Below are 57,671 nucleotides of genomic sequence, written 5' to 3'. Positions count from 1 at the left end.
CGGCGACACAGCGTCCGTCGACACTGGTCGCCGCCACCGCTGACGGCCGGATCGCAGGATAGGCGTGAGAGCGGTTTCAGCGACCGCGCTCCGCCGAAAAGGCCGGCTCAGCGCACCCGCGGCGAACGCACCTCGTACGGCCCGAGCACCAGTGCCACCGGCCCTTCCGCCAGGCCGCACTACGCGGCGGTCTGGCCGTCCAGGCCGGTGATCGCCGCCGTGACCGCCTCGCCGGTCACGTTCGCGACGCCCAGCACGATCCCGTCGCCGTCCTCGGCGGGCTTCACCGCGTCGGCATTCACCAGCCGGTCGTGCCCGGTCCGCCCTTGAACGGGCCGGCGATGTCGCGGGTGATCCACCCGCCGTAGAAGTCGCCTACCTGCGGTGTGACGGGTTCCCCGTCGACCAGGCACGTGTCGAGTTTGGATGGGTAGAACGCGAGCAGCCCGGCGAGTTCCCGGTAGCCGGCCGCCGGTTCCTCGTACGACCAGGCCGCCTGGGGCACGACCTCGTCGCCTACGGTCAGGTCCCAGTAGGAGGCGGTGCCCTTGAACTCGCAGTGCGTGGTGCGCCCGGACGGCCGCAGTGGCAGCAGCACTGCCTCGCGGGGCACGTAGTAGACCGGCGGATGCGAGGTCTCCAGGATCCTGACGGCCTGCCGGGTGTCGAAGACGACCCGGCCGCGGTGGCTTGCGGCGATGCGGCGTCGGCTGTGCTCGCAGCGTGGTGGCCGCGGGTAGTCCCAGACGTTCTCGACCACGGCTGCCCGGCCGGTGGGTTCGTCGCCGTCGCGACCGGTGTGCGCGGGTGTCATCGCAGCGCCGGCCCGCCTGGCACGCGGTCGGGCACCGGCCGGGTGGCGGGCAGGTCGGGCAGCGCGGTGGTCGTCGGCGGTTCACCCACGCCGACAGCTCCGCCCAGGGCGGACGGTGCGGCGTGCTCCGCGAGCGGCGGCAGGTGTGCCATGCCGTAGGCGGACAGGGCGTCCATCGCCTTGGCGGCGTCCTTGGCCTTCTCGCGGGTTTCGTCGTCGCGTGCCGCCATCCAGGTGGTGTAGCCGGCGATCTGCCAGCGCGTGTTGTGCGTGATCTTGCCGACCAGCTCCATGGATCGGCCCGCGCACCGGCGTGACAGGTTGCTGAACTTCTCGTCGATGCCCATGGTGACCTCCGGCTGCGGTTTCTCGTGGCCGCGGACTGCTTGCCACGATTTCATCGTCGCCGCAGGCGGCGGGCGGCGTGGCGCGCGGCCCGAATTTGCGTCGATTCACGCGTCGTATCAGCGGGCGGCCGGGTTCAGCGCGGTTCAGGGCGGTCGGCGGGCGGCCGTTCGCTGCGGGCCGCCTCACGCGAGGCGACGATCGCGCCGGTCATCCGCCGGATCACCTCGGCGGCGACCAGCAGGTCCTCGGTCGGCAGGTCGGTGAGGGCCTCGGCCATCCGCCGGCCCAGAGGTTGGAAGAAGTCCCGCGCCATCGCGAGCGCCGTGTCGTTCATCGACAGCGTGAGCCGGCGGCGGTCGCGCGGGTCTCGGACACGCTCGACGTGGCCGACGGCCTCCAACCGGTCGATCAGCGACGTGGTCGCCGATGCCCCCAGGCCGAGGCGTCCGGCGAGTTCGCCGGCAGTGAGCGGTCGGCCCTGCTCGGCGCTCGCGGCGATCCACATGATCGCGTTGAGGTCGCTGCGGCCCAGGTGGTGGGCTCGGGCGAACACGTCGACGAATACGTCGCTCTCCACCGCGCTGACCTGTAGCGCCCTGGCGACCTCGTCGAGCGCGGCGACCCGCTCGGGGGGCCCCGTTTGCTCCCGCATGGCGAGCACTATAGCATTTCGATCACCGAACCATTCGGTGATCGAACAGTTGCATCATCAACGAATACTGAACAGGAGCCCAGCTCATGGGTGCGCGTCTCGCCACATGGATCGCCAGCCGGGTCGGAGCAGCCGCCATCCTGCTCGCGACGGCGGCGGTAGCCGCGTTGGTGTTCCTCACCAGTCCCGCCCAGCCCGCGGCCAGCCCCACCGACGGCCTGCCGGAAGGCAAGCAGTCCACCCGCGTCACCGAACTGATGGACCGATTCGCCAGCGGCCGAGCCGAATCCGCCATCATCGTGTTCGAACGCCCCGGCACCGCGCTCACCGATACCGACCGCCAGGCCCTGACGGCCCTGCGAACGACCGTCGCCGGTCGCGAGCACGTCGGCTACCTGCCACCGCTCGCCTACGCCGACGACGGCCAGGCGGCGTTGCTGGTCGTGCCGTTGCAGGCCGACCTGCCCGACGACGTCCGCGACAGCACTGTCGACGACCTGCGCGCCGTCCTGCGCGACGCCGCCGAGCTGCCCGCCGGGCTCAGCGCACAGGTGACCGGCGGCGCAGCCTTCGGCCGCGACATCTCCGCCGCCTTCGCGGGAGCCGACGTCACCCTGCTGGTCTCCACCGCGATCGTGGTGGCGCTGCTGCTGCTGATCACCTATCGCAGCCCGATCCTGTGGATCGTCCCGCTGACCGTGATCGGGCTCGGCGACCAGCTGGTCGCCAAGCTGCTGCCGTGGATCGGACACCTGATCGGCGAGCCCACCGACGCCTCCATCGCCGGCATCGTCTCCGTGCTGGTCTTCGGCGCCGGCACCGACTACGCGCTGCTGCTCATCTCCCGCTACCGCGAGGAGCTGCGCCGCACCACCGACCGGCGCGCCGCGCTGGCCGCCGCGGTCCGGGCCGCGGCTCCGGCGATCGTCGGCAGCGCCGCGACGGTCGTGCTCGCCCTGCTGACCCTCGTCACCGCCGTGCTGACCAGCAACCGGACTCTCGGCATCGCCGCCGCCGCCGGCGTCGGCGTGGCCCTGATCTTCGGGCTCATCGTGTTGCCCGCAGCCCTGGCGCTGCTGCCCCGCGGCGCGTTCTGGCCGCTCGTGCCCGTCGCCGGCAGCGCCGAGACCAGCGAGACCGGAATCTGGGCCCGGGTCGCCCGGCTCGTCGGCCGCCGCCCCGTCGGCGTCCTGGCCGCCGCCGCGCTCGTGCTCGCGGCACTCGGCGCGGGACTGCTCACGACCACGATCGGGCTGTCGCAGACCGAGCAGTTCCGCACCGAGGTGGAGTCGGTCCAAGCCCAGCAGACACTGGCGGCGCACTTCGCCGCCGGATCGTCGCAGCCGCTGCAGGTCGTCGTCTCCAGCACGAACGCGCAGCAGGCCGCCGACATCGCCGGCCGCACAGCCGGAGTCGCGGCCGTCGGCCGCCCTGAACCGTCGCTCGACGGCACACTGACGCTGCTGCCGGTGCAGCTGGACGACGAGTCCGGCACCCCCGGCGCCGACCGGGCCGTCACCGCGCTACGCCAAGCCCTGGCCGCCGGAGCAGGAGCGGACGCCCTGGTCGGCGGGCAGCCCGCCGCCGACCTCGACCGGCGCGACGCCAACGCCCGCGACAACGCCGTGGTCGCCCCGCTGGTCCTGGCCGTAGTGCTGATCGTGCTGATCGCATTGCTGCGCTCGGTGGTGGGGCCGCTGGTCCTGCTGGCCACGGTCGTGCTCAGCTACGCGGCCAGCCTCGGCGCGGCCAGCCTGGCCTTCGCCGCCCTGGACATCCCCGCGCTGGCCGCCAACGTGCCGCTGCTGGCGTTCCTGTTCCTGGTCGCGCTCGGGGTCGACTACAACATCTTCCTCGTCAGCCGGGCCAAGGAGGAGACCGCCGCACGCGGCAACACGCGGGCCGGCATGCTGCGGGCGCTGTCGGCCACCGGCGGTGTCATCACCTCGGCCGGGGTGCTGCTGGCAGCGGTCTTCACGGTGCTGGGGGTGCTGCCGGTCATCGTGCTGACCCAGCTGGGCATCATCGTCGGCATCGGCGTGCTGCTCGACACGCTGCTGGTCCGCACACTGGTGGTGCCGGCACTGGCGCTGCTGCTCGGCGAGCGGTTCTGGTGGCCGTCTCGTCCCGCGCCCCACCCGGCGCAGATCAACTCGCCGCGTCCGGCCCGCGCCGAGGATCTCCAGCAGGACCAGCAGCGGCGCGACCCCGCCGCGACCGGACACTGACGGCAGCGCTGCCGGAGGAGGCCCACGGACCCCTCCGGCAGCGCTGCGCCGCGTCCGACCCGCTGGACTGCGCGTTGTGGCCTTCGAGGTCGATGAAAAGTTGGCCGGTTTGCCGCCGCAATGTCCGTCGCGCACGGCCACTCCGGCGTGGCCGTCGGTGTGGCCGCCGAGCGGCACGAGGCGGATCTGCTCGGGCAGGTCCGCTCGGAACCTTTTCGGACTGCACACGGTGGCGACGACAGCCGATATGCTGTCGCGATTGTCCTTTCGCGACACGGGGATGGCTCCATGGACAAGATCGGCTTGGCGGACGCGATCGACGCGCTTCGCACGGAATTGACCGCGGCCGCCAAGGCGGCCAAGGGCCAGGATCTACGATTCCAGGTGGACAAGGTGACCGTGGAGCTCGAGGTCGTCTCCGAGCGGACCACGCAGGGCTCGGCCGGGGTCAAGTGGTTCGTGGAGGTGGGCGGCCAGCGCTCGCATTCGGGCGGCCACGCCCATCGGGTGACCGTGGAACTGATCCCCAAGAGCGGCTCCGGCCCGCTGTATACCGGTGACGGCGAGATCCCGGAATAGACGAATCCTCCAGATGAGCACGGTGAGCGTGGCTGCGTTCGACGCAGACCGCGCAGTCGAGGTGATCTCCCGCGGTGCGCCGGCCGGCGTGGCCGACGGTTACCAGTCGGGCTACTACCTGGGCTCCGGCTTGGTCCTCACCTGCGCGCACGCGCTGTCCGATGCGCCGGGTGTCGAACTGACGGTGCGTGACATCAGCAGGCGCACCGTAACCGCGCGGATCGCATGGTTTCACCGCCACCACGATCTCGCACTGCTCGCCGCCGACGATCACGGGCATCTGCCGGCCGAGACCGTGTCGCTGTCGGTGCTGCCACGCATCACGACCGATACGTCAGCCAGGTTCGTCATGTACGGCTGGCCGAGGGCCGGTCAGCTCGGGACGAAACGCAACCCCGTGCAGGTTCACGGGCCGGTCAAGTTCGCGGAAGTCGCGGGAGCCACGACCGGGACGATGCTGCTGCGGCCCGACCTGAACTGCCCGCCCGGGTATTGGAAGGGCATGTCCGGTGCGGCGGTCTTCTGCGACGGGCACCTGATCGCCGTTCAGCTTCTGCAGCCCGACCCCAAGCTGGACTACCTGGTCGGATTGCTGCTCACCGAGGACATGTTGATGCGACCCGACGAGCGCGGCCGGCGAGGCAGCGACATCCTCACCGCTGCCGGTGTCGCCTGGGGCATCACCGCCACAGGCATGGACCGCCCTACGTCCACCGCGCCACCGCCGCCCGCATCGCTTTCGCGCCGCGCGGCAGACTCCACCGACCAGACCGCCGAACGGGAACGTCCGCGCGCGACGGCGTCCCGACCCGCAGCAGTAGTCGGCGCTGGCGCCCAGCCCGATCGCGAGGTCGACCGGAATCGGCGAGCCGTCCGTGTCCCGCCACTACTCCGCCGGGGCATACTGCTCACACTGCCCGTGATCGTCGCGGGTGCAATCATGGCTGTCACACTCATGCCCGATTCGTCCACCCCACCGGACACGAAAGGGCCGCCCGCATCACCGTCGCCGTCGGGTCCACCCTCCCCGTCGCCGGCCACGCGCGCCTCCCGCACCCCTACGGTGAAGCCGTCGAGGTCGGGTGCGGCCAAGGCCACTGCTTTCAAGCCCGGTTCCGTATCACGGATCCGGAACGCCTCCATCGGTCAATGCGTGTCGGGCGAGGACTTCTCCCCCGGCTACGGGCCCTGCAGTTCCAGCCACGCCTACGAGTGGACGTTTCGCGACACCGGCGGCGGCACCTTCGAGCTGGTCAACCGCGCGAGCGGAAAGTGCTTGGAAGCGCCCTACACCGAAAACTCCGGAGCCGGGCTGGCGCACTGCAGCGGACTCGGCGGAACCGGCTATTCGCATTGGCGCATAGAAAGCACCACCGACAGAGGTCAGACCCTCCAGAACACCGACACCGGACAGTGTCTGGCCATCGCTTCCGCGCCCTACGGGGGCGGCAAGGCGGTGATGCTGACCACCTGCGACAGCGACCAGCCCGTGCAGCTCTGGCGGAACTCGGGCTGATACAGCAGCGGCCCGTGCTTTGCAGGCAGAGCCGCTCCCGTCCCGTCGTTCGGTGGCGCTCACGCAGCGGTCCGGTCCGGTACTGCCCGACCGCGGTCGGGCAGTACCGGCAGCGCGAGCAGCCGCCGCGCGGGCACGGTCGGCGACTGGCGGGGCAGGGCCGGCCGCGCGATCGCCAACCGGTCAGCGCCCGCCGTCGCCGCCGGCCTCGCGCAGCCGGATGACGTACACAGCGGTCAGCGCGACGCCGCGGTCGTCGTCCTGTGCGAGCTCGGTGAGCGCCCGGGAGGCGGTGCCGCCCGGGATGCCGGCGAGCGCCTGGGTCAGCCGCCGGCGCGTCGACGGGTCGGCGGTGCCGGTGCCGAGGGGGGCGATGAGCCCCGCGGCGATCCTGTCCGCCGTCACGGGGTCGTCGGCCAGGGCGCTCAGGGCGTCGGCGGCTTCGACGTCGTTGACCTCCGCCAGGACCATGTCGATGAGGGTGGGTACGGCGTCGGCGACGCCGCGTGGGCCGAGCGCCAGGGCCGCGTGCCTTCGGACGGCGACGTCGGTGCTGGTGAGCGCGTCGTGTAGCAGGGCGTCGGCCGTGTCGTTGCCGATGGCGGCGATGGCTTGCACGGCACGTGTGCGCACCTCGGCCTGCGACGCCCGGAGGCCGTGGGCCAGCAGAGCCAGCCCGTCGTCACCCGAACGGGCCAGGGCCCACCGCAGGGCTCCGGCCACGTTCGGGTCGGTCTCGCTCAGCACCGCCTCGACCAGCGCCTCCACCGGCATGCGGTCCTCGGCTGCCGAGGACAGCGCCGCGCGCTGGCGCTTGCCCGCGCTGTCCGAGCCCAGCGCCTGCAGCAGTGCGACGATCTGCAGTACGTCCTCCCAGCCGGTGGGCTCTGCGGCGCCGATCCGGCGCAGCCGGGTGAGCAGTTCCGTCTCGGCCGCGATGCGGTCGAGGGTCTGCCGGATGAGGTCGTCGACCAGGCCTGAGGGAGTGAAGTCGGGATCGTCGAGGGCGCGCCCGACCTCACGCAGCGACAGTCCGAGCGAGCGCAGGCTCTCGATGTGGAAGATCCGCCGGATGTCCTCGCCGGAGTACTCCCGGTAGCCGGTGCCGCTGCGTCCCGTCGGCCGGACCAGGCCGAGCGAGTCGTAGTGGCGGAGCATGCGGGCGCTGACCCCGGACCGCCGGGCCACCTCACCGATCAACACTGCCGATCATCCTTCCTCGCCGGCCCTGCCCAGGGCCGCGACACGTTTGGCCTGCTCGACAGCGAGCTGGAAGCCTGCGTCGGGGTCGAGCCACAACTGTTGCGTGGCGCGCGCATGCCCGCGCACGCCAGGATCGCGATCCGTGGTCGCGGCGTGCAGGATCGGCATGATCACCTCGCCGAGCGCGATCAGCGCACGGCTGAGGCTCAACTGCGTCTCGCGCCCGCCACGCCCGAGTTGTGTCGCCAGGACCGCGGCCAACTCGGATTGTCCCCCGTCGGGCACCAGCACCACGGCAGCTCGCCAGGCGCTCTGCGCCACCGTGTCGTCGGGGTCGGCCAGCAGCGCCTGCGTGATCGCCGGCCACGCCCGCCGGTCCCCGATCTTGGAGAGCGTGTGCAGGGCCTGGCTGCGCGCCTGCGCTCGCGGCGAGCGGAGTTCGTCGACGAGCTTCGGGACCGTGCTCGACGGCGGCTGGCGGGTGAGCGCCCAGGTGAGCATCTCGCGTACGTAGAACTCGGGTTCGATGGCGCACCGCTCGACGAGCTTGGCGACGGATCCCGGGTCGGGCGTCGTGCCGACCGCCAGCGCCGCCCGCAGCCTGACCGACGGGTCGCGGTGCTCCAGGCCCCGGAGGGCCTGCCTCATGTTCGTGTCCTGCTCCTGCGTGGTCATCGCCACCTCCTGCGCCACAGTGAAGACCTTGTCACTGTGTCAAGGTCAAGCGACGACCTCGGCTGATCCGGCTCGCAGGCAGTTGCTGACCGCGCACCGAGCCCGACAAGGCCTGCTTGGCCCAGCCGGAGGTACGGGGCCACCACCCGCGCGTGGTGATCGGCGACGCCGTGGGGCGACCTACGCCTACTCGTGCAGCGGCCACACCTCGACGATCCCGTGGGCGATCGCGCACGGAGTCGCGGACACGGCTTCGATCGCCTCGTCGATCGAGGCGGCCTCGATGAGCGCGAACCCGGCTACCGGAAGCGCAGCCGACATGAACGGGCCTTTCTCCACGACCACGCCGGTGGCGTCATGATTTCTCACCTGTACGGGCGCGCCGGCGATTCCCGACTCGGCACCTGCCTCCCGCAGCCGGGCGTCATGGGCGTGCGCCCGATCGCGCAGCTCAGCGGCGGTACGGTCGTATCCCGCCTGGTCGCCGTATCCGATGGTCAAAAACTTCGCCATGACCGGGTTCCTTCCGCGGCAGAGGTCACCGAGCCGGGCCCGGCCGGTGAGTGTCACATCTACCGACTCACCGATCCGGCGGGCGCTGAAACCTGCGAAGCATGCCTGCGAGTTGCACAGGCCCGCTGAGCTGCGGGGAACCCTGCCCGGCAGAAGCCGCATCCGCGCGGGCCGAGCCTCACGTCGCGGCTGGCGCCGCCTTGAGCACGTAGATGCACGCCTCGACCGGACCGTGCGGCGTGTGCACCTCGGCGACGACCCGCTCGTACTGCGGACCTTCGAATTCGTCGAGCCGCGGCCAGTGCTCGGGCAGGTCGCCGGACTCGAAGACCTCGACGCCCACGCGCTCGCCGTCGGGGTCAACGGCCAGCCCGGGGAACCCGAGGGCACTCCCCCAGCCCTGCTCGATGAGACGGCCGTGCACGTGGCCCGGGAACCAGCGACCGGCAAGATCATTCAGCTGGTGATGGTTCGGCTTTCCCGGCGCGAGACTTCCGTAGGTCGCCAGGCGGCGAGTCGGACCGAGATCATCACTCACCGGACAAGATTAACGCCGCCGCTCCCCCAGGCGCCGGACGAGGCCGGCACCCCGGCCACGGACACCGGCTTCGAGGCCCGACCGCGCTGGTGACATGCGATCTGCCGCGTGTGGGCGCATGAAAACGGCACGTCATGGGTACGTATGCGGTTGCCCGACCGAGGAGGCCGCGATGAGCCAGACACCTGAGGAGCCGGAGATCGTCCGTGAGGACGACGAGGCCGAGATTCGCGAGCAGCGGGGACGCACCCCGCACCCCATCGAACCCGCGGAAGGGCCCGACGATCCGGAGTACACCGGCGGCTGAGCACGCCGGCGCCCCTGCGCACGGCGTCCGACGCCACGAAGTCGGCCTGACCGGCCGAAACGAAGCGATCATCGTCGATGATAAGCCCGGGTTGTCCGGTTTCCGACCGAGCCCGCGGCGGTGTACACGCGAAACAGCAGGTCGCCGGGCGGGCGTATCGGTGCGTCACGGTTCGGCATACGTGACTGCGACAGGCGGACCGCCTCCTTTGTCGACCGTCCGTGACGGAGAGTCGCGATGACGTCGCATCCTGCCGTGCCAACGGGTCCGGCGGGCCGGGGTCCACGAGATCGACGCATCTCGAAAGTGAAAGGATTTGGGCGCAAGTCCGGCGCCACGCCGGACCACGACCCCGAAGGAGTGGCCATGGCGGTTTCCGCTGACCTCGCCAAGCTGCTGGACAAGGACTACCAGGACAAGAGCCTTGAGGAGATCGCCGACGCGCCGGTCGCCGCGCTCGCCGGCGTGAGCGAGCGTGCCGCGCAGCACCTCAAGGACGCCCTGGGCATCAAGACGATCGGTGAGCTGGGCCGCAGCCCGTACTTCCGCGCCGCGCGGGCGATCGCCGACCTGGCTGACGCCAAGTAGTTCGATTCGTGGGCCGGCTGCCGTGGCAGCCGGCCCGCCGCGCCTTCGCGTAAGAGCGATGTTAGGCGTCGCAGGCCGCGTCGAAGTCGGCCGCAGTGGCGCGACGCAGTTCGAAGCGGACCGTGATGGTGTCCGAGGTGGTCGTGCCCGTCCTGGTGTCGGTCGAGGTCGTCGAGCGGACCGCGCCGTCGGGGTCGACCCGGATCAGTGCCGTGGAGATGGTGAGCCCGTCGCGGCCGTCCCACTCGCCGTCGAGCTGGCCCAGGTAGAGGCCGGCCGTGTTGTCGGGACGTCGGGCGTGCAGCGTGTAGCGGGTGCCCCGGTAGTTCAGGGTGTCGCCGTAGATCTCGTACGTCGCATCGTGCCCGGCGGCGCAGACCTTGGCGCTGCCGTCGATCTCCGGCCCTCCGTCGCCACTGCCGACCTGGTCGGTCAGCCGCAGAACCATCGTGCGGGTGTCGCCGGTGCCGTAGGTGACCTGGCCCTGCCAGTAGCCGACCAGGCCGGGTCTGCCTGGCATGGCCCACGGGTTCAGCAGCCAATGCGACCCGTAGATGAGGCCGAACCCGGCCATGATCACGGCGCAGACGGCAACGAGACGCCATCCGTTCTTGCGCCGTCGTTGCAAGCGCTGCCCGCTGGCCATCGCCCCTCCTTCAAGTCGCCTCACGCTATCGGTGTGCCGTGAGCGTGATGGTGAACTTCCAGGCGGGATTGCGAGAAGTGACGGTGCGATTTCCGTGTCGAGCTGGTGTGGACGGTCCGCCGCCGGCGTCCTGAGCAGCCGGATTGGGCGGCTGACCGCTCATCCGATGACAATGGCCACCGACACCGGCGGAGCTGGATGGTGGTGGCGTTGATCTTCGGCCGGGACTGGGTGCTCGACGAGACGTGGGCCGCCCTCGACGCCGGCGATCCGGTGCTGCTCACCGGGCCGGCCGGGATCGGCAAGAGCGCGATCTGGCGGGCGCTGCTCGACACCGCCGGTGCGGCGGGCTGGCTGGTGCTGTCGTGTGCGCCGGCCGAGTCGGAGTCGTCGCTGGCGCTGGCGGCGCTCGGCGACCTGCTGGCCCCGCTCGCGTCCGGCGTCGCGCGGCTGCCCGCGCCGCAGCGCACCGCCGCCGAGTCGGCGCTGCTCACCGGGGGCGGTGCGGCCGTGGACGACCGCGCTCTCGGTGCCGCGACCCGGTCACTGCTCCTGGACGCCGTCGCGGCCGGGTGCCGGGTGCTCGTCGCGGTCGACGACGCGGCCTGGCTGGACCCGCCCAGCGAGCGGGCGCTGCGCTTCGCCCTGCGGCGTACGGCGGGGGTCGGCGTGCTGGTGACACTGCGCGCCGACGCCCCAGGGCCGGCTCCGCTGGACCTGGACCGGGGCGACGGGCGGCTGCGCCGGGTCGACGTCGGTCCGCTGGGCGCCGGGGCGCTGCATCACCTGCTGGCTGACCGGCTCGGCGCGAGGCTGAGCCGGCCGCTGCTGTCGCGCATCGCCCGCGACTCCGGTGGCAACCCGCTGCTCGCGATCGAGCTGACCCGGGCCGTGCTACGGCTGCCGCGGCTGCCGTCGCCCGGTGAGGAGCTGCCGTTCCCGACGACGATGCCGCAGGTGATGGCCGAGGCGGTGCGGGTGCTGCCGCAGCGCAGCCGCGAGGCGGTGCGGCTGGCCGCGCTGCTGTCGGCGCCGACCCTGGCCGGCCTGCGTGCCGCCGGGGTCGACCCGGCCGACCTCGACGCGGCCGAGGAGGCGAGGCTGCTCACGGTGTCCGAGCGCGCCGTGCAGTTCAGCCATCCGCTGTACGCCGCGGCGGTACGCCAGGACCTTCCGGCGGGCCTGCGCCGACGCCTGCACCGGCGGCTGGCCGACGCCGTGTCCGACCCCGATGAGCGCGCCCGCCAGCTCGCCCAGTGCGTGACGGGCCCGGACGCGGCGGTCGCCGCCGAACTCGCCGCCGCCGCGGACCGGCAGCGCCGCCGCGGTGCCCCGCAGCTCGCGGCGGGTCTCTACGAGCACGCCGCGCTGCTGAGCCCGGCCGGTGACGAGCGGGGCGGGCGGCTGGTCGCGGCGGCGCGCTGCCGCTACGAGATCGGCGACTACCGTGCCGCTGCCGCCGAGGCCGAGCGGGTCGCCGCGGAGTATGCGGGCGAGCTGCGGGCGCAGGCGCTGCTGCTGCGCTCGGAGGTGGCGTGGAGCGCCGACGAGCCGCCGTCGGTGGCTCTGGACGCCGCGCTGCGTGCGCTGGACGCGGCCGGGCCGGGATCGGTGCTGGCCGGCCGAGTGCACGCCCACCTGGGCATGGTGAACGACGCGCCCGGCGCGGCCCGCGAGCACTCGCTCGCCGCGTGCGACCTGCTGGGCGCCTCGGCGGAGGATGCCGTGCTGCTGTCCGCGTCGCTGCAGCACCTGTTCTTCAGCGAGGTGCGCGGCGGCCTCGGCGTGCGCGTGCAGTTGCTGGACCGGGCGCTGGCGCTGGAGGCGGGCCGGCCGTCCCCGGGTGCGACCATCCCGGCGATCTGGTGGCGGTCGGTCGACGAACACGACCGTGCCCGTGACCGGCTCAGCAGGATGCTCGAGCTGGCCGCCGACGCCGGCGACGAGCCGGGCCAGCACGAGGCGCTGTGCCACCTGGCCGAGACGGAGCTGCTGGCCGGCCGGTTCGACGCCGCCGCGGGCCACGTGCGCGCCGTGCGGGAGCTCGGTGAGCAGCTGGGCACCGGGCTCATGGCGGAGACGTGGCTGGCCGGGATGCTGGACGCGTACCGCGGTGACCTGGAGCGGGCGCGGGAGACGGCCGAGGCGGGTCTGCGCCATGCCCGGACAGCCGACGACGTGTGGTCACGGCGGATCTTCCAGTTGCTGGCGGCGTTCACCGCGCTGTCGCAGTCCCGGATGGACGACGCCGCCACGGGTTACGCCGCGCTCGCGGCCACGGTCGACGCGATGGGCCTGGTCGAACCGCTCGCGTTGCGTTTCGAGGCGGATTGGGTCGAGGCCGGCGTCGCCGTGGGCGACCTGGACACCGCGCACCTGGCGCAGCGGCGGCTGACGGCCCGGCACGAGCGCCTGGCCCGGCCGTGGACCGCGCTCGGGCTGGCCCGGGGCGAAGCCCTGCTGGCCGCCGCCGCAGGTGACGATCCCGCACCGGCGCTGCAGGCGCTGGCCGCGGCGCGGGCCGCGGTGCCCGCCGACGTGGTGCCTGTCGAACGAGCCCGCTGCCTGCTCACGGCCGGTGTGGTGCAGCGGCGGGCCAAGCGCCGCCGCGATGCCCGGACGGCGCTCGCGCAGGCAGCCGACGAGTTCGCCAGGCTCGGCGCGGGCGGGTTCGCCGCGCGGGCGCACGCGGAGCTGGCCCGGATCGGGGCCCGTACCGGCGGCGGCCACGAGCTGACCGCGACCGAGCGGCGGGTCGCCGAGCTGGCCGCACGCGGCGGCACCAACCGCGCCATCGCCGACGCGCTGTTCATCAGCCCGAAGACCGTCGAGGCGAACCTGGCCCGCGTGTACCGCAAGCTCGGTGTGTCCACCCGCGCCGAGCTCGGCGTGGCGATGGCGGCCGAGTTGACCGCATAGGGAAACACCCGATTCGGCGGCGCGCTGCCGCACCTAGCGTCGTGGGCGTGACGGTGACCGGACGGCTGTTCGCGGTGGAGCGCTACGACGCCGACGGCTCCGGCGGTGCGGCACTGCCGCAGCTGCCCGGGGCGGTGCGGCTGGTGGCGGCGGTGCGCCTGCCCGCCGACGAGGTCGTGCTCGCCCTCGTCGAGGGCCCCGACGCGGACACGGTCATACAGGTCACGACGCAGGCCGACTGGCGACCCGACCGGGTGGAGCCGGCCGTCCTGCTGTACCCGACGCAGGACCGGGCCGCCCACGCCCGGGAAGGGGAACAGCCATGATGAGATCCCATTCGCAGCTTCTGCCGGCGGCCCTGCTGGCCGTCCTGTTCGCACTGTCGGCCTGCGGCGACGGCGGCACTCCCGCCGCCCAGCAGCCTGCCCCACCCGGGCAGGACGCACCCGCCGACGCCGCACCGGAGTCAGCCGCGCCTTCCGCACCGGCCGCGATCGACCCCTGCACCGTGATCACCGCGGCGGAGGCCGCCAAGCTCGCCGGGACCAAACTGGACGAGCCGGTATCGTCCGCGCCCGTGTCCTGCAGGTGGACGGCCCCGGTCACCGGGCCCACCGCACAGGTCGAGGTGTACGTCGGCGACGGTGCCGCGAAGGTCCTCGACATCGAACGGACCCTCGGGCACAAGATCGTTCAGCTGGCCGGCATCGGCGACGAGGCCTGGCTGGACACCACCGCCTGCGAGGTGTTCTGGCTGCAGTCCGGGCAGTGGATCGCGATCCGCCTGGTCCGGCTCAACGACGCGGCCGACAACCTCAAGCCCCTCGAAGACCTGGCCCGGGCCGCGGCGGGCCGGCTGTGACCACCCGCCGCACCCGCTGGACGGCGACAGCGGTCGCGGTGCTGCTCGCGCTGACGTCGGCCGGGTGCTCGAAGGACCCCGAAAGCCGCGACAGCACCGCCCCGTCGGGCTACCGGCTGGACGGCCGCGAGCTGACCGAGGGCGAGTTCCGCTACGGCCTGGCCCCGCAGCGCCACCCCGACGTCACGTACCAGCCGGACGTCGTGCTGGTCGGCGGTGGGGCGAACGCGATCCGCTCGGTCACCGCCGACGGCATGACCTGGACCCTCGACCCTGACGCCGACGGCGTCTCCGACCTGGCCGTCGGCAAGGTCATGTTCGCGACGTCGCGCGCCGTCGGGCGGATCGTGGACCTGCGCGACTCCGGTGCGGGCACGGTGGCCAGCATCGCGCCCGTGACGCTCACCGACGTCGTCCGGGACGGCGTGTTCGACGGCGACCAGCCGATCGCCCTGGACGACCGCGCCATCGCGTTCAGTTCCGAGGGCGCGGGCTGGCACTCCGACGCCCCGCCGTCGGCCGCGCCGTCGGCCGTCGCTCTCGGCGCGGCGATGCTGCCGCTACGCCGCGACGACAAGGAACGGGTGGAGCAGCCCCGGCCGGTCAACGGCGCACCGAAACAGACCCGCACCAACGGGTTCAGGGTCACCCCGATGTGCTGCGACGGCGGTGTCGGCGCACACCTGACCTTCGACGAGGACGGCATCCGGCTGGCCGCGACGGTCGTCCTGGTGATGGACAAGCCGTCGGCCCGGTTTCACCTCGCCATCTCCGGCGGCCGGATCCAGGCGGCCGAACTGCAGGTCCATGGCGGCGGCGGCATCAAAATCGACGTCGAGGGCGCCAGCACCGTGGGCACCGACAAGCAGCTGAACCGGCAGTTCTCCGTGCCCGTCGACTTCAGCGTGCCGGTCGGCCTCGTGCTGGGCATGCCGTTCACGTTGAGCGCGAGCCAGGACATCCTGGTCAACACCGCGTTCAGCGCCAAGGACGGCAACATCCGCGCCTCCGGGGAGTACGCGCTGGCGGGCACGCTCGGCTTCGGATACCGCGATGGCAGCTGGGGCGTACACACCCCGACGAAGCCCATCATCCGCAGCAGCCTGCTCGAGTCGGTCAAGGGCCTGTCCGTCGGCGCGAACGGCATCGTGCTGGCCTACAAGACGACGTTCAGTCTCGGCATCGGCGCGCTCGGTTTCCGGGCCGGCCTGAACTTCTCGCTGACCGTGTCCACCGGTGTCAGCCGAGGTTCCGCGCTGGCCCAGTTCTTCCCGCTGGCGCCCGGCACCCGGGGCGTCGACTGCCGGGGCGCGACACTGGCGATCGACGCGACCTACAACGTCGGCTACAGCATCCCGGCACCGGTGGTGGCGGTGGTCAACTTCTTCCTGCGGGTGTTCAAGGCCAAACCGGTCCAGCGCACCGGCGGCATCCCGGACCCGGCAGGCAAGGTGCACATCTTCGACGCCTCCCAGTTCGAACCGGCAGGCTGCAAGTGAGCGGATCTAGCAGAGTTCACGAGGAGGAAAGGCGGAAGACCGGCCAGCCGATCTCGGTACGCCACCGGTCGGGAACCGGGGTGTCGCGCGGGCCGACGGTGTACGTCTCGTGGATCGGGCCCTGGACGGCCAGCGCGTGCTCCACCACCCATGCGCCGAGACGGCCGTAGGTGACGTCGATGTCGTCGTGCGGTCCGTGGTGGACGGTTGTCGCGAGCTCCACCGCGGGCAGGTCGACGACCTCGATCCGGCCGGCTGGCCGCGGCTCGCGGACCGGCCGGAACACGGTCACGCCACCGGCGCCGTCGGTGAACAGCTCGTTGGCGTAGTGCCCACCGGGTGGGCCGGTTCGCTCGCCCGGCGCAAATGCCGCGTCCAGTTCCGCCATCGCCCCGTCGTACCAGGCCAGCAGCTCATCGGCGGCGACCTGGCCGCTGACGGCGGCGACGGTACGGCCGGGCACGGAGCGCAGTCGCACGTCGAGCTCGTCCGGTTCGGGTCGCAGCAGCTGCCGCAGCGACACGACAGCGGCCCGGGTGCGGTCCAGTTCAGCCTCCAGCCGCCGCAGGTGGCCGGCGATCAGGTCGGCGCGCCGCCGGGGGTTGTCGGTGGCCAGGATCGACTTCACCTCGGCCAGCGGCAGGTCCAGCTCGCGGAGCCGGTGGATGACCTGCGCGGGCGGTATCTGCGCGGCGGTGTAGTAGCGGTAGCCCGTCGCCGGGTCGACCGTCGCGGGCTCCAGCAGCCCAGCCTCGTGGTAGCGGCGCAGCGTGCGCACGCTCAGGTGGGTCAGCGTGGCGAACTCCCCGATCGTCAGTCCCTGCCGCATGCGTCCAGTCTCCGCCCTCCCCGGGGAGAGGGTCCACGACTTGACCCTCTCCCCGGGGGAGGTCCGACGGTGGGTTCATGAGCAACGTCAACTGGACCGAAGCCACCACGATCACACCTGGCGAGCTGCCTGTCGCCATCACCGGCTACCTGCTCGCGCACGGCAGGCGCGACACCGAGACCGCGCTCGCGTCGTATACCGCCGACGCCGTCGTGACCGACGACGGCCACACCTACCGCGGACCGGCGGAGATCCGGAACTGGCTGGCGAATGCGGCGAGCGAATACACGTTCACCACGGAACTGGTCGGCGCGAGCAGGGTCGACCAGACGCACTACGACGTGCGCCAGCACCTGGCGGGGGACTTCCCCGGTGGGACCGCGGACCTGCACTACCGGTTCACGATGCGCGGCGCGTCGATCGCGGAACTGGTGATCACACCGTGAAGTGTGGTTTGTGCATGTTTCTTACTGTATGGGGGCAGCGATGAGGACCTGGTTCATCACCGGCGGGACGCCGGGCGGGTTCGGCATGGCCTACGCCGAGGCCGCGCTCGAGATCGGTGACCGGGTGGTGCTGACCGCCCGGCGGCCCGAGCAACTGCGGGAGTGGGAGCAGGCCCAGCGGGGCCGGGCGCTCGTACTGCCGCTGGACGTCACCGACGCCGACCAGGTGCGCCACGCCGTGGCGGCGGCCGAGGAGCACTTCGGCGGCGTCGATGTGCTGGTCAACAACGCGGGCCGGGGCTGGTACGGGTCGATCGAGGGCATGCCGGATGAGGCCGTGCGGCAGCAGTTCGAGCTGAACTTCTTCGCGGTGCTCTCGGTCATCCGGGCGGTGCTGCCCGGCATGCGCGCCCGGGGCAGCGGCTGGGTCGTCAACATGTCCTCGGTGGCGGGCCTCGTCGGCGTGATGGGGTTCGGCCACTACAGCGCCACCAAGTTCGCGATCGAGGCCGTGACGGAGGTCCTGCGCGCCGAGGTGGCGCCGCTGGGCATCCGGGTGCTGGCCGTCGAGCCGGGAGCCTTCCGCACCCGGGCCTACGCCAATTTCGCGGACGAGCCTGTCGAGGAGGCCGTCGCGGCGTACACCCCGATGCTGGAGCAGGTCCGCGCCGCGATGGTCGACCAGGACGGCAGGCAGCCCGGCGATCCGCATCGCGCGGTGCGCGCCGTGATCGCCGCCATGGCGCAGGACCCGCCGCCGCACCGTCTCGTGCTGGGCGGCGCTGGGTACGACGCGGTCACCGCCGCACTCCAGCGGACCATGGCCGAGGTGCGCGCGTTCGAGGCCCTGTCCCGCAGCGCAGACTTCCCTGCCGGTGACGCCACCGGGTGACACCCTTACGTGAGGGTCGGGGTTTCCAGCCACACGCATCGCGGAAGAAGGCCAGGCAGGGGGCGTCGTGGTGGGTGTCGGACCGGATGAACTGATGCACGTACCGAGATCCGGCCGCCGACACCCGCCACGCACTCCAGGCATCGACCGTTGTACGTATGTGGCACCCCGGGCGGCCCCTCGCCGCCACCACCGATCGGCCCGAACGCCGCGGCACGCCGGACCTGCCGCTGCCGACGCCGCCGACAAGGAGGCGCACCCTCGATGTCGAACACGCTGACGACGCTGACGCTGGTGACGCTGGCCGTCGGCACCGCGCTGATCATCTGCCGGCTCACCGGCTCACGCCTGCGGCGTCGGCTGATGGCCCGACTGTGGCACGCGGTGCACGTCGACGCGCTCACCGGCCTGCCCAACCGGGCCGGCGCGCTGGAGGAACTCGGCCGCTGGCACACCGACCACCGCCCGCTGAGCCTGGGCTTCGCCGATCTCGACCAGTTCAAGGCGCTCAACGACACCCACGGCCACGAGGTCGGCGACCGGGCGTTGCAGCACATCGCGCTCGTGCTGCGCACGCATCTGCCGGACACGTTCGCCGCCCGTATCCACGGTGACGAGTTCGTGTTCGCCTGGCACGCGCTGCTCACCGACGCCCTGGCCCACGCCTGGCACGTACGGCACCTGGTCAGCGCACACCCGCTGCGGCTGCCCGACGGCGAGCTGGTCGAACTGCGCATGTCCATCGGCGTCGCCGAGCGCGGCCTGACCACCGACTTGCGGCTGCTGATGCATCATGCCGACCTGGCCATGCACGACGCGAAGACCAGCGGCAGCGGCTGCGCCCCCTACAACCCGCAGCATCGCGCCACCGCGGTGACGCCCCGGCCGGCGCTGCGGGTACGCGAGCGCCGCCACCACCCGGCCCCGGCCCCGGGCCGCCCGCCGATGTCGTAGGCGGGCCGCGCATCGAAGCGGCTCTGAGCTGGGCAGATACCCGCGGGCATCGTCGTGTCGTCGGGGCTGCGCGCCCGGCTCGCCCGCTGACCCTCCAGATACGTGGAATCAGCCTGACGACGACGTTTCCGCCCCGTCGGGAGGTTGCCTCATCGCGCTGGACCGCGCCGGCGGTCGCGGCCGGACTTGAGGATTAGGGTGATGGCGTGGAGCAGCTTCGTGCTGCTCAGAGGCGTGGCGGCAGTCCACCGGCGCGCCCCGGGTGGTGCACGACCACCACGCTCGTCAACGTCTGCGCCGAAAGGTGGACGCCCATGTCGAGCACGCCTGCGGCCTCGGCCGGTCGGCAGGAGCACCGGTACGCGTGGACCGTGATCATCGGGATCGCCGTGTTCACCGCCGCCGCGGGTGTGTCCGTCGGGTTCGGTCCGCGCCCGCGCACAGCCATGTACGGGGCGCTCTGCGTGCTGTACGCGGTCAACGCCTTGGGCTCGCTCCAGCAGTCCCGGCGCAGCACGGCCACGGAGCCGCGCACCCGCGCCTTCTGGCGCTGGGCGGCGGTCGGCGGCACCTTCCTGGTGGCCGGATCGCTCGTGCAGGTGCTGCCCGGGTTGGGCGCCTGGCCCGCCGCGACGACCCCCATGATGATCACCAAGGCCCTGGCGGTGGCGGGCTTCGCGGCGGTCACCTGGCCCATGCTGACCTGGCCGCTGAACGTGGCCGGACGGCAGCGGCTGCGCATAGGCCTGGACGCGGCCACCGTGATGTGCAGCGTGGCCGTATTCACCTGGGCACTCGCGCACAGCACCGGCGCACGGCCGGTCGACGAGTTCGACCTGCTGCTGACGTTGCTGGCCAGCGGCGTCCTGGTGGCGTCGGCGTTCGCGATGGTGCGGCTGATCCTCGGCGGATCGGCTCCGTTCACTCCGGCGACCGCCGCCACCGGCACGTCGGCGCTGCTCCTGCTGTCCATCGGCATCGCCACCGACGGGCTCACCGGCCCGCAGCCCGACGCGCGGCTGCTGTTCGCCTCGAAGCTGCTGTCCGGGGCGCTCCTGGCGGTCACGCCCCAGGTCGAATGGATCACGCACACCGCCGGCCGCACGGTGACGCCGCCGCGGCGGATCAGTGGCACGCTGCCGTACCTCGCCGTGGCCGCCGGCCAGGTGTTGCTGATCGTGCAGCTGTGGAGGGACGGCCTGACCCGCGGGACCTGGGGGATCGTCGTCGGGATGGCCGTGGTCACGGCGGTGGTCACGGTGCGGCAGAAGATCACCGCGACGGACAACGAGCGCCTGATCGAGCAGCTGGACGCGACCATGACCACCCTCAGCGCCCAGGAACGGCGCTTCCGCTCGCTGGTGCAGAACGCCTCCGACGTGACGCTGGTCGTCGACCGCACCGGCGCCATCCTGTATGCCAGCCCGTCGATGCATGCCGTGCTGGGCATCTCACCGCGGGAGGCAGAGGGCAGACCGGCCCGCCACGTGTTGACGGTCCAGCAGCCCGACGGTGCCCCGGAGTGGCTGGCCCCGCTCTACGACCGGCCCGCCCACCGCGAGGAACTGCAGATACGGCAGGGCGACGGGACTCTCAAGCACCTCGATCTGGTCTCCACGAACCTGTTGGACGACCCGTCGGTCGGCGGCATCGTGATCAATTTGCGGGACGTCTCCGAAGCCAAGGACCTTCAGCGGCGGCTGCGGCACCAGGCGACCCACGACAGCCTCACCGGACTGGCCAACCGCGCACTGCTCAACGAGCAGCTCGGCGATGACGGCCGGGCCCAGGGCAGCAACGCCGTGCTGCTGCTCGACCTCGACGGCTTCAAGGAGGTCAACGACCGGTTCGGTCACCACGTCGGCGACCAGCTGCTGATGGCAGTGGCCCAGCGGCTGCGGGAGATGGTGCGCCACGACAACCTGGTCGCGCGGCTCGGCGGCGACGAGTTCGTCGTCCTGCTGCGCGACAGCACGCCGCGCGCCGCCGTGCTCACGGCCAACCGCCTGCTCGAGGGGGTGGGCCGCGCGGCATGCATCGAGGGCGCCAGCACCGTGCAGGCGCAGACCAGCATCGGGGTCGCGGTCGGCACCGACACCGCCTTCGACACCCTGCTGCGCCAGGCGGACGAGGCGATGTACCAGGCCAAGCGCAGCGGTTCCGGGGTGTCGCTGTACAACGGCGCGGGCGACGCGCCTCCGGTCACCTGACCGTCGCCGCGCGGGCACACCGTCAGCGGCCTGAGCGGATGTCGGCGATGATGAGGCGTTCGGTTCGGTCGGAAGCGGGTGACGATGAGGCGACCAACGTTGTTCCTGACGGTGGGACTGCCGTGTACCGGGAAGACCACCGCCGCTCGGCGTATCGAGATCGAGCAGCAGGCACTTCGCCTCACGAAGGACGAATGGGTGAAGGCCCTCTACGGGCACGAGAATCCGACAGCGGCGGGGGACGTGATCGAAGGACGGCTCATCCAGATCGGCCTGCGTGCCCTGGAGCTGGGCAACAACGTCGTGATCGACTACGGGCTCTGGAGTCGGGACGAGCGCTCCGCGCTACGCCAGGCGGCAGCGGACCGGGGCGCGGCGGTGGAGCTGCGCTACTTCGAGCTCACCCCAGCCGAGCAGCGGAGACGACTCGATCAGCGCCAGGCCGAAGCGCCGCACACGACGTGGCCCATGTCCGATGAGGAACTCGCCGAGTGGGCTGCCTTCATCGAGATTCCGACACAAGGCGAACTTGACGGCAGTGAACCCGTCGACGACCCGCCGACGGGATTCGCGACGTGGGACGAGTGGCGCGGATTCCGCTGGCCGCCGTCGGTCTCCTGACGCCTGCCGCTCGCGGGCCGGGACCGAGGTCTCTCAGGGGCGGTCGTCGGCGGCGAGCGCGCCCTGTTCGGCGATCTCGGCATCGCCGCCGACCCGCAGGGTCGCCAGCGCGTCGACGGCCGGGCCGATCCGGTCGCAATCGGTCTGGCAGGCCGGGCAGTGCAGCAGATGCCCCTCGTACGAGTGGGTCTGCTCCGCGGGCAGCGCGCCGATCAGGTAGAGCCCGGCCAGGGACGGGCCGGTGTCCGCGGGGCACGCGGCGCCGCCCGGTCCCGGCGGTGGCGGCACCCGCCGGGAGAACAGGCGACGGGACAGCCCCCAGCCCGGCTCGGCGCGTCGCGGCGCCCTTCGGCCTTCCACAAACCCTCCTCATGCTCGACTGCCCGGCGTACCCGCCAGTAATGTATTACGTCCCGCCGGGTACGCCGGTTCAGCCGATCCGCCTGTTCCTACGCCGCCGGTGTCAACCGGCCCTCCGCCGGTGCCGCGACCGCCTGCCCGCCGACGGCGGGCACCACCGCAGGCGTCAGCTGGAACCAGTAGCTGGCGTAGCCGGGCAGGGCGAGCACGTACGGGTCCTGGTCGACCTGCGGGAACCGGGTGCCGCCGGTCAGCTCCGTCGGCGTCCAGCCGCCGAAGCGGTCGCCCAGCGACAGCCGCACCGGCTGCGGGTGCTGCGACAGGTTGTGCACGCACAGCACCACCTCGTCGGTGTCGCCCTCGCGCAGGCGGCGCAGGAACGCCAGCACCGCCGGGTTGGCCGCGTCGACGTCCTCGTAGGTGCCGACCGCGAGGGCGGGGTGCTGCTTGCGCAGGGCGATCATCCGGCGGGTCCACTGCAGCAGGGAGGCCGGCTGCTCCATCTGCTGCTCGACGTTGATGGCCTGGTAGCCGTAGACGGGACCCATGTTGACCGGCAGGTAGAGCCGCCCGGGGTCGGTCGTGGAGAAGCCGGCGTTGCGGTCGGCGGTCCACTGCATGGGCGTGCGTACGCTGTCGCGGTCACCCAGCCAGATGTTGTCCCCCATGCCGATCTCGTCGCCGTAGTAGACGACCGGGGAGCCAGGCAGCGACAGCAGCAGCGAGGTGAACAGCTCGATCTGGTCGCGGTCGTTGCCGACCATGGGCGCCAGGCGGCGGCGGATGCCCGCGTTGAGCCGCATCCGGGGGTCCTTGGCGTATTCGGCGTAGAGGTAGTCGCGCTCCTCGTCGGTGACCATCTCCAGGGTCAGTTCGTCGTGGTTGCGCAGGAACGTGCCCCACTGGCAGCCGGACGGCAGCACCGGGGTCTGCGCGAGGATCTCCGAGATCGGGTGGCGCGACTCGCGGCGCACGGCCATGAAGATGCGCGGCATGAGCGGGAAGTGGAAGGCCATGTGGCACTCGTCGCCGCCCACCGCCGGGTCGCCGAAGTAGTCGATCAGGTCTTCGGGCCACAGGTTGGCCTCGGCGAGCAGGATCCGTCCCGGGTACTGCTCGTCGATCATCTTGCGGATCGCCTTGAGGTAGGCGTGGGTCTGCGGCAGGTTCGCGCAGTCGGTGCCTTCGCGCTCGTAGAGGTAGGTGGCCGCGTCCAGCCGGAACCCGTCGACGCCGAGTTCCAGCCAGAACCGCACGACGGCCAGCATCGCCTCGCGTACGGCCGGGTTGTCGTAGTTGAGGTCGGGCTGGTGGGAGAAGAAGCGGTGCCAGTAGAACTGCTTGCGGACGTGGTCGAAGGTCCAGTTCGACGCCTCGGTGTCGCTGAAGATGACCCGCACGTCGGCGTACTCGGTGTCGGTGTCGCGCCAGACGTAGAAGTCGCCGTACGGCCCGGCCGGGTCCTGCCGCGACTGCTGGAACCAGTCGTGGCTGTCCGAGGTGTGGTTGAGCACCAGATCGGTGACGACGCGGATGCCGCGGCGGTGTGCCTCGTCGACGAACGTCACGAAGTCGTCGAGCGTGCCGTACTCCGGCAGGATGCGGCAGTAGTCGCGCACGTCGTAGCCGCCGTCGCGCTGGGGCGAGTCGTAGAAGGGCGGCAGCCACACGCAGTCGACCCCGAGCCACTGCAGGTAGTCCAGCTTGCGGGTCAGTCCGGGCAGGTCGCCGCGGCCGTCGCCGTCGGAGTCGAGTCCGGCCTGCACGAGCATCTCGTAGAAGACGGCGTGCTTGAACCAGTCGCGTTCGACGGGCATCTCCCGGGGGAGCCGGGCCGGCAGGGATGGGGTGGCATCGTTTTTCATCAGGCGTTCCATGGGGTGTGGAGGGACGCCGGCCGCGGAGGAGGCGACCGGGGATGCGATGCGGGGCAGGGCAGGGCACCGACCCTGCCCCGCATCGCGGTGGACACGCCGCTGGCCGTCCATCCCCGGGGGGTGGGGAGAGGATGGACGCGGGCGCGCCGGCTACGGGCGCCGCCTCATTCGGCGGCGCCGACCACGGCGCTCAACGCCCGCAGGGCGTAGTACACGCGTGACTTGACAGTGCCCTCGGGGATGCCCAGCCGCAGCGCCGCCTCGCGGGTGGAGTGCTGGCGCAGGTACAGCTCGACGAGCACCATGCGGTGTTCGGGGTTCAGCCGCGGCAGCGCGTCGCGGATGACCTGCGCCGCCACCACGCTGTCGAACATGTCGGCGGCCACCGGCTCGCGGCCGGTGTCGCTCAAGGCGATCTCGGTCGGCCGCACCTGCCTGGCCCGCGCCGCGTCGATCGCGACGCGGCGGGCGACCGTGTAGAGCCACGGACCCAGCGACGCGATGTCGTCGGGCAGGTTGTCGATGTGGCGCCAGGCCCGCATCAGGGTCTCCTGGAGCAGGTCTTCGGCCAGGTGCTGGCGGCCCTGGCTCAGCCGCTGCAGGAACCGCAGCAGCGGGTCCGCGTAGGCGTGCCAGATCGCCCGCATCCGCACGTCCGCCGGCAGGGGCTCGTCCGCTGCCGGCCGGTCGGCACACGCCGACGGCCGCTCGTTCGTCAAGACCGGCAACACGTACCCCTCTCCACTGGCCTGATCCGGATTCGCCCGGTGGTGCTGCGTGAGCGTGCCGCCGTGGGCGGCCGGTCCGGTCCCGGCCGGACGCCCACGGCACGCCGTGTCACTTGACCGAGCCGGCCAGGACACCCTGGACGAAGTACCGCTGGAAGGCGAAGAACACCACCAGTGGCACCACCATCGACAGGAACGCCCCTGGACCGATCACGTCGACGTTGGAGGAGAAGGCGCGCATCTGCTCACGCAGGGTGTACGTGATGGGCGCGTTGTCCGACGTCGCGAAGACCAGCGCCACCAGCAGGTCGTTCCAGACCCACAGGAACTGGAAGATCGCCAGCGAGGCGATCGCGGGCCAGCCGATCGGCAGCACCACGCGGCGGAAGATGGTGAAGTCCCGTCCGCCGTCCATCCGGGCCGCCTCGAGCAGATCCTTCGGGATGGCCAGGAAGAAGTTGCGCAGCAGGAAGATCGCGAACGGCAGCCCGAACGCCACGTGGAACGAGATCACGGCGGCGATGCTGCCGTAGATGCCCAGCGAGCCGAACAGCTTGGCGTCGGGGATGATCGCCACCTGCACGGGCACCACGATCAGCGCCACGATCAGCACGAACAGCCAGTCCCGCCCGGGGAACTCGATCCAGGCCAGGGCGTACGCGGCCAGCGCGCCGAGCACGACCACCAGCACCGTGGACGGCACGGTGATGAGCACCGTGTTCCACAGCGAGTGCAGCACGCTCTCGTTGCGCATGAGCGCGGCGTAGTTGTCCAGGGTCAGCCGGGAGGGCTCGGTCAGCACCGTCCACCAGCCGGTGGAGCTGTTGTCGGCGGTGGTGCGCAGGCTGGCCACGGCGAGCCCGACGACTGGCGCGAGCCAGAACACGCCCAGCACGGCGACGATGGCGTTGACGGCCGTGCTGCCGAGCCTGCCGACCAGCCGGGAGATCAGGCTGCGCCGCGGTGGTCCGGTCGGGGTCACCCCGGCCGGCACGAGATCGGGGACCCGCGTATCGATGTCGACGCTCACCTCTGCTCCCTCCGCATGCGTCGGATGTTGAACAACATCGCGGGCAGGACCAGCAGGAACAGCAGCACGCCCAGCGCGCTGCCGAGCCCGAAGTCCAGTCCCCCGCCGAACGAGACCCGGTACATCTGCAGGGCGATCACGTTGGCGTCGTCCTGCGACGACTCCGGTGCCAGCACCATCACCAGGTCGAAGATCTTGAGCACGTTGATGGTCAGCGTCACCAGCACCACGACCAGCACCGGGCGCACCAGCGGCACGGTCACCCGCCGGAACACCTGCCACTCGGAGGCGCCGTCGACCCGGGCCGCCTCCAGCGCGTCGCGCGGGATCGCCGACAGGCCCGCCGTGATCAGCACCATGGCGAAGCCCGCCCAGATCCAGATGTAGGCCAGGATGATCGACGGGGTCACCAGCGACGGCCCGAGCCAGGTCACCCCGTTGAACGGGGCGGTGAAGTTGTCCGGGCTCAGCCGCACCGTGTAGCCGCCGTCGGCGAGCCCGGCGAAGGCGAACCTGCCGTCCGGGCCGGTCTGCGTGGTGGCCACCACGGCGCCGTCGCGCAGCGCCAGCACCGTCATGGCCGGCAGCCCGCGCTCGACCGGGTCGATGACCCCGGCGGTGCCGCCGCCACCGGGGGTGAAGTCCAGCCACACCACCCCGGCCAGCCCGGCGCCCGGCGGGGCCGCCGCCGGGACGGCGTCGGCGGGCACCCGGTCCTGCGGCAGGCCCACCAGCGGCATCAGCACGGTCGTGCCCGTGGTCGCGGTGGTCTCGAACCCGCCCGCGGCCTCGGTCAGCGGCGCGCCGTCGCGTGGCCGGGCGCCGAAGTACCGCGACGGCGGGCTGAAGGCGTCGTGCACCGTCACCACGGCCGCGTTGAGCAGGCCGCGGTCGGGGCTCTCGTCGTAGACCATGCGGAAGGTGACACCGGCGGCGAGGAACGAGATCGCCATCGGCATGAACACGATCGCCTTGAACACCGAGGCCAGCCGCACCCGTTCGATGAGGACAGCGAAGACCAGGCCCATCGCGGTCACCAGGGAGGGCGCGACCACGACCCAGACGATGTTGTTGACGATGGCGTGCCGGGTCTCCGGCGCGGTGAACATCCGTACGTAGTTGTCGACGCCGACGAAGGAGGCTCCGTCGGAGCTGTGCAGGCTGAGCCAGACCGTGTAGACGATCGGGTACGCCACCAGGGTCAGCAGGACGAGCACGGCGGGGGCGAGGAACCAGACGCTGGTCAGCTTGTCTTTCCAGGGCTGGCCCTCCCGGCGCGCGGACCGCGCGCCGGGCGCGCCCGGCCGGTCGGCGCGGGGCGCCGCCGTCGGGGTCTGGCCGTCGACCGGTGCCTGCGAGCCGTGCACAGCGACCGCTGTGACGACCTCGCCGACCGGCTCGGACGCGCGTGTCATCACTTACCTCCGAAGTCCTTCTTGGCGGCTGCCTCGAGCTTGGCGGCGGTGCCGGCCGGGTCGGCCGGGTCGGTCAGGAAGTCCTGCAGCAGGCGCCACATCGAGGCCCCGGTGCCGCCGCCGAAGGTCTGCGGCGTGAGGTCGGACAGGTCGAAGCGCAGCAGGTCCGCCTTGACCACCGACTCCGCGAGCGCGACCGTGGTCGGGTCGGGGTAGGACTTGGTGTCCAGGTTCTTGTTCGCCGACAGGAACCCGCCCTTGGCCGCCATGATCTTCGCGGCTTCCGGTGAGGCCAGGAAGGCGATCAGCTGCTGGGCCGCCGGGCTGTCCTTGAACGCCACGGCCTGGTCACCGGCGGTCACCACGGCGGGCTTGGAGCCGTTGACGGCCGGCCAGTCGAAGAACTTGGCGCCCTCGCCGACCTTGACCTTGCCCAGCTTGTTGATCTCCGCAGCGACGAAGTCGCCCTCGAACAGCATCGCCGACTGCGGCTTCTCGCCGAAGACGTCCGCGATGGACTGGGTGAACTTCAGCTGGACCGCGCCCTTCGCGCCGCCCTGCACCGCCTTGGCGTCGCCCCAGTACTGCCCCAGCAGCTGCAGCGTCTGCACCACGGTGGGGTCGGTCCAGGCGATCTCGTGGCGGGACAGCTTGTCGTAGTTCTCCGAGCCGCCGACCCGCAGGTAGACGTTCTCGAACCAGTCGGTCAGCGTCCAGCCGTCGCCGCCCGGCACCGCCATCGGCGAGATGCCGGCGTCGGCGAGCGTCTTGGTGACCTTGACGAAGTCGTCCCAGGTGGCCGGGGCCTGCACGCCGGCCTCGGTGAACTTGTCGGTGCGGTACCAGACCACGGACTTGTTGGCGACCTTGAAGTAGACGCCGTAGAGCTTGCCGTCGACCGTGCCGAGCTGCTGCCAGGCCGGGGAGTAGTTGGCCGCGACCGCGGTGGCGGCCTCGCCGGTCAGCTCCTTGATCGCGCCCTTGCGGGCGAACTCGTTGACGACGCCGGGCTGCGGGATCAGCGCCACGTCCGGCGGCGAACCGCCGGCCAGCCGGCTGTTGATCAGCGCGGCGAGGTCGTCGCCGCCGGAGGTGTACTTGACCGTCGCGCCGGTCTTGGTGGCGAACGCGTCCAGCACCTGCTGGAAGCTCTCCTGCTCGGTGCCCGACCAGGTGCCGGCGACCTCCAGGGACTGGCCGGCCAGCGGGCCGGCGCCTCCGGTGGTGGTGGGGTCGGCGGTGCCGCTGCACCCGGCGGCGGCCAGGACGGCGACCGAGGCCAGCGCGGCTGCGCGCAGACTGTTTCTCATCTAACATTCCCTTCTGGAGAAGATGCGGTACCTCTGTCCGACTGGTTTCCGGGGGGTAGGAGCCCCGGCAGCCGGAAGTCGATTCAGTGGATGCTGCGACCGGTGTCGGCGTCGAACACGTGCAGTCGCGCGGTGTCGACGGCGACGGAGATCCGGTCACCGGCCCGAGCCGTGGAGCGCGGGCTGAACCGGGCCACGACCGCGGTCCGGTCGGCCCGGTCGTGCTGCGGCTCGGCGCCGGCGTCGCGAGCCAGTTCCCGGGTGTCCTCGCTGACCACCGCGGGCACGGGCAGGCTGAAGTGCACGTACAGGTCCGAGCCCAGCGCCTCGGTCAGTTCGGCCTCGGCGATCAAGGTCACCTCCTCGTCGGCCCGGTCCAGCGCGGCGTCGCGCAGGTCCTCGGCGCGCACCCCGACCACGACGCGCCGGCCCAGGTAGGCGCGCAGCCCCGGCTTCGTGTGCAGCAGGTTGTCGTCGACCCGCAGGCTCGCCTCGCCCAGCGCGAGCCGCAGCACGCCGCCGTCGTCGGTGAACACGCCCTCGACGAGGTTCATCGGCGGCGAGCCGATGAAGCCCGCGACGAACATGTTCACCGGGTTGTCGTAGAGCTCCTGCGGCGCGGCGACCTGCTGCAGCAGGCCCTTGCGCATGACCGCCACCCGGTCGCCGAGCGTCATCGCCTCGGTCTGGTCGTGGGTGACGTAGACGGTGGTCACCCCGGTGCGCCGGGTGATCCGGCCGATCTCGGCGCGCATCTGCACCCGCAGCTTGGCGTCGAGGTTGGACAGCGGCTCGTCCATCAGGTAGACGGCGGGCTCGCGCACCATCGCGCGGCCCATCGCGACGCGCTGGCGCTGGCCGCCCGACAGCGAAGCCGGACGCCGCCGCAGGTGTTCGGTGAGCCCCAGGGTGTCGGCGACCGCGTTGACCCGGGGTGCGATCTCCTTGTCCCGCATCCCCCGCAGCCGCAGCCCGAAGCCGATGTTGTCGTAGACGTCGAGGTGCGGGTAGAGCGCGTAGCTCTGGAACACCATCGCGACGTCTCTGTCGCGTGCCGGCACCCGGTTGACCACGCGGTCACCGATGCGCAGGGTGCCCTCGCTGATGTCCTCGAGTCCGGCGATCATGCGCAGTGCGGTGCTCTTGCCGCAGCCTGACGGGCCGACCAGGACGAGGAACTCGCCGTCGGCGATCTGCAGGCTCAGATTCTCGACCGCCCTGGTGCCGTCTGCGTACCGCTTGCCTATCGCGGCGAGCGCGACCTCAGCCACACGCCTCTCCCGACATGTCAGTGGTGGACCCCGCCGGGATCGATGTCCGTGGCGGGAGTCGTTGTCGCCAGTCAGTGTTCGGGTGGCGCTTCGGTTACGGAACACCTACGCGCAACGTGAAACGTAACCGCCTTGTTGCTCACCGGACGGGCGGCCGTGCACCGTCCTTTGCCTTGAAACGGACCGATCTCGCCGGGCATAACGGTCAAGAATCGTCCATTTGTGACTCGTGGCATGCTCCGCTTGGTGAACGCGCCGAAACATGCCGGAAACATTCCGCCGGCGGCATGCCCGGGGGCGAAAAACCGGCGGGGCGGCCAATCCGAGCCGCCGCGCGGCGCGTATTAAGGAGTGTCCTCACCGCCGCCGAAAGGGTCCCGTGCCGACACGAGCCAGGCAACGCCCGCCAGATCCGCCGTCCGTCGGCGCGCTGGCGGGATTCGCCGTGGCCGTGATCAGCGAACTGCGCCGCCACCCCATGGCCGCGGAGCTGGCGGCCGAGGGCGCCCGGGTCGTCAGCGTGCAGTCCGTGCGCACGCTCGCCCAGCCGGTGGAGGAAACCCTCCAGCGCGCCACCATGGCCTGCCTGACCAGCCCCATCGACCACCTCGTGGTCACCGCCGCGGTCGAGTTCAACTACTGGATGGCCGCCGCCCGCAGCTGGCGGCTGGACGTGCCGCTGCTGGCCAGGTTCGGCCACGCCAGGCTGCTGGCCAGCAATCCCCGGTGCGCCGACGCGCTGCGGGCCCTGGGCTTCACCGACATCTCGTCCGCGGTGGACAACACCACCGACGGCCTGGTCATGCACCTGCGCCACCGGCTGCCCCCGGGCCAGACGATCGCGCTACAGCTGTACACCCCGGCCATGCACGAGCTGGCCCATACGCTCAGCGAGGCCGGGCACGAGGTGGTGGCCGTGCCGACGTTCCAGGTGCTGCCCTCGATCAGCCCCGACACGATGCGCCGCCTGGTCAACCAGATCGTCCGGCGGCACGTCGACGCGATCACGCTGACCAGTGCCGAAGCCGTCCGGAGCCTGCTGTGGCACGCGCGCACCTGCGACCAGTTCGACGAGCTGCGCCAGGCGCTGACCTCCGACGTGGCCACGGTCTGCCTCGGCCCGCTGACCGCCGCACCGCTGCGGGAGCTGAAGATTCCGGTGCAGGTCGCCGCGGCCCCCTACCCGGAGCAGCTCACCGCCGCCGTACGCGACGCGCTGCTGCGGCGGGCGCACCGCCTGGAGGCCGATCGGCACACCCTGGAGATCCGCGGTGAGGCCGTGCTGCTCGACGGCGAGCTGATCACTCTCCAGCAGGGACCGATGGCCGTGCTGCGCGTGCTGGCCCGCCACCCCGACCGGGTGCTGTCCCCCACCGAGGTACGCGGGCAGCTGCCGTTCTGGGCCAGCGCCGACGACCACGCGATCGAGATGGCGGTGTCGCGGCTGCGGCGCGCGCTGCGGGGCGTCGAGCTGGTCCAGACCGTGATGAAGCGCGGATACCGGCTGGTCGAACACAGCCCGGCCGGTTTCGGCGAGGACGAGCTGCCCATGGCCGAACCCCGCCAGCACTGACCGCGCTGACCGAATGGGCCCCGTATGGGCCTCCCCGTCCGCCACCCGGCGGGAGACGATGTCGGCCGAGGAGGCCCTGCGATGAGCGAGTTGACGGCCCGTTGGTACGGGCACACGCTGGTGATCGGCGTGGACGACGGGCTTCCGCGCGACCTGGTCGAGGCGCTGCCGTCCGAGCGGGACCGCCACACGGTGCTGCTCGCCGGCGACGCCCCGCTGTCGCCGGAACCGGTGGCCCGCCTGATCGGCGAGGAGCTGCCCAGGGCGGCCTCGATCCGGCTCGCCTGCTCCGCGGCCGGGACGGGGCCGATCGCCCAGCAGCTCGCCGACCGGCTGCGCATCGACGTCGTCGCCCCGCTGGGACCGACCATGCTCGTCGGGCCGGGCTCCCTGTTCGTCGTCCGGCAGCCCCGCGCCCACTCCTGGCGCCTGCACCGGCCGGGCGAGCGGGCCCGCGAGATCGGCGCGCCCCGCCATCCGGCCCCGCAGTGGCAGGTCCCGCTGCCCCGGCAGCCGTTCGGCCGGCTGCACGGCCTGGCCGCCCACGACCTGCCCGCCGGCTTCTGGCTGCACCGCCCCCAGCGTCGGCCGCTTGCCCCGGACGACCCGGCGTACGCGATCGAGGTCGACGCCGAACGCGTGGTGGTGCTGGTCGGGCAGCCCGATCGCGAGCCGCCGTCGCCGCGCAAGGTGTACCGCTGGCTCAGCCGCCTGCCGCGCACCGCGCTGGGCCGGCTGGTGCTGATGCCGTACGGACCCTGGGGTTCGCTGCTCGACACGGTGGCGGGGCGGCTCAGCACGGACCTGCGCGTCACCGTCGGACGGACTGCGGGGCTGCCGGTGCGCTCGCGCGGCACGACCTACCACGTGCCCGTCGACGTCGCCGGTCGCACCGGGCCCCGGCCCGTCGCGCAGACGATGTCCTACCTGGCCGACGAAGCGGCGCCCCGGATCGACTCGTGGATCAGCCCCACCTCGGGACAGCTGGTGACGGGCCGCCCGGTCGAGGACGTGGGCGACCGGTGGCTCGTCGAGGTCGTCCGCGGCGGCTACTGGCTGCGCGAGGCGGACGCCCCGCACAGCGACGACGTGCGGCTGCGCCCGGCCGACGGCGGCGACGCCTTCCTCGTCGACGTGACCGGCGCCGAAGCCCACGACCTCGCCCGGTTGCTCGCCGCGCGCCTGCCCGCCGACATCCGCGACAGCCTGCGCTTCGAGCAGCGCACCGAGGCCACCGCCCAGCAGGTCGACCCGCGATCCGCCGGGCACCGCCAGAAGGTCACGGACCATGACCCGGACGCGGCCGCCGCACCGGTGAACTCCGCGATTCCCGCCCCGCTGACCGCGCCCGCCGTGCCGGCCGTGCCGCCGGTCGTGTCCGCACCCCAGGTGCCCCCGGCCCCGCCGCTGCTCACGGCCCCGCAGGTGGGGTCAGGCCCGGCCGCCGTCGCCGCGCCCGCGACCCTGTCCGCGGCAGCCGTCACCGTGCCACGCGCGTCCGTCGCCGCACCGCCGTCACCGCCGCAGGCCACCGACGTGGCGGCGCCCCCGCCGCCGGGGCACCGAACGGCGGAACCCGAGCCCGCCCCGCCGAGCACCACGCGACGTTCCACCGCCGGGCCGACCGCCCGCGACGCGGCTCCGCCACGGGCGGCGTCCGCCGCGCCGGCGGCACCGACGGTGTCCGTCGTCCCGACGGCTCCGGCGTCGGCCGCGCTGCCACCACTGCCGCCGCTGCGCCGCCAGCCGGGCGCGGTGCCCGCGCCCGCACCCCGCCGCAGCAACGTCCACGAGCAGCGGCGTGTCCGCGAGCACCTCGGCGCGCGGTACGACGTGCACGCCCGCGACGTCGCCCAACTGCTGGTCCGGCTGCCGGGCATCCGGCCCGGCGTCGACGAGTCCGCCGACGCCGTCGTGGCCGACCTGGTCGCCGTCGCGGCGACGCTGCGGCCGGGCCGCACCGGCACCGAGCCCGCGCTGCGCGCCTGCCTGCTCAGCGGCCTGAACCGGCTGCCCACCGCGCTGGGCCCGGTGCGCGCCTGGGCTCCCGCCGACCCGGTCCCGCACCGGGCGGGCGACGTCCTGATCAGTCCCGGCCTGCTGCGGGCGGGCGGGCAGGCTCCGGACGGCGAGCGCCACGACGCGTTCACCGTGTACTCGCTCACCGGGCGGCGGCCCGGGGTGCTCTCCGACCGTGATGAGGTCCTGTTCGCACCGGGCACCGTGTTCGCGGTGCTCGACACCGTCACCGGCCCCGACGGCACACGCCGGGTGCTGCTGCGTGAACTCGGCGGTCCCGACGCGGGCGGCCCGTCCACCGAGCAGGTCCTGGAAAGCCTGCGCGCCGACGCGGCCCGCCGCCGCTAGCCCGCCGGACGACCCTGCCAACCGAACCTGAGGACGACCCGTGACCCACCAGGAAGACGCCGACGACACCCTCGACGTGCCGGAGGGCGCGCCACGCCCGTACCTGCTGGCCGCGATGGACGGCCCCGCGGACCGGCGGGCCGGTGCGTGGAGTCCCAAGCTCGCCCTCGCCGCCGGTCTCGGTGCGGTCCTGGTCACCGCCGCCGCCGTGGTGGCGGCGACCGGCACCGGCAGCGGGCCCTCGCTGGCGGATCCGGTGCCGACCCGCTCCACCGCCGGCAACGGACTCGACCTGCCCGGCGCGCCGCTGCCGACCGCCGCCCCCGAGCCCACCGCCACCGCGGGGCCTACCGCCGCCCCGCAGCCCACCGCCTCGTTGGACGCGGGACCACCCGGCAGCTCGCCGGATCCCTCCCCGCCGGGCCGGCCGCCGCAAACGGGCCGGCCGACCGCGGTGCAGCAGCCCCGCCCTGGCGCCAGCGTGAAGCCGTCGACCAACGCGGTGGCGGTTCCGCAGCCCACCGCTTCGGCCAAGCCGGTGGCTCAGCCGCCCCCGTCCCCGTCCCCGGCCGCGCCGAGCGGACGGCCGATCGTCGGCCACGAGTCAGGCAAGTGCCTGCAGGCAGCCGCGCGCGACGGCGCCCCGGTGCAGGTGTGGAGCTGCAACGGCTCCAGCCAGCAGCAGTGGACGATCAAGTCGGACGGCACCATCCGGACCGGCGGCTTCTGCCTCGACGCGGCGTGGGGCTCGACCGCCAACGGCACGGTCATCCAGGTGGCCCGCTGCAGCGGCAACAGCGCCCAGCGGTTCACCCTGAACACCGCCCACGACCTCGTCGGGCGACAGGCCGACAAGTGCGTCGACGTCCGGGACCACGGCACCGCCAACGGCACCGGCACCCAGCTGTGGACGTGCATGGGCAGCAGCAACCAGAAGTGGACGATGCGCTGACCGGCGCGCGACCGGGCCGCTCACCCGGCCCGGTCGCCGTCGGCCGCCTGCTGGATGAGTTCGATCCGCGAGCGCATCTGCAGTTTGCTGAGCACCCGCGACACGTGGGTCTGCACGGTGTTGCGGGACACGAACAGCTCCGCGGCGATGTCCGGGTTGGACAAGCCCTTGGCCACGAGCCGGGCGACGTGGCGTTCGCTGGGGGTCAGCGCATCCCAGCCGTGCGCGGGGCGGCGGCGGACCGTGCGGGGGCCGCGGCGGATGCCGAAGGGACGCAGCCGGGCCTCGGCGCGCCGGGTCTCCCAGGTCGCCCCGAGTTCGAGCCAGGTGCCCAGCGCCTCGGTGAACGCGGCACGGGCACCGGCCTGGTCTCCCCGGCCTGCCAGCAGCACGGCCGCCTCCTCCAGCGCGAACGCGCGACGGGGCAGCCAGCCCCAGTGCTCGTACTCGCCGGCTGCCGCGAGCAGCTCCGCGGGATCGCCGGCGAGCATGGCGCGGCAGCAGCGGATCGCCAGCAGGCGGTCCGGGGCGGGATCGGGATCGGCCTCGACCGCCGCGGCGGCCGCGTCGGCGGTCGACCGGTCGCCCAGGGCCAGGGCGGCGCGGACCAGCAGGATCGCCTCATCGCTGCGGGACGCGCGGGCCGGCCCCGGCGGCAGGTCGAGGTAGGACGCGCGCACGGCCAGACCCCCGGTCAGGTCGCCGCCGGTCTCGGCGTGCATGGCCACGGCCTCGGCGACGACCCCGAAGGCGCCCAACCACCGGGCCTGCGCGGCCGGGTCGAGAAAGCCCGCCCCGTGCAGCCTGGCGTCGGCGGTCGGGTGGTCGTCGCGGTGCATCGCGATGAGCGCCACGATCGCGTGCAGGTAGGACAGCGCGGGTGTGGCCAGCAGCTCCTGGTCGGGCCGGTCGGCGTACATCACCGCGTCGTCCCAGCGGCCGTACGCGTAGCAGGCCCCGGCCGCCTGGGCGAACATGATCCCCGCACGGATGCTGCCCACCTGCTCCGCCCGCACGAGCGCCTCGGCGAGCGAGGCTTCCAGCTCGTCGCGCCGCCCGTTGGCCAGCAGCCGGTGCAGGCGGTTGCCGGTCAGCAGCATCTTCAGGTCGGTCGCCTCCACGTCGTCGCCGAGCGCCGCTATCGCCGCGTCGATGTGGCACAGCTGGTCCGCGGCGGGCGCCAGGTAGGCGAGGGTGTTGTGCGCGTATCCGATCGCCAGCGAGTCGCCGCAGGCCAGTGCGCTGTCCAGGGCCGCGCTCGCCTCCGCCGCGGCCTCGTCGAGCCGGTCGACGAACGCCAGGATCATCGCCCGCCAGGCCTGCAGCCGCGCCTGCCACTGCGGCGGCAGCTGCGCGGCGGAACGGGTCAGCGCGAGGGCGTGTTCGAACCGGCGCATGCGGCCCGCGGCCCGGATCGCCAGGATGCGCAGCCGGGTCTCGCGCGCCGGGTCGGCGGTGCGGTGCAGCACCTGCTCGGCGACCTGGCACGCCTGCTCGTCGCGGCCGAGCCAGAACAGGGCCAGCGCCAGCCGCGTCGACAGGGTGTCGTGCAGTTCGTCGGTGGGCACGGGTGGCGCGGTCGCCCGGACCAGCAGCTCGACCGCGACGTCGGGGGCGGCGTACAGCATGGCTTCGGGCAGCCCGGCCAGCCAGGTCAGCGCCCAGCCGTCGACCGGCCCGGAGGTCGCCAGCAGGTGCGGGGACACCTCGTCCACTCCTGCGCCCAGTTGCGCCAGCGCACGGGCGGCATGGCGGTGCAGGCCGTGCCGCACCGCCACCGGCAGCTGGTCGGCCAGCACTTGGCGGATGACGTCATGGCGGAACGTCAGCCGCTCCCCCGCCGCGGCGAGCACCCCGGCGGCCACGGCCTCCTCGGTGGCGGCGACGAGTTCGGTCATGGGCCGGCCGCTGACCTCGCTCCAGTGGCCCGCGTCGAACTCGCGGCGCAGCAGTGCGGCCAGCCGCAGCGCGTGGACCGTCGGCTCGCTCAGCGAGTCCAGCCGCCGGGTGATCGCGGCCACCAGCGAGGGTGCGGTGGTGGTGACATCGGCGCGCAGTTCGCGTACCGGTCCGTTGCCCTCCAGCGCCTTGTCGCGGACCAGCGCCTCGATCATCTCCCGCAGGTAGAGCGGATTGCCTCCGGCGCGGGCCAGTTCCGCCCGCAGGCGCGGGCCCGGCAGGCCGCCGGCGAGGCGGGTGGCCAGCGCGGCCGTGTCGGCGGCGGTCAGCGGCTCCAGGTCGAGGTGAGCGCCCGGCCGCTCGCGCACCAGCGTGCGCATCCGGGCGGCGGTCGTGCGCGCGGCGACCGGGCGGCTGGTCAGCACCAGCAGCAGCGGGATCTGGTCGACCGCGCGGCTGAGCCGGTGGCACAGCAGCAGGCTCGGCTCGTCGGCCCAGTGCACGTCCTCCAGCACCAGCAGCAGTGGCTGCTCCGCGCAGAGCCGGTCCACCAGGGCCAGCATGCGCTCACCCGCGGCGAGCACCGGGTCGAGGGTGCCGGCCTGCACCGGTTCGCCGCGCAGCAGCCCGGCGATCTGCTGCCGGACCGGATCGGCTGACGCGGTGTTGACGTCGAGGGCGTCAGCCATCATCCGCAGCGGAAAGGCCCGCATCAGTTCGTCGCCGCTGGCGCGCAGCACCCGGCAGCCGACCGCCTGCGCGTCCCGCGTCATCGCGTCGACCAGCGCCGACTTGCCGATTCCCGGCTCGCCTTCGAGCCACGCGACACCGCCGTGGCCGCCGGCCAGTTTCGCCACGACCTCCCGTAGCTGGGCCGCCTCCAGGTCCCGTCCGAACATTCTCGTCACAACGTGCCGCATCCCTAACTGGGCCGAATGAGCCGGCATCGCCGACAGGGCGGGGCCCGGTAGGCGAATGTCACTGATATCAACGATGTCTCGGACACGGCCCGGCAACGAAGGTGTGAAGCTCCGATAACGAGGGGGTGACCACCGTGACGCTGTACTCCGTCCCGAAAGCGCCTGATCTGCCCCGTGAAGACTACGGCCCGTTGCGGATCCGGGTGTTCGTCGCCGACGACAACCTGGTGATGCGGACCGGTCTGCGTTCCATTCTGGAGACCCACGCCCGGGTCGCGGTCGTCGGCGAGGCCGCCGCCGACCCGGACTCGCTGCACCGGGGGCGGCGGCTCAGCCCCGACGTCATCGTGCTCGGCACCGGCCGCCACCAGCTGGAACAGACTCTGGCCGGGGTGGCCGCCGCGGCCGCGGTGCTGGTGGTCGCCGACACCGACGAGTCACACCAGGTCCAGCACGCGCTGCGGCTGGGCGTGACGAGCTACCTGGTGCACGGGCAGTTCACCGCCGACGATCTGGTCGGCGCGGTGCTGTCCACCGCACGCCGGGAGCCGTGCCTGTCGCCGGGGGTGCTGAGCGGCATCGTGGGCACGTTCCGTGACGCGGCGCTGCCACAGCCCACCGTCGTCGCCCCGCCCGCCGACCACCGGCTGTCCCGGCGCGAGGCCGAGCTGATGGAGCTCATCGTGCTGGGCCGGACCAACCGCGAGATCGCCCAGACCCTCTACATCAGCGAGAAGACGGTCAAGAACCACGTCAATCACATCTACGCGAAGCTGTCCGCGCGCAACCGGGCCGAGGTCATCGCGGTATGGCTGGGGCTGCGTGCCGCACCGGACCGCTTCGCGGCCTGAAGCGTGGGAGGTCTGATCCGGCGGCGCTGATGGTTCAGGCCTCGCTGAGCGACGACGCCCGTCCGATCAGGTCGTCGAGCCGGGCCTCGATCTCGCCGATGGTGTGCGTGGTGCCGGTGGCTCCGGGGTTGAGCAGCCGGGTGGCGTCGGCGAGCAGGGTGGTGATCTCCAGTTCGAGCGTCCGGTCCGCCACGCCGGGGTCGGTCCCCGCGTTGTCCCGGACCGACTCGGCGAGTTCGTTCAGCGTCTGCCGGACCGCGTTGACCCGCACCCGCAGCAGCGAATACTGCCCCATCCCGCTGGCCCCGTGCGCGGGGCTGATCTGCTGGCCCGACAGGAACGCCGCCCAGCGTACGAGCGTCTGGCCGGTCCCGGCGAACAGGACGCCGCCGTCGACGCGCCACGGTCCCGCCGCCACCAGGAAGATCGTCTCCGGCTGGCGGTCGGACAGCTCCTGGATCTGCTCGCGCAGGTCGGCGCCGGTCTGATCGGCCGCGATGAGCACGACCCGGGGTTCGCCGCCCACCGGGGCGGTCGCCGCACCGGTGGCCGCCGCGACCAGCACTGCCGGGTCGAGGCCGGGCGCGGCGAGCAGCACGGTCGTGTCGGCGAGCGGTGTCAGTGCGGTGACCTGCGCGCCTAGGTCGCCTGGCACCGCCGGGGTGTCCTGCGGTGGCAGCACCGCCAGCACCGACGGCCGGTCCGTGGCGTGCCAGGTGTACGCGGTGCGGCCCTGGCCGTCCGGCTCGCCGATCGGCTGGAAGCTGCCGCCGACGGGCGGGGGCGGCACGGTCAGCAGGATCGTCGGGATCAGCGGCGTGCCCGAGGAGCCGGACGACGTCGACGGGACGGCCGGAAGGTCCTCGCTGAGGACGGTGACCACGGGCGAGGCCGCCGGCCTGGGCGGGGTCGGTGACACGCTCGGGGACAGCAGGGTGCCGAGCGTCGACGTCGTGGCGGTGACGAGTGACGTGGTCGGGATCAGCGGCCCGGTCGGCAGCGGCGTGGCCGGGCTGAGCGACGGGGGTGGGCTGAGCAGCGCGGCAGGGCTGAGCGGTGTGGTCTCGACCGTCGTGTCGGCCGTGGTCACCGTGATCGGCGGCACCACGGCCGAGGTGGTGGTCGTCGACACGACCGGCGGTGGCGGGACCGCCGCGCCGGACCGGGTGAACCGCAGCGGCGGGCGCGGGGCCGCCGGCGGCGGGGCTGGGGGCGCTGCCGGGATGGGCGGCTGCCCGGCGACGGTCCCCTGGTCGGCGGGCTGGGCAGGCCGGGGGTCCGGTGGCAGCGGGGCGAGGTTGAATCCGCGCCCACGGCCGATCACCGCCGCCGTGTGGATCGCGGCGGCCCGGCCGTCGTCGGCGAGCGCCTCCATGACGTCGATGAGCGGCGCGGGGTCGTTCAGTGCCTGCATGACCTGGTCCCACAGGGGCGCGTGCGGGTCGACGTGGCCGAACCTGGTGGTGATGGGGTCCGCGGTGGTGAGCCCGAGGGTCCACCACCGCACGATGTCGGCGGCCCGGTCGGCGAGCGCCTGGACCCGGTCGCCGAATCTGTCCTCCAGGGCCTCCATGCGCTGCTGTGCGGCGCGCACGTGGGCGTTGTCGGCCAGCCGTTCGCGTACCGCCTGCTCGAACGTCTGCCGCAGGGTCCAGGAGTCGCGGTAGAGATCGGCGAGGTCATCCGGGGCCAGCGGGTTTGCCGCCAGGTCGCGGAGCACGTCCGCGTGCAGGCGGGCGGCGGCGGAGGCGGCCGTCTCCGGCCGGCCCTCGGCGTCGGTGCGGTAGACCCGGCCGGTCGGGTCGCTGCGGTGCCGGATCACCTCGCCGTCGGCCGCGGTGTGCTCGACCATGATGTGGCGGCCGAGCTCGCGGGCCAGCTGGCGGGTGGTGTGCACCGGGTCGAGCGCCAGCACCGAGGCCCGCGGCGGCAGCGCGGCCGGGCCGACCACGGTGCGGCCCTCCGGCACCGGCAGGGTGGCGTTGACCCAGTTGATGACCTCGGTGGTACGGGCCTCCCACTCCGTCACGAGGGCGCTGTTGTTGGCGCTCGGGTCGACGGCGAAGGCGGGCGCGTCGAGCCACTGCCGGTAGGACTCCAGGGCGTCGCGCAGCTGGTCGGCTGCCGCCTGCTGGGTGGGGTCGGCGCGCAGCCGGTCGAGCTCGGCCTGCATCCGCTGGGCGAGCGTGTGCTGCCGGGACCAGTCGAGCACGGCGCGGTAGGTCTCGTGGACGCGCTGCGCGTCGCTGCTGGTGAGCACGACGGGCCGGGTGTCGCGGGGGCGGTCGGCGGTGAAGTGCGAGCCCGGCGGCTGGTGCGCCAGGTCGGCCAGGTTGCGGGCGTCGCGGTGGAGCTGGTCGCGCAGCGCACCTGCCACGTTGCCGGCGGCCTGGGCCGCGGGCATCCCGCGGTCGGCCGCGGCGGCGAGGTGCTGGTCGAGGTTCGCCCGCGGGGCCCAGGGCGGCAGCGGGGACCAGGACACGGGGTCGTCGGCGGGCACGGCCGCCGCCCGGCGCTCGTCCAGCCGCCGCTGCAGTTCGATCATCTCGTCGACGAACAGTTCCATGTAGACGTCGCCGGTCACCGGGTCGCTGTGGAACGTGCCGCTAGGCACCGCGGGTCCGAACAGCTCCTGGTGTACGCGGTGGGCGGTGAACGTGGCCATGGCCCGCATACGTACCAGGTACACCGGGCCCTGCTGTTTGAGGTGCTGCTCGCGCCGGTAGTTGCCGGTTCCGGCGGCGTTCTGCCCGCGCGGGGCCAGGCGGGCCGCGCTGGTGCCCTCGTTGGCCTTGTTCGTGCCCCAGGCGTCGTCGGCGTGTGCGGTGTCGTTGACGCTGACGACATCCTTCTGGCCGATCCCGCCGTCGAGGGTGGCCGCCCAGACGTCGCTGGACATGCCCGCGGTGGTGCCGGTCTGGTGCTTGGCGTAGCGGCCCGTGCCCGTCGCGTCGATGATCTCGGCGATGATCTCCATGTCGAACACTTCGGCGTGCATGTCCAGGGCGACCCGGTCACTGGAGTGACCGGGCAGGAACAGGTCCTCGGCGACGCGGTAGCCCTCCGGCCGCAGCGCCTCGGGCAGGTGATTGGTCAGGTGCGAGCGCGACAGCAGCACCGGCAGCGCGATGCTGCCCCGGTAGCGGGCGCTGTCGGCGCCGCTGCCCAGGGCACGGGCGAGCAGCTGGCGGGCGACCGGCAGGGCCTCGTCGAGCAGCACCGCGGTCAGGTAGGCGTCACCGGGCAGCGGCGGCACCGGCGTCAGGTCGGGCAGCCGTGACGGTCCGGCGATCGGCGGCGTCTCGGCCAGCCCGCGCGGCACCTTGAGCTCGACGGTCCCGGTCCGCTCGGCGGTGACCGGGGCGTGGTGGCGGGCCAGACGGCGGTAGGCGCGCATCGCCATCGTGTTGAGGATCCGGCCGACCATGTCGAGGCGGTGCACGTCGACGGCGATCCGGTGCGGGAACCGCACGCGGTAGTGGCCGCTCCAGTCGTACACGGTCTGCTCGGTCGTGCCGACAGTCGCGATGCCGGTGCGGCGGCTGTTGCCCTCGGCCATGCCGATCGACGGACCGCCCGAGGTGCCGTGCTCGCCGGTGAACCCGACCTTGCCCGCCGTGTACGACCGTGAGCCGTCGCGGCTGGCGTTGGTGCTGTGCTGCACGTAGCCGTGCCCGTAGTTCTCCACGCCCGACTCGGCGATGAACGAGCGCACCTGGGGCGGGCCGTCGATCTCGAACCGCAGGTTGATCGCGACCACGTCGGAGGTGGCCCAGCCCACCGGGTTGAACAGGTAGATCCACACGCCTTCGGTGTGCATCATGTCCTCGTAGAGGGCGTGGTCACGGCCACCCGCGAGCATGCCCTGCAGGGTGTCGATGCCGCCCTGCAGCCGGCCGATGTTGCGCCCGGTGTCGGTCCAGACCTCGGGGCGGCGGCCGAGCAGTCCCGGGGCGGCGCGTTCGACGGCCTCGAACACGGTGGTGAACAGGTCGGTCTGGCGGCCGTCGGGGGTGGGGTCGAGCGTCGCGCCGGCGACCGCGGCATGGCCGAGCGCGCGCGGGCCGGGGCGGGTCAGGTACTCGGGCACCCCGACGTTGGCGAACGCGTCGGCGGGGTCGCGCAGCTGCAGGTTCATCTGCTCGGTGGTGAACTGCGCGGTGAACGCGTCGCGCACGTCCTGGTCGACGACGGGGGTCTGCCGCGTGTCGTGCCGGTTCCGCAGGTCCAGCGCGAGCGCACGGCGGCGCACGTCGCCGGGCGCCGGGACCGCGGCGGGCTGGGCGAGTGCGGGAGCCGGGACCGCGGCCGGAGCCGGTGCCTGGGCGGCCTGTGCCCTGGCGATGCTGTCGCGCTGCCAGCGGGTGAGCACGGCGGCCACGGTGTCACCGGGCAGCACGAGTTCGCCGCGCTGCCAACGGGTCATGGCGTCGAGCAGCTGCGCGTCGTTCAGCGGCACCCGGTTCTCGCCGTAGCGGGCCAGCGCCTCAGGTTCGGACAGCAGGTAGACCATTCTTCGGCGGTCGACGTTCCTGGTGTCGGTGTGCATCTTGGCGCCGATGACGGGGGTGTTGCCGGCCCGCACGGCGACGATCTTCCCCTGGCGCTCGTACGAGGCGCGCACGACGAGGTCGACCCAGGTCTCGAAGGCGTACGCGCGGTGGAAGTCCAGGTCCAGGAACTCCTTGGCGCCCGTACGCCCGTTGGTCTCCGACTTCGTCCAGCCCCAGTGCTGACTGGCCCCGAACTCGGGTCCGACATCGGTGAGCCCGTCGGCCTTCGGGTTGCCGCCGACCCCGAAGGTGAGCTTCTCCAGGGTGAGGCCATCGCTGGCGTTCTTGCTCGTGGAGGCCTCGGACAGCTGCAGCTTGATCAGGCCGAGCACGTACTTGTCGGCGGTGGCGCCGACGAAGGTGCTGTCGCCCATGGTGCCGGAGACGGCCATGCTGCCGTGCTCGTCGGCGACCAGGTGGGCCTTGAACAGCGTGTCGGTCGCGTACAGGTGCTGCATGATCTCCTTGGCGTGGGCGCCCAGGCTGATGGTGCCGCCGAAGTTGGACACCTCCTCGTCCGTGGCCCGGCCGGGCCCGGTCAGCCGCGGCAGCAGCTCGCGCAGCGCCGGCAGCACCCCGGTGGTGTCGAAGTAGGCGATCACGGCCTGGTCCAGCACCCCCGCGTCGGTGGGCTGGGACTGGCCCAGTTCCATGGTCGGCGAGTTGAACGCCGGGGGCAGGTGCACTACCGCCAGGTGATCGCGCAGCGGGATCGGGGCGAAATCCGGGGTGCCGTCGTCGTACTCCACCCTCACCCGGAAGCGGCTGGGCAGCCGGAACTCGTCCAGCTTGCCGGGATACTCCAGCAGCTCGGGACGGTTGGACAGCAGGCCGACGTTCTGCCTGGCGCCGGCGCCGCGCTGGTACTCCACCCCGCCGCGGGCGAACTGGCCGACCGGGATGTCCTTGATCCCGCCGCTGACCTTGGCGCCCACCACGAACTCGCGGCCGCCGCCGACACCCTGGCCGGCGTTGTCCATGCCCATCCCGAGGTTGACCATGTGGTACTCGTCGGTGCGCCGGACGAAGTGGACGGAGGTCCCGTCGGGCTTGGTCGCGCCGGCGTACTGCTCGGCGCTCAGGGTGACCCGGGCGCTGCGGACGTGGCCGCGCTTGTCGCGGTGCCGCAGGGTGAAGGTGACCCCGTCCTGGTGCAGGCTGTTGTAGTGCGAGTCCAGCCCGTTGGTGGAGACCATCTTGTTCACCAGTTCGAGGTTGTCGAGCTGGCTGTCGAGCCCGGACTTGCGGGTCCAGTCGACCGCGTCCTCGCCGGTGTGGAACGGTCGGGCGGCGTCGGGCGGCAGGAAGCCGCTGTCGCGCAACTCCGGCAGCAGGAAGCCCCGCAACTCGTCGACGGCCGACTGCTCGACCCGGACGAGGCCCTGCCCGATGCCGTGCCCGTCGGCCACGTGCCGCGGCAGCGGCACCGCCCGGGGTGCGCCCGGCAGGTGGTCGGTGTTGCGCAGCAGCCCCGGCTGGAACGGCACCGTGGGCACGGCCGGCACCGCGGCGGAGGGACCGGCCGCCGCTGCGGCGGCGGCAGCGGCGTTCAGCTGGTCCTGAAGCGCCTGCGGCAGCGCCGCCTGGTCGACCGTGAACCCGTGCGCGAACGCGTCGGGCTCCGGAATGCGCAGCAGCGCGCTGCCGGGCACCCACGCGGTCGGCTGCGCGACCACGTCGGGGTTGGCCCGGACCGCGACGGTGGCCCGGAACTGGAATCCGACGTGGTATCCGCCGGTGAAGCCGGTGTATCGCGCCACGTGCACCCACAGCCCGGCCCGGCCCGCGCTCGCGTTGTCGAAGTTGTGCCAGTTGAAGCCCGCGTACAGGCCCGGGCCGAGGCTCAGCCACGGCAGCGGCACCAGGTCGACGTCGAAGGTGCCCTTGATGCCGCTGGTGTTGCGCACGGACTGGCCGCCGCTGTTGCCCGCGATGGCCGTGGCGATCTTCTCGACGTGGGCCTTGTCGCTGGTGCTGCCGACCCGCACGGTGCCGTCGGCCAGCCGCTGGCCGTGCACGGCGATCTCGGCCACCACACGGCCGCGCTCGTGCAGCGTGAAGCGGTAGCCGTCGGGATCGTTGACCGCCGTGTCCAGGTGGGCGTCCAGGTTGGACAGCTTCTGCAGCAGCTCCTTGCGGGTGTCACCGCCGATCTCCATGGCGAGGCCGCCCTCGCGCAGCTCGCTGACGATGTCGTCGGCCAGCGCGGGCAGGCCGGTGATGCCGGAGGCGAAGTACGTGGCCGGGATCCGCGCGGCCATGCGGTCGTACTCGGCCCGCTCCGGGGTGCCCGCCGGCGGCACGGCCGCCTTGACCTGCGGGCCGGCGGTCGCCAGGTTGTGCTCGGCCACGGCGAGGATCAGCTGCTCGGCCGATGTGCTGGCGACGTTGTGCACGCCGGTCTGGTGCCATGCCTGCGCGGGGTCGGTGCGCACCTGGAAGCTCCAGCCGGGCTCCAGCGCGAGCAGCGTGGAGTCGGCCCGGGTGTCCTCGACGTGCCCGCCCTCGGCGTCCTTGATGTATCCGGTGCTGCGGTTCGTGACGTTGGCCGCGCCCGAGATCGAGAAGCCCAGCTTGGCGACCTGCAGCACGACCGGGTCCAGTCCCAGGGCGAAGCCCGCGGCCAGCGTCAGCCTCAGGGCACCGGCCTGCCCGGACTGGCCCTGCGAGTGGGCGCCGGTCTGGAACACGCCATTGGTGGCCTGGTTGGCGTGGTAGCGGCCCTTGTCCGGGGCCCGGCCGGCCAGGGTGTCGCTGGAGGTGGCCGGCGCGGGCCGATCGTAGGAGCCGGCCGGGTTGCCCAGCTGGCCCGCCTGGCCCAGGGTCAGCCTGACCAGCACCTCGACCCCGCCGAGCGTCACCACGTAGCCGCTGGCGCCGACCACGTACCGGTAGTTGCTGAGCAGCAGTTGCGGCAGCGCGGTCCACTCGGCGGCGGTGACCTCGACCCCGGTCCCCGCCACAGCGTCCTGCAGCGACCGGACCAGGTCGGTCATCAGCGGAAGGCCCGCTCGCGGAATGCCGATGCTGTGGGTCAGCGGGTCCACCGCGATCGGGGTGACCGTCAGCGGCGGTGCGGTGACCACCGGGTCCGGCGGTGGCGGCGGCGGGAGGGTGTCGGGCCGGTCCTGCGGCGTCTTCGATGTCGACGCGACCTTGTCGGCCGAGGTCAACGCCTCCGGGAACACCGGCGGCAGCGGCGAGATCGGTGGCGGGGTGGGGATTCGTGGCGGTGTCGGCGGCAACTGCGGTGAGGGCGGCAGCTGCGGCGAAGGTGGCAGTTGCGGGGAAGGTGGCAGTTGAGGGGAAGGTGGCAGTTGCGGTGAGTGCGGCAGTGGCGAAGCTGGCAGCGGTGAGGGCGGCAGCTGCGGCGACGGCGATGACGGAATCGGCCGGGTCGGTGGAACCGGCGGGACGGGCGGCGGCGGGACGGGCGCGAACTCGGCACCCGTGGTGCTCTCGTCGGTGTCGGTGAGCAGCGAGTCCGTGGACGGGCTCGGCAGGGTCGGCTCCGCCGGGGCGGGCGCACGCCGCACCACCCGTCCCGACAGGTCCGCGGCCACCGGCACCGTCGCCATGGTGTGCCCGCCCGCGGTCACCACCAGGTGCACCGTGGGCACCGTCGCCGGGTCCAGGCCCGCGGGGGTGAACTCCTGCACGGTCGCGGGCTGCACCAGCACCACGCGGACCCCGAACAGCTCGGCGAGGCTGTTGACCAGGCCCTCGGCCACCAGCGGCGGCGCGGCCTGCCCGGTCGTGCCCAGCTGCTCCACCCAGGACACCTGCAGCCCGATCCGCTCGCCGAGCCCGGCCGGGTCGGCGTTCATCAGCGGCCAGGCGTTGCCGCTGGTCGCCAGGTCGGCCAGCAGCAGCGCGGCGAACGCCGACCGCAGCCGTTCCGGGTCGGACCGCACCAGCCCGGCCAGCCGGCCGCCGCCGTACGCGCCCTCCTGTCGCAGCGCCTCGAAGAACGACTGCGGACCGGCCTGGTTCGCCACGGCGGCGAGCCCTCGGTCGGCCAGCGCCTGCCGCTGCTCCTGGGTCAGTGCGTCCGGGTCAGTCGGGTCCGCCGTCGCCGGGGCGGGCGTCCACTGCACGGCGGCGGAGTCACGCGCCGGTGGCGGCTGCTGGGCGACCGCGTCCCGCACGGTCTGCAGCACCGGTGCCAGCCCAGGACCGGCCACCGGCTGCCGGCCCGGCAGCAGCACGTCGCGCAGCTGGCCGGACAGCTCGGTGGGCGTCGGCAGCACCGGATCCGGCCGGCCCGCGAGGTCGCGCAGCAGGTGGTCGAGATCGGTGAACGCCGCCTCGTCGGCCAGCACGCCGTCGGCCGGGACCGCTTCGAGCAGCCGGGTGCCGCCGTTGGCGGCGAACACCGCCGGCGCCGCGTCGAACGGCACCGTGGCCAGCAGGACGCCCCGGTGGTCGGCGACGACCACGACGGGCGAGGAGCCCTCCGCCGCCGGTGGTCCGTACAGGGTCCGGCCCCCGTCGGCCCCGACGAGTTCGACGGGCCTGCCGAGCAGGTGGCCCATCAGGGTCAGCACGACGTCGTTCAGGGACCGGCCGGACAGCGCGGCGGGCATCCGCTGCGCCGGCATGCCGTCGGCGAGCCACGCCACGACCTCGCTCAGCGCCACCTCGTCCGGTTCGGTCAGACCCAGGGTGGGTATCGCGCCGCCGGCCCGCGCGGCGTCGGCGAGCACCATGCCGGTGATGGCCTGGAGCCAGTTCGCGGGCGCATGGTCGAGCACGGGCAGCAGGCCGGTGGCGCCGTGGAGGACGGCGGCGTTGGCCACGACGGCGAACTGGTGGCCGGCGGTCAGCGGGAGCGCGGCATGCAGGCCGAGTTCGTCGAGCCGCGCGTGGGCCTGCGGGGTCAGCGCGATGTCGGCCGGCTGGGCGTGCCAGGTCAGGTTCCCGGTGATCGGCGGCAGGCCGCTGTCGCCTGCCGGGTGCGCCGACGGCGGGTTCAGCGGACCCGGCGTGGGTGATCCGTCGTTCTGCGGCGCGGGTGCGGCCAGCTGCTGCCACACCCGGTGGGTGTCGGGCAGTGCGCCCGCCGGGACACCCCGCTGGCCGTACAGGAACTCGTGGAAGGCGTCGACGGCCGCGAACCCGGCCCGCGGTTCGAGCAGCCCGCCGAGCGGCGCGGGCGGCGGGTCGACGTCGACGGTCGGCAGGTCCGCCGTCCTGCGTTCCAGTTCGGCCATCCGGCCGTGGCGGGTGGCGACCTCGGCGGCCGCGGCGTCCCGGTGCTGCTCCGCGGTCAGCGGCAGGCTGCCGGGCAGGCTCGGGTCGTTGATCGCGGCGTGCACCGCGGAAGTCTCCTGCGCGGTCAGTTCGGCCGCGCCGTCCTCGGCCAGCCGCCGTTGCAGGTCTACCAGCAGAGCGACCCTGGCCTGCCCTGCGGCGGTCGCGGCGGCCTGCTGCTCGGGGGTGAGGGTCACCGGCGCGAGACCCTGGCGGCGTAGCGCCGAGTTGACCGCGGCCTGCACCCCGGTGCCGGTGAGCTGCCCCTGCAGGCCGGCCGCGAGGGTCTCGGTGAGCGCCCGGTCGACCTGCTCCCGTACGGACAGCTGCGGCGCGGGAGCGGCGGCCAGCGTCGTGGTCAGGGCGCGGTCGACCGCGGCCTGCCGTTCGGCCACGCTGAGCACCGCCGAGGGCCGCAGCTGCACCTGCTGCCGGAGCCCGGCCAGTTCCCGGGCCTCCGCACGGGCCCACACGCGCTGGTTGCGGATCAGGTTGACGCGCTGCGCCACCGGGATCCGGGTGTCGCCGGCGATCCGCTGCTCGCCGGGGGTCAGCGGGCCGAGGTCGTCGAACGCCGCGTGTTCCCGGCGCTCGCGGGTGTCGTCCCTGCTGTCGCGGGTGTCGTCGCGGGGCAGGGTCACCGGGGGCGGGTGCTGCTCGCGCGCCAGCACGGTCTCCCGCTGCACCTGGGTCCGCGAGCCGTCACCGGGTCGGGTGGCGGTCCGGCTCGCGCCGCCGGGACGGTCGCCGCCGGGTCGTCCGCCGGAGCCGCCGGATCCGCCGGATCCGCCGGAGGAGCCGTCGTCGCTGAGCGTCTCGCGCATGACGAGGCGGCCGGTCTGCGGGTCGTGGGTGAGGCTGTCGAGGTCGACGCGCTGCGGGGTGACCAGGAACGTGCCGTCCTCGGTGAGGGCCAGCTGCTCCTCACGTCCGGCGACGGGCGCGAACGTGGCGGTCCGCACGCGGCCGTCGCCGAGGTCCACCTCGACGACGTCCAGGTGGTCGCCGCGTACCGGCAGCGCCGACAGGGACGGGCCGGTGCCGGCCGGGTCGGTGTCGGGGTCGGCCGGGTGTCCCGGGTCGAACCGGAAGTAGGACACCTGCGACGGCGGTTGCGGCTCGGGGCGCGGCGGCGCGGGTTGCGGTGCCCGGCCGGGGGCGATGACGGTGAAGGACGGGGTGGAGCCGGCCGGGTCGGGGCTCTTCGGGGGCACGACCCGGTAGAGGCCGGTGTCGGTGTCGCGGGCGAGCACCGCGGTGGGTACGCCGTCGCCGCCGAGCGGCTGCACCGTGACGTCGCCGACGGGGGTGCCCTCGTGCCAGGTGGAGCCGTCCTCGTCGACGCGGCGGTAGGTGTGGCCGTCCGGTTCGGCGCTGAACTGCGGCGCGTGGGTGAACGTGACGAGGGCGACGCCGCCGTGCGCGTCGCGGCGCAGCAGCTGCCGTCCCGGGCCGTCGTCCGTCGTGGGCAGCGGCTGCCCGGAGTCCCGGTCCACGTTGATCACCGTCCACCGGCCGGTGGCTCCGTCGTGGACGAGCACCCGTTCGCCGCCGTACATCCGCTCGGTGGCCGGGCCCGAAGCCGGCCGCGTCGCGTGCACGACCTCTGCCGGATCGAGGTCGACCTCGGTGACCTGCAGGGTGACCGGGTCCAGCTCGAAGTAGGCGTACCGCTCGGGTGAGCGGGTCGTGGCGGCGGACCCGGTCGCCGGCGGCGCGGTGACGGTGCCGTCCTGCCCGGCGACCGTCGTGGCCGGGCCGCCGCCGAGGCGGTGGCCGGTGCCGGGGAAGGCCGGTGCGCTCCGGGCGGCGAGGGTGACCAGGTGCAGGCGTCCGGTCAGGGTGTCGTGCTGGAAGACCTGCCGGCCCGGCTCCGTTCGCGGTGCCCGTTGCGGCGGAGGCGGCATGGCGGGTCGGGCGGGCGTCGTGGTCGTCGAAGGTGTGACGGCGGGCGCCGGTGCGGGAGCCTGGACCGGAAGCCCGGTCAGCACGTGGGTCTGGCCGGGATCGAGCAGGTCGACGGTGAGCTGGGTCCGCTGTGCGCGGGGCAGCTGCCCGGTGAGGGTGCGCAGCTGGTCGGCGACTGTCTGCGGGACGGCCACGCCGGGGACCCCGATGGCGAGCCGTACTCCGCCGCGGTCGGCGTAGCGGGTGGTGATGTCGGTGGTGGGCGTGCCGGTGAGGTCGGCGGGGCGGGCCCACAGACCGCCGGGCAGCACCTGCAGCACCCAGCCGTCGGCGAGGGCGTACGTGTCCGGGTCGGCGCTCGGCGGCAGGTTGCCCGGCACCGTCCGGGTGGGCATCGGCGCGCCCGGCCCGCGCACGTCGAAGAACGCCGCGTACGGGGCGAAGGCGAGCCGCCCGTCCGGTCCCACCGCGACGGTGGTGGCCGGGTCGGGCCGGGTGCCGTCGAGGCGGGCGGCGTCGATCCGCACGGGCACGCCCACGGCGGCGGCCAAAGCCGTCGCGTCGGCAAGCGTGTGATCCGGCTGCGCCACCCGCAGGTCGAGCACGATGCGCTGGCGTACCTGCGGTGGCAGGCCCTGCACGTAGACGGTGAGCACGTCGGGGTCGGCGAAGCCCGGGTCGGGGATCAGCCGCAGCGCGTTGCCGGTCGGCGGCAGTCCGGTGAGCTGCTGCTGCACGTCGGCAGGCACGGCCGGGTCGCCGGTGGAGTCGAGGTACAGCCCGCCCGGCACCCGTACCGCGCGGCCGGGGCCGGCCGGCTGTACGGCGGTGTCGGTCAGCCACAGCTGCCAGGGGCCGGGCATGCCGTGGGCGAGCACGTCGGGGCGGGTCGTCGGCGGCAGTGCCGCCAGCATCGTGGTCACCTGCTCGCGGACCGCGTCGGGCACGGCCGTGCCGGGCAGCCCGACGGTCAGCTGCGGCGTCCCGGCCGGGGCCCGTTCGGCGGGCAGCCGCGGCCTGGTGATGCCCGGCGGCAGCTGTTCGGGGCGCACCCAGACGCCGTCGGTGGTCTGCTCGGCCACCCAGCCTTCGGCGAAGCGGTAGCGCCACACCCGGTCCGAGGTCCGCATCCCCCGCGGCGGGCGCTGGGTGGGCGGGGGCCGGTCCGCCGGGTAGACCCGGAACTCGTGCGCGAACTCCGCGAACGTGGGGCGCTGCCGGGCGTCGACCGGGATGACCCGGTCGGTGGCGTCCCGGCCGCCCGGCAGCATCGACGGTGGCAGCACCAGTGGTCCGCGCCGTCCGCCGAGCACCGTCGTGGCCAGCCGTACCGCCTGGTCGGTGGTCATGCCGGGGCCGGTGGTGTAGCGGACGATCAGCTGGTCGGCCAGCGACGGCGGCAGCGCGGCGATGGTCTGCCGCACCGCCTCGGGGGTGACGCCCGGTCCGACGACCAGGGTGGTGCGGTTCGGCGTCGCGGCGGCGAATTCGGCGTCCATCCGCGCCGTTCTGGTCTCGTCGGCCTGGTAGAGCGCGATGCCCGCCGGGACCGGGCGCAGCAGGTGGGACGAGGGCAGCTGGATCGCGTCGAGGTCGACGCCCTGCGGGCCGCGGTCGAGCCGGTACGGCTCCGGTTCGCGCCACGGCGTGGGCACCTGGTGGGTGGCGCCGTCCTCGGTGAGGAAGACCAGCCCGTCCTCGGTGACCCGGATGAGGATGGCCGTGTCACCGGTCAGCGCGCGCAGGTCCGGGTCGAGGTCCGACAGCTGCCCGTCGAGGGCGACGACGACGCCGTCGCCGGTGTGCAGGAAAACGTCTCCGACCAGCTGCCAGCCTGCCTCGGGGTAACCCTGCTCCCCCAGCCGCGCCGGGCCGTCGGGCCGGTTGTCGAAGGTCGCGGTCGTCGGCGCGGTCGTCGGGTTCGCACCCAGGCCGGTGGCCAGTTCCACGGCCAGTTCCGCGGCCCGGTCGGGCTGGTTCTGGTGCAGCGCCTGCGCGACGGCGGCGACCGCGGGCCGGTGGGCGTCCAGCGGGACCGGCGCGGGCAGGTACTGCTGGACCAGCTCCTCCGCCTGCCTGATCACCAGTGCGGCGTCCGCGGGTTTGAGCTTGCCGATGGTGACCTCGGGGGCAACCCGCACCGGACCGTCAGGGTCGGGGTCGGGGTCCGACACCGGCGAGCCCTCGCGGCCGGGTGGGCGGCCGCCGGGCGGCCCGCCCGGCGGTCCGCCGTGGCCGCTGGGCGCCGCCATCATGAAGACGAACGGGTTCTGCATGGTCACGGCCGGGTTCAGCAGCTGGTCGTACCCGGACAGCGGGTCCGGCGGCAGCCCGAGCAGCGCGCGCAGCTCGTCCTTCGACGTCGGCATGACCAGGTCACTGGTCGCGTCGAATGTCACTCCCGTGTCGAACTTCCCCGCCGCGTCGAACTTCGTCCCGCCGTCGAACGTGTCGCCGTCGAAGCCGGTCAGCCCGGTCCGCGTGCTGCCGCTGTCGGTCGTGCTGTCGGCATCGCCGAACAGCGACCCGGTGTCCGATGTGGTGGTCGAGGAGCTGTCGGTCGTGTCCGGTGACGCCGGCGCGGCCAGGTCCATGCCGACGTGGTCCTGCTCAGCAGTCACCAGCGGCGGCACGGCCGCGCTGGTGGCCGTCTCCGCGGTGACCACGGGCACGGTGGCCGGGTCCGGGCCGCCGGGCGGCGGCAGGGTGGTCGAACTGGTGACGGTCCGCACCTGCGGGGCGGCGGGGCCGCTGGCCGGGCCCGAGCCGGTCCGCGGCGGCGTCGGCGCGTTGGTCGTGCTCGTGGTGGGGCGGGTCTGGGGCACGGTGCCGGACTCGCTCACGGGCTGGTTGACCGTGCTGCCCGGGGCGGGGGTGAACGTGCCGGACAGGTGGAAGTCGCCGTCGAACCGGCCGCTGCCCTGCACCTCGCCGACGATGACCTGGTCGCGTACGCCGATCGTGGCCTTGTCGAACAGCCCGTCGAAGGTGCCCTGGAACCCGCCGGTGCCGGTGAACGTGCCCGTGCGCGGCTGCCCGCCGGGCGGGGTCAGGGTGCCGTCGAAGGTGATGGTGCCGATGAACGTCTTCGGGTCGGGGAAGATGCCCTTGAAGGTGAAGTCGCCGTCGACGACGGCCGGGCCGTCGAAGCCGTGCGGGCCGCCGTCGAACTCGATGGGGTTGCCGTCCAGTCCCGGGATGTCGATGTTGCCGACGTCGCCGTCCAGGCCGGCCATCGTGCCGCCGCCCTTGGTCCGGTGCCCGATCCAGTCCAGCACGCCTTCGACCGCGCCGGCCGACGCCGACGCCCACTCGTTCTCCTTCTGCTCGCGGCGTCCGGTCAGGATCAGGTCCGCGATCTGCTCGGTGCTCCACTCGTGCAGCGCGCCGATGCCCGCGAACCCGACGATGGAGGTGACGAACTTCTGCCCGAAGATCTTCCCGAATCCGGCGAACAGGATCGGCCCGAGCACCCCGCCGATCGCTCCGGCCAGCGCCGCGCCGCTGGTGCGCTTGGTGTCCCACTGGGTACGCGTGTGCGTGATGAACAGCTGCGTGAACTGGATCGCCACGTCGAGGCCGACCTGCAGCACCACGCCGAACACGATCGACATGATCAGACGGCGGAAGAACGTCTGGGACATGTAGCGCCCGAACGTGATCAGCGCAGAGATCCACCCCGACGCCCACGCCGACGTCGGCGGGAACGACACCCACGGCAGCAGCATGACGATCTGCGCGGTGAGGATGGCCAGCTGGCCCAGGATGGACGCCTTGGTGTACTCGACGTTGGTGCCCGCGCCGTCGGCGAAGCGCCCCAGCTTGCCGGCCGCCTCCACCAGGGTGTGCAGGGCGCCGCCGTCGACCAGTTCGGTGAGCTTGTCGCGCATGGCCGACGCGGCGTCACCCTGCCAGCCCGCGCCAGCCACCGCGGCGCGGATCTCGACGATCTCCGCCTCGGCGGTGACCATCGTGGCCTCGAACGCGAGCCACACCTTCGCCAGCGCCCAGAGCTGGTCCTCGTCGGCCTGCGGCCAGGACTCGCCGGTGACCACGAGGAAGAACTTGCCCACCCAGTCGGGCACCTGCATACCCACGGCTCACACCCCGCGGCACGGTCGTACGGCGGGCATCGTCAGCTGTCCTCGACCGAGCCGAACGAGCGGCCGGACCGGCGGATGTGCTCACCCATGTTCTTGAGCAGTTTCGCGAGGTTCCCCGACCCCTCGACGACCTCGTCGCGGCCCGTGCCGTACTCGGCCACGAACTTGCGGGCGAACTCGTCGTCGCGGCCCCAGGGCTGTCCGAGCGCGTTCATGCCGCTCACCAGCTTCTCCCGGGCGCCGGCGACCTCGTCACCGACGGCGACCAGGCGTGCCGACACGCCGTTGATCACCCCGCCGTCGACCTTCAGCTGCCGCGCCATTGCGGCCGTCCTCTCCTGTGGCAGGTCAGGCCGTACGGCCCGGCAGGTTGAATCCCGAGATGTCGAGCTGCTCGGGCAGCACCCGGTCCCAGTCGATGCGGCCGGCGATCATGTCGCGCACGCTCATCCCGGCGATCCCGGTGCCCGGCAGGGCGCCCAGCATCTGCTGCAGGGCGCTCTCGCGGGCGCGGTCGACGGTCTCCACGAGGATCCGGGACAGTTCGGCGGGCGCCATCTTGCGGTAGTCCTGGGAGTTGAACGTCAGTGAGCGCAGCTCGCCCTGGCCGCCGACCGTCGCCGTGACCAGCCCCTGCGGGGAGGTGACGGTGGCCGAGACCTCGGCGACCCGTTGCGTCGACTCGACCGCCGCGGCGCGGTGCCGGGCGTAGTCGGCCGCGATCTGCTCAAGGGTGCGGTCCTGGTCCATCGTCTTCTCCTCGCCGGATCATCGTCCGTATTGCTGGGTACCCCCGGTGGTGCTCTGGCCGGGGCGTGGTCGGGTGGGCGTGTACAGCGGGACGTCGGTGGTGCCGGTGCCCTGCGTGCCGTCTTCGGTCTGGGCCGGGTCGCCGCCGCGGATGACTCCGGGCGGAACGTCGCCGGCGACGTTCCAGATGTCGCGGTCCTCCTGCAGCCACGTGGTGCGTTCGCGTTCCTTCTTGTCGTCCTTGCCCGCGCCTGCGCCCTGGCCACCCATCGGGGGCAGGAACGGCGCACCGGTGCCCGACCGGGCGCCGACGGGGGCGTGCAGGCCGTCGGTGACCAGGCCGCCACGGGCCAGCCCACCGGCGCCGCCGACGCCGGCCGCGCCGGGTGGGGCATTGCCGGCGTACGGGAACGCCGACCGCACCGGTGGTGCGGGCGACCCGGGCGGGGTGCCGCCATGGCCCGCGCCCGAACCCGGACCGGAGCCCGGCAGGCCGGGCGGTCGGGGTGAGCCCGAACCCGGCTTGCCGGGACCCGAACCCAGCGGCGGAGCCCCGGGCAGGATCGGTGGACGCACGACCGGACCGCCGGGACCGGAACCCGGACCGCCGCCCAGTGGCGGTGGCGAACCGCCGCCGATCGGTGGCAGACCTCCGCCGAGCGGAGGCGGTGAGCCCCCACCCAACGGCGGCGGTGAACCTCCGCCGAGCGGAGGCGGTGAGCCCCCACCCAACGGCGGCGGTGAACCTCCGCCGAGCGGAGGCGGTGAACCTCCGCCCAACGGTGGCGGTGACCCCCCGCCGCCGGGCGGGGGCGCGCCGCCACCCGGCGGCGGGGGCCCTCCCCCGGTCGTCGGTGGCGGTGGACCGTCCCCGCCCGGCGGCGGCGCACCGCCACCGCCGGGCGGGGGTGGCCCGCCCGGGGGCGGGGGCGGGTCGTCGGTCGGCGGGATCGGCGCGGGCAGTGCCGTGATCGGCTTGAGCTGCCCGAGGCCGACCTCGACGTCGTGGTAGACGTTGGCCAGCGTGTCGAGCAGCTCGCGGGCCTTGCGGCTGATGTCCTGGTCGATGTCGGGATAGGACGACGACGTGTAGATCGTTTCGCCCGCGCTGTTGACGAACCATGGCCGGTGCGGTTCAGGTATCGACCAGTGCCCGATGTAGCTGGGCGGCGTGACGACCCAGACTGCCGACTGCCGCCAGCGCTCGTACAGCTCGTTGTAGCGGTCATGGGTGCGCTGGGCGCCCTCGTGGTTGAGCGCGATCATGTCGTTGATCGCCTTGTCCAGGCCGATGCCGGCCCGGTTCATTTCCTGGATCCAGTTCTCACCGCCGTTGATCAGCCGCTGGTTCTGGGTGATCATGCGGCGGATGCTGCCGATGACCGCGTCGAACGCGCGCGAGGCGTCGCCGGTCCAGGCGCCGTCGGCGATGAGCTTCTTGCGCTGCTGCATGACGGCCATGTACACGGAGTTCAGCGCGAGCCCCGCGTTGACGACCTTCTGCCCCATGTCGAAGAGGTGCTGCGGATTGGTCGCACCCTTGTCGTTGACGTGCGTGTAGCCGTCGCGGCTCACGTCACCGACCAGCAGGGCCTGGACCTTTCGCCAATCCCAGTCGCTCCACTCCGGCATGGTCTGCGCCTAACTCACGATCGAGTTGATGTCGTCGAGGACGAACGGGTCGTTGCTCTCGTCGGAGTCCTTGAGCAGCGTGGCCGCGCTGACCAGGACGCCGTCGCAGTCGACGAACACGTTGCTCAGCGTGGCGAGCACCGTCTCCCAGTCCTTGGCGCCCGTCTCGATGACGGTCTTGAGGTTCTTGCCCGGCTCGAAGTCGCCGATGGACAGCACGACCGGGTAGAAGTCGCGCTGGGGGCCGTCCAGCGTCGCCGGCAGGCCCCGGAACGTCGCCGCGGCGGCGTTCATGGCCGCCGGGTCGACCTTCAGCTCTTTGCCCATGGCCTGATCCCTCCCGTCGCGGACCGCGTCAGATCTTCGACGCCCGGTTGTCGGCGTCCTGGTAGCTCTCGACCTTCTGCAGCAGGCGCTTGATGCTGGCCTCCATGTCGCTGTGCATGACGGTGGCCTGGCTCTTCCAGGTCGCCGCGACGCTGACGTAGGTGCCCTCGCTCTGCGCGCTCCAGTTGGCGAAGTTGTTGCGGGCCGTCGACTCCATGCGGTCGACGATGCCGTTGAGGCGGGTGTTCTCGGCCCGCAGGCGGTCGGCCGCGTGCAGTACGGCCTCGTAGGTGATGCCGAAAGCCATGATTGTCTCCTTGGGACGGTGGTGTCGGGTCGGACGGCGGCGTCAGCTGTTCTGCGCCTCGACGTCCTCCATGATCACGATCATCTGCTGGAACCAGTTGGTCAGCTGCGTCATGGGCTGGGCGACCATCCGCTGGTAGTCGGCCAGCCAGTTGTCGATCTCGGCGTTGTACGCGGTGCGGGCCTGGCCGTACCAGGAGTTGCCGATGCCGCGCACGCCGCCGTCGACCGCGTTGCGCACCTGCTCGGCCTCCTGCTCGAGCTCGCGGAACTGCTGCAGTGCGGCGCGCAGCTCCGCGACGGGGATATCAAGGGTGTTGGCCATGTCCACTCACCTTCCAGGTTCGACAGCGACCGATCGCGCTGACCGTAACGGCGCGGTAACCGCTCTCACAGGCCCAAACCGGAGGGTGGGTCCCCAGGCCCACTACCTGGCCCGACACGTCG

General features: G+C 72.9%; 43 protein-coding genes. 18 read left to right on the top strand and 25 right to left on the bottom strand.

The window, feature by feature from the left end; all coding sequences use genetic code 11:
• Nucleotides 1-179 precede the first annotated feature (179 nt).
• The 4 genes from HAV39_RS43325 to HAV39_RS23915 form a co-directional block, all read right to left on the bottom strand.
• Nucleotides 180-302 carry a hypothetical protein gene (locus HAV39_RS43325; protein WP_275413968.1) on the bottom strand — a complete coding sequence of 41 codons (123 nt, stop codon included), beginning with the start codon at nucleotides 300-302 and terminating at the stop codon, nucleotides 180-182.
• A complete protein-coding gene (locus HAV39_RS23925) occupies nucleotides 299-814 on the bottom strand; it encodes a DUF427 domain-containing protein (protein ID WP_191841396.1) in 516 nt (171 codons plus the stop codon). The genes HAV39_RS43325 and HAV39_RS23925 overlap by 4 nt, the downstream gene beginning before the upstream one ends.
• Nucleotides 811-1,161 carry a hypothetical protein gene (locus HAV39_RS23920; RefSeq protein WP_191841395.1) on the bottom strand — a complete coding sequence of 117 codons (351 nt, stop codon included), beginning with the start codon at nucleotides 1,159-1,161 and terminating at the stop codon, nucleotides 811-813. Before HAV39_RS23920 ends, HAV39_RS23925 begins: the two co-directional genes overlap by 4 nt.
• A 134-nt stretch (nucleotides 1,162-1,295) precedes the next feature.
• Nucleotides 1,296-1,814 carry a MarR family winged helix-turn-helix transcriptional regulator gene (locus tag HAV39_RS23915; RefSeq protein ID WP_191841394.1) on the bottom strand — a complete coding sequence of 173 codons (519 nt, stop codon included), beginning with the start codon at nucleotides 1,812-1,814 and terminating at the stop codon, nucleotides 1,296-1,298.
• Nucleotides 1,815-1,900: 86 nt separating this feature from the next.
• Here HAV39_RS23915 and HAV39_RS23910 point away from each other — a divergent pair, with 86 nt between their 5' ends.
• The 3 genes from HAV39_RS23910 to HAV39_RS23900 all read left to right on the top strand — a co-directional run bounded on the left by HAV39_RS23910 (nucleotide 1,901) and on the right by HAV39_RS23900 (nucleotide 6,137).
• The gene (locus tag HAV39_RS23910) at nucleotides 1,901-4,042 is read left to right on the top strand and encodes an MMPL family transporter (protein WP_191841393.1); all 2,142 of its coding nucleotides are present in this window, start codon (nucleotides 1,901-1,903) and stop codon (nucleotides 4,040-4,042) included.
• A 288-nt stretch (nucleotides 4,043-4,330) separates the two neighbouring features.
• Complete coding sequence (locus tag HAV39_RS23905; protein ID WP_191841392.1) at nucleotides 4,331-4,621, top strand: trypco2 family protein; 291 nt, start codon at nucleotides 4,331-4,333, stop codon at nucleotides 4,619-4,621.
• A gap of 13 nt (nucleotides 4,622-4,634) precedes the next feature.
• Nucleotides 4,635-6,137, top strand: a complete 1,503-nt coding sequence (locus tag HAV39_RS23900; RefSeq protein ID WP_191841391.1) for an RICIN domain-containing protein — start codon at nucleotides 4,635-4,637, stop codon at nucleotides 6,135-6,137.
• Nucleotides 6,138-6,320: 183 nt separating this feature from the next.
• Here the strand turns inward: HAV39_RS23900 and HAV39_RS23895 are convergent, their stop codons facing one another.
• The 4 genes from HAV39_RS23895 to HAV39_RS23880 all read right to left on the bottom strand — a co-directional run bounded on the left by HAV39_RS23895 (nucleotide 6,321) and on the right by HAV39_RS23880 (nucleotide 9,066).
• The gene (locus tag HAV39_RS23895; protein ID WP_191841390.1) at nucleotides 6,321-7,340 is read right to left on the bottom strand and encodes a HEAT repeat domain-containing protein; all 1,020 of its coding nucleotides are present in this window, start codon (nucleotides 7,338-7,340) and stop codon (nucleotides 6,321-6,323) included.
• A 6-nt stretch (nucleotides 7,341-7,346) separates the two neighbouring features.
• Nucleotides 7,347-8,015, bottom strand: a complete 669-nt coding sequence (locus HAV39_RS23890) for a HEAT repeat domain-containing protein (protein WP_191841389.1) — start codon at nucleotides 8,013-8,015, stop codon at nucleotides 7,347-7,349.
• 186 nt (nucleotides 8,016-8,201) lie between these two features.
• Nucleotides 8,202-8,528, bottom strand: a complete 327-nt coding sequence (locus tag HAV39_RS23885) for a YciI family protein (RefSeq protein WP_191841388.1) — start codon at nucleotides 8,526-8,528, stop codon at nucleotides 8,202-8,204.
• Nucleotides 8,529-8,706: 178 nt separating this feature from the next.
• On the bottom strand, nucleotides 8,707-9,066 hold the full coding sequence (locus tag HAV39_RS23880; RefSeq protein ID WP_191841387.1) for a gamma-glutamylcyclotransferase family protein: 360 nt from the start codon (nucleotides 9,064-9,066) through the stop codon (nucleotides 8,707-8,709).
• A gap of 172 nt (nucleotides 9,067-9,238) precedes the next feature.
• Between HAV39_RS23880 and HAV39_RS43320 the strand changes: the two genes are divergently transcribed.
• Both HAV39_RS43320 and HAV39_RS23875 read left to right on the top strand, forming a co-directional pair.
• A complete protein-coding gene (locus tag HAV39_RS43320; RefSeq protein WP_275412025.1) occupies nucleotides 9,239-9,373 on the top strand; it encodes a hypothetical protein in 135 nt (44 codons plus the stop codon).
• Between the two features lie 366 nt (nucleotides 9,374-9,739).
• Entirely contained in the window at nucleotides 9,740-9,961 is a 222-nt protein-coding gene (locus HAV39_RS23875) for a hypothetical protein (RefSeq protein ID WP_191841386.1), read from the top strand.
• Nucleotides 9,962-10,022: 61 nt separating this feature from the next.
• Here the strand turns inward: HAV39_RS23875 and HAV39_RS23870 are convergent, their stop codons facing one another.
• Nucleotides 10,023-10,607, bottom strand: a complete 585-nt coding sequence (locus tag HAV39_RS23870) for a hypothetical protein (RefSeq protein ID WP_191841385.1) — start codon at nucleotides 10,605-10,607, stop codon at nucleotides 10,023-10,025.
• A 198-nt stretch (nucleotides 10,608-10,805) separates the two neighbouring features.
• On the opposite strand from HAV39_RS23870, the gene HAV39_RS23865 reads away from it, so the two are divergent.
• The 4 genes from HAV39_RS23865 to HAV39_RS23850 are packed head-to-tail and all read left to right on the top strand — an operon-like array spanning nucleotide 10,806 to nucleotide 15,887.
• Nucleotides 10,806-13,526 carry a helix-turn-helix transcriptional regulator gene (locus HAV39_RS23865; protein ID WP_239120874.1) on the top strand — a complete coding sequence of 907 codons (2,721 nt, stop codon included), beginning with the start codon at nucleotides 10,806-10,808 and terminating at the stop codon, nucleotides 13,524-13,526.
• Between the two features lie 47 nt (nucleotides 13,527-13,573).
• Nucleotides 13,574-13,852: a hypothetical protein gene (locus HAV39_RS23860; RefSeq protein WP_191841384.1), complete on the top strand. Its 279-nt coding sequence runs from the start codon at nucleotides 13,574-13,576 to the stop codon at nucleotides 13,850-13,852.
• The gene (locus HAV39_RS23855) at nucleotides 13,849-14,388 is read left to right on the top strand and encodes a DUF3558 family protein (protein WP_239120875.1); all 540 of its coding nucleotides are present in this window, start codon (nucleotides 13,849-13,851) and stop codon (nucleotides 14,386-14,388) included. Before HAV39_RS23860 ends, HAV39_RS23855 begins: the two co-directional genes overlap by 4 nt.
• Nucleotides 14,385-15,887 carry a hypothetical protein gene (locus tag HAV39_RS23850; RefSeq protein ID WP_191841383.1) on the top strand — a complete coding sequence of 501 codons (1,503 nt, stop codon included), beginning with the start codon at nucleotides 14,385-14,387 and terminating at the stop codon, nucleotides 15,885-15,887. The genes HAV39_RS23855 and HAV39_RS23850 overlap by 4 nt, the downstream gene beginning before the upstream one ends.
• A 16-nt stretch (nucleotides 15,888-15,903) precedes the next feature.
• On the opposite strand, the gene HAV39_RS23845 is transcribed toward HAV39_RS23850, so the two are convergent.
• Nucleotides 15,904-16,716: a MerR family transcriptional regulator gene (locus tag HAV39_RS23845; RefSeq protein WP_191841382.1), complete on the bottom strand. Its 813-nt coding sequence runs from the start codon at nucleotides 16,714-16,716 to the stop codon at nucleotides 15,904-15,906.
• Between the two features lie 77 nt (nucleotides 16,717-16,793).
• On the opposite strand from HAV39_RS23845, the gene HAV39_RS23840 reads away from it, so the two are divergent.
• From HAV39_RS23840 to HAV39_RS23820, 5 genes are all read left to right on the top strand, one after another.
• Complete coding sequence (locus HAV39_RS23840; protein ID WP_191841381.1) at nucleotides 16,794-17,162, top strand: nuclear transport factor 2 family protein; 369 nt, start codon at nucleotides 16,794-16,796, stop codon at nucleotides 17,160-17,162.
• Between the two features lie 40 nt (nucleotides 17,163-17,202).
• A complete protein-coding gene (locus HAV39_RS23835) occupies nucleotides 17,203-18,054 on the top strand; it encodes an oxidoreductase (protein ID WP_191841380.1) in 852 nt (283 codons plus the stop codon).
• A 264-nt stretch (nucleotides 18,055-18,318) separates the two neighbouring features.
• Entirely contained in the window at nucleotides 18,319-19,008 is a 690-nt protein-coding gene (locus HAV39_RS23830) for a GGDEF domain-containing protein (protein WP_191841379.1), read from the top strand.
• Between the two features lie 314 nt (nucleotides 19,009-19,322).
• Complete coding sequence (locus HAV39_RS23825; protein ID WP_191841378.1) at nucleotides 19,323-21,218, top strand: sensor domain-containing diguanylate cyclase; 1,896 nt, start codon at nucleotides 19,323-19,325, stop codon at nucleotides 21,216-21,218.
• Nucleotides 21,219-21,317: 99 nt separating this feature from the next.
• On the top strand, nucleotides 21,318-21,839 hold the full coding sequence (locus tag HAV39_RS23820; protein WP_239120876.1) for an ATP-binding protein: 522 nt from the start codon (nucleotides 21,318-21,320) through the stop codon (nucleotides 21,837-21,839).
• Between the two features lie 33 nt (nucleotides 21,840-21,872).
• Here HAV39_RS23820 and HAV39_RS23815 read toward each other — a convergent pair whose 3' ends face one another.
• From HAV39_RS23815 to HAV39_RS23785, 7 genes are all read right to left on the bottom strand, one after another.
• Nucleotides 21,873-22,199 (bottom strand): hypothetical protein, encoded by a 327-nt coding sequence (locus tag HAV39_RS23815; protein ID WP_191841377.1) that lies wholly within the window; start codon nucleotides 22,197-22,199, stop codon nucleotides 21,873-21,875.
• Nucleotides 22,200-22,288: 89 nt separating this feature from the next.
• Entirely contained in the window at nucleotides 22,289-24,064 is a 1,776-nt protein-coding gene (gene treS / locus HAV39_RS23810; protein WP_203736583.1) for a maltose alpha-D-glucosyltransferase, read from the bottom strand.
• Between the two features lie 176 nt (nucleotides 24,065-24,240).
• Nucleotides 24,241-24,807 carry a sigma-70 family RNA polymerase sigma factor gene (locus HAV39_RS23805; protein WP_191841375.1) on the bottom strand — a complete coding sequence of 189 codons (567 nt, stop codon included), beginning with the start codon at nucleotides 24,805-24,807 and terminating at the stop codon, nucleotides 24,241-24,243.
• Between the two features lie 106 nt (nucleotides 24,808-24,913).
• Nucleotides 24,914-25,834, bottom strand: coding sequence for a carbohydrate ABC transporter permease (locus HAV39_RS23800; RefSeq protein WP_239120877.1), 921 nt, complete (start codon nucleotides 25,832-25,834; stop codon nucleotides 24,914-24,916).
• Complete coding sequence (locus HAV39_RS23795; protein ID WP_191841374.1) at nucleotides 25,831-27,249, bottom strand: ABC transporter permease; 1,419 nt, start codon at nucleotides 27,247-27,249, stop codon at nucleotides 25,831-25,833. The genes HAV39_RS23800 and HAV39_RS23795 overlap by 4 nt, the downstream gene beginning before the upstream one ends.
• Nucleotides 27,249-28,559: an ABC transporter substrate-binding protein gene (locus HAV39_RS23790; protein WP_191841373.1), complete on the bottom strand. Its 1,311-nt coding sequence runs from the start codon at nucleotides 28,557-28,559 to the stop codon at nucleotides 27,249-27,251. Before HAV39_RS23790 ends, HAV39_RS23795 begins: the two co-directional genes overlap by 1 nt.
• 83 nt (nucleotides 28,560-28,642) lie before the next feature.
• Nucleotides 28,643-29,830: an ABC transporter ATP-binding protein gene (locus HAV39_RS23785; RefSeq protein ID WP_191841372.1), complete on the bottom strand. Its 1,188-nt coding sequence runs from the start codon at nucleotides 29,828-29,830 to the stop codon at nucleotides 28,643-28,645.
• 262 nt (nucleotides 29,831-30,092) lie between these two features.
• On the opposite strand from HAV39_RS23785, the gene HAV39_RS23780 reads away from it, so the two are divergent.
• The 3 genes from HAV39_RS23780 to HAV39_RS23770 all read left to right on the top strand — a co-directional run bounded on the left by HAV39_RS23780 (nucleotide 30,093) and on the right by HAV39_RS23770 (nucleotide 34,722).
• A complete protein-coding gene (locus HAV39_RS23780; RefSeq protein WP_275413969.1) occupies nucleotides 30,093-31,403 on the top strand; it encodes a uroporphyrinogen-III synthase in 1,311 nt (436 codons plus the stop codon).
• 81 nt (nucleotides 31,404-31,484) lie between these two features.
• A complete protein-coding gene (locus HAV39_RS23775) occupies nucleotides 31,485-33,770 on the top strand; it encodes a hypothetical protein (RefSeq protein ID WP_191841370.1) in 2,286 nt (761 codons plus the stop codon).
• Nucleotides 33,771-33,810: 40 nt separating this feature from the next.
• On the top strand, nucleotides 33,811-34,722 hold the full coding sequence (locus HAV39_RS23770; RefSeq protein ID WP_191841369.1) for an RICIN domain-containing protein: 912 nt from the start codon (nucleotides 33,811-33,813) through the stop codon (nucleotides 34,720-34,722).
• Between the two features lie 20 nt (nucleotides 34,723-34,742).
• On the opposite strand, the gene HAV39_RS23765 is transcribed toward HAV39_RS23770, so the two are convergent.
• Entirely contained in the window at nucleotides 34,743-37,520 is a 2,778-nt protein-coding gene (locus HAV39_RS23765) for an ATP-binding protein (RefSeq protein ID WP_191841368.1), read from the bottom strand.
• Between the two features lie 155 nt (nucleotides 37,521-37,675).
• Here HAV39_RS23765 and HAV39_RS23760 point away from each other — a divergent pair, with 155 nt between their 5' ends.
• Nucleotides 37,676-38,392, top strand: coding sequence for a response regulator transcription factor (locus HAV39_RS23760; protein ID WP_203736584.1), 717 nt, complete (start codon nucleotides 37,676-37,678; stop codon nucleotides 38,390-38,392).
• A gap of 34 nt (nucleotides 38,393-38,426) precedes the next feature.
• On the opposite strand, the gene HAV39_RS23755 is transcribed toward HAV39_RS23760, so the two are convergent.
• Genes HAV39_RS23755 through HAV39_RS23725 form a run of 7 tightly spaced genes read right to left on the bottom strand, consistent with a single transcriptional unit; the run spans nucleotide 38,427 to nucleotide 57,549 of the window.
• A complete protein-coding gene (locus HAV39_RS23755) occupies nucleotides 38,427-54,197 on the bottom strand; it encodes a WXG100-like domain-containing protein (RefSeq protein WP_444542266.1) in 15,771 nt (5,256 codons plus the stop codon).
• 44 nt (nucleotides 54,198-54,241) lie between these two features.
• Nucleotides 54,242-54,532, bottom strand: a complete 291-nt coding sequence (locus HAV39_RS23750; protein WP_191841366.1) for a hypothetical protein — start codon at nucleotides 54,530-54,532, stop codon at nucleotides 54,242-54,244.
• Between the two features lie 25 nt (nucleotides 54,533-54,557).
• On the bottom strand, nucleotides 54,558-54,959 hold the full coding sequence (locus HAV39_RS23745) for a YbaB/EbfC family nucleoid-associated protein (protein ID WP_191841365.1): 402 nt from the start codon (nucleotides 54,957-54,959) through the stop codon (nucleotides 54,558-54,560).
• Between the two features lie 18 nt (nucleotides 54,960-54,977).
• On the bottom strand, nucleotides 54,978-56,591 hold the full coding sequence (locus HAV39_RS23740) for a hypothetical protein (protein ID WP_191841364.1): 1,614 nt from the start codon (nucleotides 56,589-56,591) through the stop codon (nucleotides 54,978-54,980).
• A 9-nt stretch (nucleotides 56,592-56,600) separates the two neighbouring features.
• Entirely contained in the window at nucleotides 56,601-56,918 is a 318-nt protein-coding gene (locus HAV39_RS23735) for a hypothetical protein (protein ID WP_191841363.1), read from the bottom strand.
• 28 nt (nucleotides 56,919-56,946) lie between these two features.
• Nucleotides 56,947-57,225, bottom strand: coding sequence for a WXG100 family type VII secretion target (locus tag HAV39_RS23730; protein WP_120314803.1), 279 nt, complete (start codon nucleotides 57,223-57,225; stop codon nucleotides 56,947-56,949).
• Between the two features lie 42 nt (nucleotides 57,226-57,267).
• Nucleotides 57,268-57,549, bottom strand: a complete 282-nt coding sequence (locus tag HAV39_RS23725) for a WXG100 family type VII secretion target (RefSeq protein WP_147432637.1) — start codon at nucleotides 57,547-57,549, stop codon at nucleotides 57,268-57,270.
• Nucleotides 57,550-57,671: the final 122 nt, after the last annotated feature.

The organism is Catellatospora chokoriensis, assembly GCF_011297315.1.
GTDB lineage: Bacteria > Actinomycetota > Actinomycetes > Mycobacteriales > Micromonosporaceae > Catellatospora > Catellatospora citrea.
The sequence above is the reverse complement of the archived record's forward strand: the minus strand, read 5'-3'. Positions and strand labels throughout refer to the sequence as shown.

Bases quoted from the DNA above. Each gene is read 5' to 3' on its own strand.
- HAV39_RS43320 (WP_275412025.1), top strand. From the start codon at position 9,239: ATGAGCCAGACACCTGAGGAGCCGGAGATCGTCCGTGAGGACGACGAG.
- HAV39_RS23920 (WP_191841395.1), bottom strand. From the start codon at position 1,161: ATGGGCATCGACGAGAAGTTCAGCAACCTGTCACGCCGGTGCGCGGGC.
- HAV39_RS23735 (WP_191841363.1), bottom strand. From the start codon at position 56,918: ATGGGCAAAGAGCTGAAGGTCGACCCGGCGGCCATGAACGCCGCCGCG.
- HAV39_RS23780 (WP_275413969.1), top strand. From the start codon at position 30,093: ATGCCGGAAACATTCCGCCGGCGGCATGCCCGGGGGCGAAAAACCGGC.
- HAV39_RS23830 (WP_191841379.1), top strand. From the start codon at position 18,319: ATGTCGAACACGCTGACGACGCTGACGCTGGTGACGCTGGCCGTCGGC.
- HAV39_RS23885 (WP_191841388.1), bottom strand. From the start codon at position 8,528: ATGGCGAAGTTTTTGACCATCGGATACGGCGACCAGGCGGGATACGAC.
- HAV39_RS23775 (WP_191841370.1), top strand. From the start codon at position 31,485: ATGAGCGAGTTGACGGCCCGTTGGTACGGGCACACGCTGGTGATCGGC.
- HAV39_RS23745 (WP_191841365.1), bottom strand. From the start codon at position 54,959: ATGGACCAGGACCGCACCCTTGAGCAGATCGCGGCCGACTACGCCCGG.
- HAV39_RS23865 (WP_239120874.1), top strand. From the start codon at position 10,806: ATGGTGGTGGCGTTGATCTTCGGCCGGGACTGGGTGCTCGACGAGACG.
- HAV39_RS23900 (WP_191841391.1), top strand. From the start codon at position 4,635: ATGAGCACGGTGAGCGTGGCTGCGTTCGACGCAGACCGCGCAGTCGAG.
- HAV39_RS23840 (WP_191841381.1), top strand. From the start codon at position 16,794: ATGAGCAACGTCAACTGGACCGAAGCCACCACGATCACACCTGGCGAG.
- HAV39_RS23910 (WP_191841393.1), top strand. From the start codon at position 1,901: ATGGGTGCGCGTCTCGCCACATGGATCGCCAGCCGGGTCGGAGCAGCC.
- HAV39_RS23725 (WP_147432637.1), bottom strand. From the start codon at position 57,549: ATGGCCAACACCCTTGATATCCCCGTCGCGGAGCTGCGCGCCGCACTG.
- treS (WP_203736583.1), bottom strand. From the start codon at position 24,064: ATGAAAAACGATGCCACCCCATCCCTGCCGGCCCGGCTCCCCCGGGAG.
- HAV39_RS23870 (WP_191841385.1), bottom strand. From the start codon at position 10,607: ATGGCCAGCGGGCAGCGCTTGCAACGACGGCGCAAGAACGGATGGCGT.
- HAV39_RS23875 (WP_191841386.1), top strand. From the start codon at position 9,740: ATGGCGGTTTCCGCTGACCTCGCCAAGCTGCTGGACAAGGACTACCAG.
- HAV39_RS23730 (WP_120314803.1), bottom strand. From the start codon at position 57,225: ATGGCTTTCGGCATCACCTACGAGGCCGTACTGCACGCGGCCGACCGC.
- HAV39_RS23915 (WP_191841394.1), bottom strand. From the start codon at position 1,814: ATGCGGGAGCAAACGGGGCCCCCCGAGCGGGTCGCCGCGCTCGACGAG.
- HAV39_RS23765 (WP_191841368.1), bottom strand. From the start codon at position 37,520: ATGTTCGGACGGGACCTGGAGGCGGCCCAGCTACGGGAGGTCGTGGCG.
- HAV39_RS23795 (WP_191841374.1), bottom strand. From the start codon at position 27,249: ATGACACGCGCGTCCGAGCCGGTCGGCGAGGTCGTCACAGCGGTCGCT.
- HAV39_RS23845 (WP_191841382.1), bottom strand. From the start codon at position 16,716: ATGCGGCAGGGACTGACGATCGGGGAGTTCGCCACGCTGACCCACCTG.
- HAV39_RS23825 (WP_191841378.1), top strand. From the start codon at position 19,323: ATGTCGAGCACGCCTGCGGCCTCGGCCGGTCGGCAGGAGCACCGGTAC.
- HAV39_RS23905 (WP_191841392.1), top strand. From the start codon at position 4,331: ATGGACAAGATCGGCTTGGCGGACGCGATCGACGCGCTTCGCACGGAA.
- HAV39_RS23740 (WP_191841364.1), bottom strand. From the start codon at position 56,591: ATGCCGGAGTGGAGCGACTGGGATTGGCGAAAGGTCCAGGCCCTGCTG.
- HAV39_RS23755 (WP_444542266.1), bottom strand. From the start codon at position 54,197: ATGCAGGTGCCCGACTGGGTGGGCAAGTTCTTCCTCGTGGTCACCGGC.
- HAV39_RS23925 (WP_191841396.1), bottom strand. From the start codon at position 814: ATGACACCCGCGCACACCGGTCGCGACGGCGACGAACCCACCGGCCGG.
- HAV39_RS23835 (WP_191841380.1), top strand. From the start codon at position 17,203: ATGAGGACCTGGTTCATCACCGGCGGGACGCCGGGCGGGTTCGGCATG.
- HAV39_RS23855 (WP_239120875.1), top strand. From the start codon at position 13,849: ATGATGAGATCCCATTCGCAGCTTCTGCCGGCGGCCCTGCTGGCCGTC.
- HAV39_RS23890 (WP_191841389.1), bottom strand. From the start codon at position 8,015: ATGACCACGCAGGAGCAGGACACGAACATGAGGCAGGCCCTCCGGGGC.
- HAV39_RS23790 (WP_191841373.1), bottom strand. From the start codon at position 28,559: ATGAGAAACAGTCTGCGCGCAGCCGCGCTGGCCTCGGTCGCCGTCCTG.
- HAV39_RS23750 (WP_191841366.1), bottom strand. From the start codon at position 54,532: ATGGCGCGGCAGCTGAAGGTCGACGGCGGGGTGATCAACGGCGTGTCG.